At 72.0% G+C, this 54664-nt stretch carries 50 protein-coding genes, 1 tRNA gene and 1 riboswitch (2 of these 52 running past the window's edge); of the genes, 26 read left to right on the top strand and 25 right to left on the bottom strand.

Features of this window, described 5'->3' with window-relative positions; all coding sequences use genetic code 11:
- Both BUE30_RS11895 and dxs read left to right on the top strand, forming a co-directional pair.
- Positions 1 to 620: the 3' portion of a polyprenyl synthetase family protein gene (locus BUE30_RS11895; RefSeq protein WP_073330764.1), read on the top strand. It extends 271 nt beyond the left edge of the window; only the last 620 of its 891 coding nucleotides appear in the window; its start codon lies beyond the left edge, outside the window; the stop codon is at positions 618 to 620.
- A 75-nt stretch (positions 621 to 695) separates the two neighbouring features.
- Positions 696 to 2621: a 1-deoxy-D-xylulose-5-phosphate synthase gene (gene dxs / locus BUE30_RS11890; protein ID WP_073330761.1), complete on the top strand. Its 1926-nt coding sequence runs from the start codon at positions 696 to 698 to the stop codon at positions 2619 to 2621.
- Positions 2622 to 2772: 151 nt separating this feature from the next.
- Here the strand turns inward: dxs and BUE30_RS11885 are convergent, their stop codons facing one another.
- Positions 2773 to 3630, bottom strand: a complete 858-nt coding sequence (locus BUE30_RS11885; RefSeq protein ID WP_073331830.1) for an SDR family oxidoreductase — start codon at positions 3628 to 3630, stop codon at positions 2773 to 2775.
- A gap of 517 nt (positions 3631 to 4147) precedes the next feature.
- Complete coding sequence (locus BUE30_RS11880; RefSeq protein WP_073330758.1) at positions 4148 to 5122, bottom strand: DNA topoisomerase IB; 975 nt, start codon at positions 5120 to 5122, stop codon at positions 4148 to 4150.
- Between the two features lie 165 nt (positions 5123 to 5287).
- Between BUE30_RS11880 and BUE30_RS11875 the strand changes: the two genes are divergently transcribed.
- The 3 genes from BUE30_RS11875 to BUE30_RS11865 all read left to right on the top strand — a co-directional run bounded on the left by BUE30_RS11875 (position 5288) and on the right by BUE30_RS11865 (position 8561).
- Entirely contained in the window at positions 5288 to 6784 is a 1497-nt protein-coding gene (locus BUE30_RS11875; protein WP_073330755.1) for an AMP nucleosidase, read from the top strand.
- A gap of 201 nt (positions 6785 to 6985) precedes the next feature.
- Entirely contained in the window at positions 6986 to 7276 is a 291-nt protein-coding gene (locus BUE30_RS11870) for an HU family DNA-binding protein (protein WP_073330752.1), read from the top strand.
- Between the two features lie 394 nt (positions 7277 to 7670).
- Positions 7671 to 8561, top strand: a complete 891-nt coding sequence (locus BUE30_RS11865) for a DMT family transporter (protein WP_073330748.1) — start codon at positions 7671 to 7673, stop codon at positions 8559 to 8561.
- Between the two features lie 4 nt (positions 8562 to 8565).
- Here the strand turns inward: BUE30_RS11865 and BUE30_RS11860 are convergent, their stop codons facing one another.
- Positions 8566 to 9183, bottom strand: a complete 618-nt coding sequence (locus BUE30_RS11860) for a glutathione S-transferase family protein (RefSeq protein WP_073330745.1) — start codon at positions 9181 to 9183, stop codon at positions 8566 to 8568.
- Positions 9184 to 9254: 71 nt separating this feature from the next.
- Here BUE30_RS11860 and BUE30_RS11855 point away from each other — a divergent pair, with 71 nt between their 5' ends.
- The 3 genes from BUE30_RS11855 to BUE30_RS11845 are packed head-to-tail and all read left to right on the top strand — an operon-like array spanning position 9255 to position 11138.
- Positions 9255 to 9959 carry a helix-turn-helix transcriptional regulator gene (locus tag BUE30_RS11855; protein WP_073330742.1) on the top strand — a complete coding sequence of 235 codons (705 nt, stop codon included), beginning with the start codon at positions 9255 to 9257 and terminating at the stop codon, positions 9957 to 9959.
- Between the two features lie 4 nt (positions 9960 to 9963).
- Positions 9964 to 10242 (top strand): PRC-barrel domain-containing protein, encoded by a 279-nt coding sequence (locus tag BUE30_RS11850; RefSeq protein WP_073330739.1) that lies wholly within the window; start codon positions 9964 to 9966, stop codon positions 10240 to 10242.
- The gene (locus tag BUE30_RS11845) at positions 10239 to 11138 is read left to right on the top strand and encodes an MBL fold metallo-hydrolase (RefSeq protein ID WP_083601367.1); all 900 of its coding nucleotides are present in this window, start codon (positions 10239 to 10241) and stop codon (positions 11136 to 11138) included. Before BUE30_RS11850 ends, BUE30_RS11845 begins: the two co-directional genes overlap by 4 nt.
- A 411-nt stretch (positions 11139 to 11549) precedes the next feature.
- On the opposite strand, the gene aroC is transcribed toward BUE30_RS11845, so the two are convergent.
- Positions 11550 to 12650 (bottom strand): chorismate synthase, encoded by a 1101-nt coding sequence (aroC, locus tag BUE30_RS11840; RefSeq protein ID WP_073330736.1) that lies wholly within the window; start codon positions 12648 to 12650, stop codon positions 11550 to 11552.
- A gap of 625 nt (positions 12651 to 13275) precedes the next feature.
- Positions 13276 to 13668, bottom strand: a complete 393-nt coding sequence (locus BUE30_RS11835; protein ID WP_073330733.1) for a hypothetical protein — start codon at positions 13666 to 13668, stop codon at positions 13276 to 13278.
- A 107-nt stretch (positions 13669 to 13775) separates the two neighbouring features.
- A riboswitch (TPP riboswitch) is annotated at positions 13776 to 13880 on the top strand.
- Positions 13881 to 13925: 45 nt separating this feature from the next.
- Between BUE30_RS11835 and BUE30_RS11830 the strand changes: the two genes are divergently transcribed.
- The 3 genes from BUE30_RS11830 to BUE30_RS11820 are packed head-to-tail and all read left to right on the top strand — an operon-like array spanning position 13926 to position 17176.
- Positions 13926 to 14909, top strand: a complete 984-nt coding sequence (locus BUE30_RS11830) for a thiamine ABC transporter substrate-binding protein (protein ID WP_073330730.1) — start codon at positions 13926 to 13928, stop codon at positions 14907 to 14909.
- A 7-nt stretch (positions 14910 to 14916) separates the two neighbouring features.
- A complete protein-coding gene (locus BUE30_RS11825; RefSeq protein WP_073330727.1) occupies positions 14917 to 16482 on the top strand; it encodes an ABC transporter permease family protein in 1566 nt (521 codons plus the stop codon).
- Complete coding sequence (locus BUE30_RS11820) at positions 16469 to 17176, top strand: thiamine ABC transporter ATP-binding protein (protein ID WP_073330724.1); 708 nt, start codon at positions 16469 to 16471, stop codon at positions 17174 to 17176. The genes BUE30_RS11825 and BUE30_RS11820 overlap by 14 nt, the downstream gene beginning before the upstream one ends.
- 200 nt (positions 17177 to 17376) lie before the next feature.
- Here BUE30_RS11820 and efp read toward each other — a convergent pair whose 3' ends face one another.
- A complete protein-coding gene (gene efp / locus BUE30_RS11815; protein WP_073330721.1) occupies positions 17377 to 17943 on the bottom strand; it encodes an elongation factor P in 567 nt (188 codons plus the stop codon).
- Positions 17944 to 18088: 145 nt separating this feature from the next.
- On the opposite strand from efp, the gene epmA reads away from it, so the two are divergent.
- Positions 18089 to 19120: an EF-P lysine aminoacylase EpmA gene (epmA, locus tag BUE30_RS11810; RefSeq protein WP_073330718.1), complete on the top strand. Its 1032-nt coding sequence runs from the start codon at positions 18089 to 18091 to the stop codon at positions 19118 to 19120.
- A gap of 292 nt (positions 19121 to 19412) precedes the next feature.
- Here the strand turns inward: epmA and mtaB are convergent, their stop codons facing one another.
- Both mtaB and dapF read right to left on the bottom strand, forming a co-directional pair.
- Entirely contained in the window at positions 19413 to 20672 is a 1260-nt protein-coding gene (gene mtaB / locus BUE30_RS11805; RefSeq protein ID WP_073330715.1) for a tRNA (N(6)-L-threonylcarbamoyladenosine(37)-C(2))-methylthiotransferase MtaB, read from the bottom strand.
- Positions 20665 to 21450, bottom strand: coding sequence for a diaminopimelate epimerase (dapF, locus tag BUE30_RS11800; protein ID WP_083601390.1), 786 nt, complete (start codon positions 21448 to 21450; stop codon positions 20665 to 20667). Before dapF ends, mtaB begins: the two co-directional genes overlap by 8 nt.
- Positions 21451 to 21692: 242 nt before the next feature.
- On the opposite strand from dapF, the gene BUE30_RS11795 reads away from it, so the two are divergent.
- From BUE30_RS11795 to BUE30_RS11770, 6 genes are all read left to right on the top strand, one after another.
- Positions 21693 to 21768, top strand: a tRNA-Lys gene (locus tag BUE30_RS11795).
- A 532-nt stretch (positions 21769 to 22300) separates the two neighbouring features.
- Positions 22301 to 23143, top strand: a complete 843-nt coding sequence (locus BUE30_RS11790) for an ABC transporter ATP-binding protein (protein WP_244526352.1) — start codon at positions 22301 to 22303, stop codon at positions 23141 to 23143.
- A complete protein-coding gene (locus BUE30_RS11785) occupies positions 23140 to 24150 on the top strand; it encodes a FecCD family ABC transporter permease (RefSeq protein ID WP_073330709.1) in 1011 nt (336 codons plus the stop codon). The genes BUE30_RS11790 and BUE30_RS11785 overlap by 4 nt, the downstream gene beginning before the upstream one ends.
- Positions 24147 to 25196, top strand: a complete 1050-nt coding sequence (locus BUE30_RS11780) for a FecCD family ABC transporter permease (protein ID WP_244526351.1) — start codon at positions 24147 to 24149, stop codon at positions 25194 to 25196. Before BUE30_RS11785 ends, BUE30_RS11780 begins: the two co-directional genes overlap by 4 nt.
- Before the next feature lie 67 nt (positions 25197 to 25263).
- Positions 25264 to 26070 carry a (2Fe-2S)-binding protein gene (locus BUE30_RS11775; RefSeq protein WP_073330706.1) on the top strand — a complete coding sequence of 269 codons (807 nt, stop codon included), beginning with the start codon at positions 25264 to 25266 and terminating at the stop codon, positions 26068 to 26070.
- Positions 26071 to 26387: 317 nt separating this feature from the next.
- Positions 26388 to 27362, top strand: a complete 975-nt coding sequence (locus BUE30_RS11770) for an ABC transporter substrate-binding protein (RefSeq protein ID WP_073330703.1) — start codon at positions 26388 to 26390, stop codon at positions 27360 to 27362.
- A gap of 315 nt (positions 27363 to 27677) precedes the next feature.
- On the opposite strand, the gene BUE30_RS11765 is transcribed toward BUE30_RS11770, so the two are convergent.
- The 3 genes from BUE30_RS11765 to BUE30_RS11755 form a co-directional block, all read right to left on the bottom strand.
- Complete coding sequence (locus BUE30_RS11765) at positions 27678 to 28334, bottom strand: hypothetical protein (RefSeq protein ID WP_073330700.1); 657 nt, start codon at positions 28332 to 28334, stop codon at positions 27678 to 27680.
- A 348-nt stretch (positions 28335 to 28682) separates the two neighbouring features.
- On the bottom strand, positions 28683 to 30272 hold the full coding sequence (locus BUE30_RS11760) for an ABC transporter substrate-binding protein (protein WP_073330696.1): 1590 nt from the start codon (positions 30270 to 30272) through the stop codon (positions 28683 to 28685).
- A 50-nt stretch (positions 30273 to 30322) separates the two neighbouring features.
- Positions 30323 to 30919 (bottom strand): helix-turn-helix domain-containing protein, encoded by a 597-nt coding sequence (locus BUE30_RS11755; RefSeq protein WP_073330693.1) that lies wholly within the window; start codon positions 30917 to 30919, stop codon positions 30323 to 30325.
- Between the two features lie 99 nt (positions 30920 to 31018).
- On the opposite strand from BUE30_RS11755, the gene BUE30_RS11750 reads away from it, so the two are divergent.
- Genes BUE30_RS11750 through BUE30_RS11730 form a run of 5 tightly spaced genes read left to right on the top strand, consistent with a single transcriptional unit; the run spans position 31019 to position 35141 of the window.
- Entirely contained in the window at positions 31019 to 32077 is a 1059-nt protein-coding gene (locus BUE30_RS11750) for an ABC transporter permease (RefSeq protein WP_073331817.1), read from the top strand.
- The gene (locus tag BUE30_RS11745) at positions 32074 to 33000 is read left to right on the top strand and encodes an ABC transporter permease (protein WP_073330690.1); all 927 of its coding nucleotides are present in this window, start codon (positions 32074 to 32076) and stop codon (positions 32998 to 33000) included. Before BUE30_RS11750 ends, BUE30_RS11745 begins: the two co-directional genes overlap by 4 nt.
- Before the next feature lie 43 nt (positions 33001 to 33043).
- Positions 33044 to 33877, top strand: coding sequence for an ABC transporter ATP-binding protein (locus tag BUE30_RS11740; protein WP_073330687.1), 834 nt, complete (start codon positions 33044 to 33046; stop codon positions 33875 to 33877).
- Positions 33874 to 34665: an ABC transporter ATP-binding protein gene (locus tag BUE30_RS11735; protein ID WP_073330685.1), complete on the top strand. Its 792-nt coding sequence runs from the start codon at positions 33874 to 33876 to the stop codon at positions 34663 to 34665. The genes BUE30_RS11740 and BUE30_RS11735 overlap by 4 nt, the downstream gene beginning before the upstream one ends.
- A complete protein-coding gene (locus BUE30_RS11730; RefSeq protein ID WP_073330682.1) occupies positions 34662 to 35141 on the top strand; it encodes a GAF domain-containing protein in 480 nt (159 codons plus the stop codon). The genes BUE30_RS11735 and BUE30_RS11730 overlap by 4 nt, the downstream gene beginning before the upstream one ends.
- Before the next feature lie 312 nt (positions 35142 to 35453).
- Here the strand turns inward: BUE30_RS11730 and BUE30_RS11725 are convergent, their stop codons facing one another.
- The 7 genes from BUE30_RS11725 to BUE30_RS11695 all read right to left on the bottom strand — a co-directional run bounded on the left by BUE30_RS11725 (position 35454) and on the right by BUE30_RS11695 (position 43441).
- Positions 35454 to 36545: an ABC transporter ATP-binding protein gene (locus BUE30_RS11725; protein ID WP_073330680.1), complete on the bottom strand. Its 1092-nt coding sequence runs from the start codon at positions 36543 to 36545 to the stop codon at positions 35454 to 35456.
- 1 nt (position 36546) lies between these two features.
- Complete coding sequence (locus BUE30_RS11720) at positions 36547 to 37524, bottom strand: glycoside hydrolase family protein (RefSeq protein WP_073330677.1); 978 nt, start codon at positions 37522 to 37524, stop codon at positions 36547 to 36549.
- A 3-nt stretch (positions 37525 to 37527) separates the two neighbouring features.
- The gene (locus tag BUE30_RS11715; RefSeq protein ID WP_073330674.1) at positions 37528 to 38406 is read right to left on the bottom strand and encodes a carbohydrate ABC transporter permease; all 879 of its coding nucleotides are present in this window, start codon (positions 38404 to 38406) and stop codon (positions 37528 to 37530) included.
- On the bottom strand, positions 38406 to 39476 hold the full coding sequence (locus BUE30_RS11710; protein ID WP_073330671.1) for a carbohydrate ABC transporter permease: 1071 nt from the start codon (positions 39474 to 39476) through the stop codon (positions 38406 to 38408). Before BUE30_RS11710 ends, BUE30_RS11715 begins: the two co-directional genes overlap by 1 nt.
- A 148-nt stretch (positions 39477 to 39624) precedes the next feature.
- Positions 39625 to 40878, bottom strand: a complete 1254-nt coding sequence (locus BUE30_RS11705; protein WP_139300552.1) for an ABC transporter substrate-binding protein — start codon at positions 40876 to 40878, stop codon at positions 39625 to 39627.
- Between the two features lie 20 nt (positions 40879 to 40898).
- The gene (locus tag BUE30_RS11700) at positions 40899 to 41990 is read right to left on the bottom strand and encodes a LacI family DNA-binding transcriptional regulator (RefSeq protein ID WP_073330665.1); all 1092 of its coding nucleotides are present in this window, start codon (positions 41988 to 41990) and stop codon (positions 40899 to 40901) included.
- 167 nt (positions 41991 to 42157) lie between these two features.
- Positions 42158 to 43441 carry an O-acetylhomoserine aminocarboxypropyltransferase/cysteine synthase family protein gene (locus BUE30_RS11695; protein ID WP_073330662.1) on the bottom strand — a complete coding sequence of 428 codons (1284 nt, stop codon included), beginning with the start codon at positions 43439 to 43441 and terminating at the stop codon, positions 42158 to 42160.
- Between the two features lie 165 nt (positions 43442 to 43606).
- Here BUE30_RS11695 and uxaC point away from each other — a divergent pair, with 165 nt between their 5' ends.
- Both uxaC and BUE30_RS11685 read left to right on the top strand, forming a co-directional pair.
- On the top strand, positions 43607 to 45013 hold the full coding sequence (uxaC, locus tag BUE30_RS11690; protein ID WP_073330659.1) for a glucuronate isomerase: 1407 nt from the start codon (positions 43607 to 43609) through the stop codon (positions 45011 to 45013).
- A gap of 17 nt (positions 45014 to 45030) precedes the next feature.
- A complete protein-coding gene (locus BUE30_RS11685) occupies positions 45031 to 46428 on the top strand; it encodes a mannitol dehydrogenase family protein (protein WP_073330656.1) in 1398 nt (465 codons plus the stop codon).
- Between the two features lie 212 nt (positions 46429 to 46640).
- On the opposite strand, the gene BUE30_RS11680 is transcribed toward BUE30_RS11685, so the two are convergent.
- The 3 genes from BUE30_RS11680 to BUE30_RS11670 are packed head-to-tail and all read right to left on the bottom strand — an operon-like array spanning position 46641 to position 50183.
- Positions 46641 to 47588 (bottom strand): ABC transporter substrate-binding protein, encoded by a 948-nt coding sequence (locus BUE30_RS11680; RefSeq protein ID WP_073330653.1) that lies wholly within the window; start codon positions 47586 to 47588, stop codon positions 46641 to 46643.
- Positions 47589 to 47629: 41 nt separating this feature from the next.
- The gene (locus BUE30_RS11675) at positions 47630 to 48631 is read right to left on the bottom strand and encodes an ABC transporter permease (protein ID WP_073330650.1); all 1002 of its coding nucleotides are present in this window, start codon (positions 48629 to 48631) and stop codon (positions 47630 to 47632) included.
- A gap of 34 nt (positions 48632 to 48665) precedes the next feature.
- Positions 48666 to 50183: a sugar ABC transporter ATP-binding protein gene (locus BUE30_RS11670; RefSeq protein WP_073330647.1), complete on the bottom strand. Its 1518-nt coding sequence runs from the start codon at positions 50181 to 50183 to the stop codon at positions 48666 to 48668.
- 192 nt (positions 50184 to 50375) lie between these two features.
- Between BUE30_RS11670 and BUE30_RS11665 the strand changes: the two genes are divergently transcribed.
- Complete coding sequence (locus BUE30_RS11665) at positions 50376 to 51662, top strand: NAD(P)/FAD-dependent oxidoreductase (protein WP_073330644.1); 1287 nt, start codon at positions 50376 to 50378, stop codon at positions 51660 to 51662.
- Between the two features lie 58 nt (positions 51663 to 51720).
- Here BUE30_RS11665 and BUE30_RS11660 read toward each other — a convergent pair whose 3' ends face one another.
- The 4 genes in view from BUE30_RS11660 to BUE30_RS11645 are tightly spaced (at most 3 nt apart) and all read right to left on the bottom strand, a layout consistent with a single transcriptional unit that may run on beyond the window.
- Entirely contained in the window at positions 51721 to 52641 is a 921-nt protein-coding gene (locus BUE30_RS11660; RefSeq protein ID WP_073330641.1) for an ABC transporter ATP-binding protein, read from the bottom strand.
- The gene (locus tag BUE30_RS11655; protein WP_073330638.1) at positions 52638 to 53675 is read right to left on the bottom strand and encodes an ABC transporter ATP-binding protein; all 1038 of its coding nucleotides are present in this window, start codon (positions 53673 to 53675) and stop codon (positions 52638 to 52640) included. The genes BUE30_RS11660 and BUE30_RS11655 overlap by 4 nt, the downstream gene beginning before the upstream one ends.
- Positions 53672 to 54535, bottom strand: coding sequence for an ABC transporter permease (locus BUE30_RS11650; protein WP_073330636.1), 864 nt, complete (start codon positions 54533 to 54535; stop codon positions 53672 to 53674). The genes BUE30_RS11655 and BUE30_RS11650 overlap by 4 nt, the downstream gene beginning before the upstream one ends.
- A 3-nt stretch (positions 54536 to 54538) precedes the next feature.
- Positions 54539 to 54664 carry the end of an ABC transporter permease gene (locus BUE30_RS11645; RefSeq protein WP_073330633.1) on the bottom strand. 879 nt of this gene lie beyond the right edge of the window, so 126 of the gene's 1005 nt are visible here — the last part of the coding sequence; its start codon lies beyond the right edge, outside the window; the stop codon is at positions 54539 to 54541.

The following is a 54664-nucleotide window of genomic DNA, read 5'->3' as shown; positions in this document are numbered from 1 at the left end:
CGATGGACGACGACGACCTGCGCCGGGGCCGGCCGACCGTCCACCGCGCCTGGGACGAGGCGACGGCGATCCTGGCCGGCGACGCGCTGCAGGCCATGGCCTTCGGAATGCTCGCCCGGCCCGCCATCGCGGATGCGGCGAAGGTCGGGCTGGTCGCCGCGCTGGCCCGGGAGGCGGGGGTGCGCGGCATGGTGGGCGGGCAGGCGATGGACATCGCGGCCGAGAGCGCGGCGGCGCCGCTGGACCTGCCGCAGGTCGAGCGGCTGCAGGCGCTGAAGACGGGCGCGCTGATCGAATGGGCCGCCGCCGCGGGGCCCCGCATGGCGGGGGATGCGGCGGGGGAGACGGCGCTGCTCGCCTATGGACGGGCGCTCGGCCGGGCGTTCCAGATCGCGGACGACCTGCTCGACGCGACGGGCGACGCGGCCGAGACCGGCAAGGCGGTCGGCAAGGATGCCGGCCGGGGCAAGGCGACCTTCGTCTCGCTGCTGGGGGTGGAGGGCGCGCGGGACCGCGCCGCCGCCCTGGTCGAGGTGGCCTGCGAGGCGCTCTCCCCCTGGGGCGCCGAGGCGGACCTGCTGCGGGACGCGGCGCGATTCGTGGTGACGCGGCGCGGCTGAGGCGTCTTGCGCCGGGCCGCGGCCTTCAATTATCCCGCGCGCGGCCTAGCTGTGGCCCACGCCAGGAGGAGCCGCATGACCGATCGACCCAAGACGCCGACGCTGGACCGTGTCCGCTCCCCCGCCGATCTGCGGCACATGAGCGACGAGGAGCTGGAGCGGGTCGCGGACGAGCTGCGGGCCGAGACGATCAGCGCGGTGAGCGAGACCGGCGGCCATCTGGGCGCGGGTCTCGGCGTGGTGGAGCTGACCGTGGCGCTGCATGCCGTGTTCGACACGCCCAAGGACAAGCTCGTCTGGGACGTCAGCCACCAGACCTATCCGCACAAGATCCTGACCGGACGGCGCGACCGGATCCGCACGCTGCGGCAGAAGGACGGGCTGTCGGGCTTCACCAAGCGCACGGAAAGTCCCTACGATCCCTTCGGGGCCGCCCATTCTTCAACCTCCATCTCCGCCGCGCTCGGCTTCGCCGTCGCGCGCGACCTCGGCGGGCAGTGCGAGACCGGGCTGGGCGACGCGATCGCGGTGATCGGGGACGGCGCGCTCTCGGCGGGCATGGCCTACGAGGCGCTGAACAATGCCGGGCATCTGGGCAAGCGGCTGATCGTCATCCTCAACGACAACGAGATGAGCATCGCGCCCCCGGTCGGGGCGATGTCGTCCTACCTCTCGCGGCTCTATGCCGGCGCGCCCTTCCAGGAGCTGAAGGCGGCCGCCAAGGGCGCGGTCTCGCTCCTGCCCGCGCCGCTGCAGGAGGGGGCGAAGCGGGCGCGCGATCTGCTGAAGCATGTGACGGTGGGTGGCCAGCTCTTCGAGGAGCTGGGGTTCAGCTATCTCGGGCCCATCGACGGGCACGACATGGAGGTCCTGCTGGGCGTCCTGCGGCAGGTGCGGTCGCGCGCGACCGGGCCGATCCTGATCCACGCCATCACGAAGAAGGGCAAGGGCTACGCCCCCGCCGAGGGGGCCGCCGACAAGGGCCATGCCACCGGCAAGTTCGACGTGGTCACCGGGACGCAGAAGAAGGCGAAGTCGAACGCGCCCTCCTATACCTCGGTCTTCGCCAAGAGCCTGATCGCCCAGGCCGAGAAGGATCCCCGCATCGTCGCGGTGACGGCGGCCATGCCGGACGGGACGGGACTGAAGTCCTTTGCCGAACGCTTCGCCCCGCGCTGCTTCGATGTCGGCATCGCCGAGCAGCATGCCGTCACCTTCGCCGCGGGGATGGCGGCGGGCGGGATGAAGCCGTTCTGCGCGATCTACTCCACCTTCCTGCAGCGCGGCTACGACCAGGTGGTGCACGACGTGGCCCTGCAGGGATTGCCGGTCCGCTTCGCGATCGACCGGGCGGGACTGGTCGGGCAGGACGGCGCGACCCATGCCGGGGCCTACGACATCGCCTACCTGACGAACCTGCCGGGCATGGTCGTGATGGCCGCCGCCGACGAGGCGGAGCTGGTGCGGATGGTGGCCACCGCCGCCGCGCATGACGGGGGCCCCATCGCCTTCCGCTTTCCTCGCGGGGAAGGTGTCGGCGTCGAGATGCCGGCCGATCCGCAGCCGCTCGAGATCGGCAGGGGCCGCCTGGTGCGCGAGGGCAGGGGCGTCGCGCTCCTCTCCTTCGGCACGCGGCTGGCCGAGGCGCAGGCGGCCTGCGAGGCGCTGGAGGCGCGGGGCATCACCCCGACGCTCGCCGATGCCCGCTTCGCCAAGCCGCTGGACCGCGACCTGATCCTGCGGCTCGCGCGGACCCATGACGCGCTGATCACGCTGGAGGAAGGCGCGGTCGGCGGCTTCGGCAGCCATGTCGCGCAGCTGCTGGCGGAGGAGGGGGTGTTCGACGGCGGGATCAGGTTCCGCTCGATGGTGCTGCCCGACGCGTTCCTCGACCACGCCGCCCCGCGCGAGATGTACGACGCCGCCGGCCTCAACGCCGCCGACATCGAGCGCAAGGTGCTTGAGGTGATGGGGGTCGAGGTGCTGAACCGGCGCGCCTGAACCCGGCGGACCCCATCTTTCCCTCGCGATGCGCCCCGGCCGCCCCCTTATCTTGCCTGAAATACTCCGGGGGTGAGGCGCGCAGCGCCGAGGGGGCGGAGCCCCCTGCCAGCCTCCGGCGGCGGCCGGGCGTCCCCGGTCCCCATTCCGGTCAGCGCCCTCCGGTCTCCTCCGCCAGCAGCGCCGCCAGGCCTGCGCGGTAGTCCGGGTAGAGCAGCCGGACGCCCAGCTCGTCCTTGATCCGGTCGTTCCGCACACGCTTCGATTCGGCGTAGAAGGACCGGGCCATCGGCGACATCTCGGCCTCCTCGAAGGGCACGGCCGGGGGCACCGGCAGGCCGAGCAGGCGCGCGGCATGGGCGATCACCTCCTGCGGGGGGGCGGGGTCGTCGTCGCAGACATTGTAGGCACGGCCCGGGGCGGGGCGGGCGATCGACGCCTCCAGCACCTGGGCGATGTCGTCGACATGGATCCGGCTGAAGACCTGCCCCGCCTTCACGATCCGCCGCGCCTTGCCCTCCCGCACCTTGGTGAAGGGACCGCGGCCGGGCCCGTAGATCCCGGCCAGGCGGAAGACGTGGGGGGCGAGACCGGTGGCCGCCCAGGCGGCCTCGGCGGCCACCCGTTCCCGACCGCGCCTCGTGGAAGGGGCCAGGGGCGTGTCCTCGTCGACCCAGCCGCCGCCGTGGTCGCCGTAGACCCCGGTCGTGGAGAGATAGCCCGTCCAGTCGAAGCGCCGTCCCCGCAGCTCGTCGCCCAGCCGCGCCAGCACGGGATCGGCGCCGTCCTCGGGCCCGGCCGAGATCAGCAGGTGGGTCGCCGCGTCCAGCGCGGGGCGGATGTCCGCGCCCGGCCAGACGAGGGGGGCCACGCCGGTGCGCGCGATGCCCTCCGCCCGGTCCGCGCTGCGGGTGGTGCCGGTGACCGTCCAGCCCCGGGGCAGGAGGCGGCGGGCGAGGGCGGCGGCGGAGTAGCCGTGGCCGAGGACGAGAAGGCGGGGGTCGGACATGCCGCCCCACATGGGCCGCCCCGGCGTGAGGGGCAAGACCGGGCGGGACATGGGGCCGAGCGCGTGGGCGGGGAAGGAGCGGTCCGGGGGGCGTGGGTCCGGGCGCATGCGTGCGGGTGCCCCGCAGACGGGGGTGGTCGTCGCGGCGATCGCCCGTTGGGGCGGGGCGGCGGTGCGGGTGGTTCCGGCAGCCCCGTGGGGAGGCAAGCCACGTTGCAGGGCAGTCGCCGGGGGGAGGCTCGGCGGCGGGATCGTGCGGCGGTGGCGCGGGTGCGGGTGGGTGCAACCCACCCTACGGGGCGCTTCCGCCCGCAGACCGTCGGGGCGGGTCCGGCTGGAGCGACCCGCCCCGCCCGGGCCTCTCGCCCTGTTCCGGGATGCCCGGGGGGAAAACCGGATCAGCCCGCCCGGTCGCAGGATGGCTCGGCCCCACCCTCGCACCGGTCCGGCGTCGATGCGCACCCACCATCGCCGAGGCCCCGGGGTGCAGCTCCGGTCCGCCCCGGGGCCTCTGCCGTCAGGAGATCAGCCGCAGCAGCGCCCGCTCGGTCTTCCGCAGGCCGCGCGTGTCGGGCAGATCCTCGGTCAGCCGGTGGAGGTCGCCGCCCTCCTCGGCCAGCGCGATCACGGCCGGGTGGATGTAGCTGTTGCGCGCGATGGTGGGCGTGTTGCTGAGGCGCGCGGCTGCCGCTTCGGACAGCGCGCGGATCGTCAGCCGCTCGGCCGACAGGGCGGCGTCGAGCGCGGCCTCGCTGCCGGCCCAGGTGCGGAACGTCTTGGCGGTGATGCCGGGGCTCTCGACGATCTCGGACAGGCGGGCATTCACCTCGCCCGAATGGACGGCGTGCGGCGTGCCCTCGTCGTCGATCCACGAGATCAGCTCGCGGCCCGGCAGGTCGTGCAGCTGGCCGAAGACCCGCTCGAGCGTCCTCGATTTCAGCACGGTGTCGACGGGCTTGCCGCCCTTGCCCTTGAACTTCAGCCGCAGCGCCCCGGCGCCGAGCCGCAAGTGGCGGCGGGTCAGGGTCGTGGCGCCGTAGGTCCGGTTCTCGACCGTGTAATCGGCATGGCCGACGCGGATCGCGGCCTGGTCGATCAGCGCGATCACCGCGGCGATGGCGAAGTCGCGCTCGCCCGCCTCGCCCCGCAGGTCCTCGGCCACGCGGCGGCGGATGCGCGGCAGCGCGGCGCCGAAGGCGGCGAGCTGGTCGTACTTCTTCGCCTCCTGGAACTCGCGGAAGCCGGGGTGGTAGCGGTACTGCTTGCGGGCGCGGGCATCGTAGCCCGTGGCCTGCAGGTGGCCGTCGGCGCGGGGGCTGATCCAGACCTTCTCGTAGGCCGGCGGCACGGCGAGCGCGGCGATCCGCCGCCGCTCCTCGCGGTCGTCGATCGTGGTGCCGTCGGGCGCCCGGTAGGACCAGCCGCGCCCCGCCCGCCGGCGCGAGATGCCGGGGCGGGTATCGGGATAATATGTGAGACCGGGCGGGGGCATGACCGCAGAACGCCGCGCGCCCCCCGGGGTTCCTGCGCCGCGCGCCTCCTCCCGCCGTCTTGAACGCGTCACGCAATCCGTGCGACATCGGATCATGTCGAGAAGACCCGCCAGTCCCCCGCACGCCCCCCTCCCGCATCGGTCCGGCCTCCGCGGGGGCCGGAAATGAGCGCGGACGGAACCCCGCTGGAGCCGCGGGCCCGCGTCCGCACGCCGGACAGTCCCGCGCCCGAGGAGTTCACCGACGCGGCGGCGGCGGTCCGGCGGCTCTGCGATCTCTACGACTCCGCGGTGTCGTTCCTCGAGGAGAGCTTCGCCGACGCGATCGCCAACGGCGCACCCGACGCGCGCTGCCGCGCCTTCTACCCCGAGATCCGCTTCTCGACGACGACCTACGCGCCGATCGATTCGCGGCTCTCCTTCGGCCACGTGACCACGCCGGGCACCTATGCCACGACGATCACCCGGCCGGACCTCTTTGCCGCCTATCTCGAGCAGCAGATCCATCTGCTGATCCGCAACCACGGGCTGCCGGTGACGATCGGGGTCAGCGACACGCCGATGCCGGTGCATTTCGCGGTCCAGAACGATTCCGCTGTGACCGTGCCGCAGGAGGGGGCAATGTCGTTCCCGCTGCGCGACGTGTTCGACGTGCCGGACCTGACGACGACGCACGACGACATCGTCAACGGGCGCGGCTTCCGCTATCCCGACGGGGCCGAGCCGCTGGCCCCGTTCACCGCGCAGCGCGTGGACTACTCGCTCGCCCGGCTGTCGCATTACACGGCGACCCGGGCCGACCATTTCCAGAACCACGTCCTCTTCACGAACTACCAGTTCTACGTCGAGGAGTTCGAGGCCTATGCCCGCCACGTCCTCGCCGATCCGGGCAGCGGCTACACCGCCTTCGTTGGGCCTGGGAACGTCGAGATCACGGCCCCCGACCAGCCGATGCCGAGCCCGGCGAAGCTGCCGCAGATGCCGTCCTACCACCTCAAGCGCGAGAACGGCGCGGGCGTGACGCTGGTGAACATCGGCGTCGGCCCGTCCAACGCCAAGACGGCGACGGACCACATCGCCGTGCTGCGCCCGCATGCCTGGATGATGGTCGGGCATTGCGCGGGTCTGCGGAACAGCCAGCGGCTGGGCGATTTCGTCCTCGCCCACGCCTATCTGCGCGAGGACAAGGTGCTGGACGACGACCTGCCGGTCTGGGTGCCGATTCCCGCCCTGGCCGAGATTCAGGTCGCGCTCGAGGACGCGGTGGCCGACGTGACCGAGCTGCAGGGCTACGAGCTCAAGCGGATCATGCGGACCGGCACGGTCGCGACGCTCGACAACCGGAACTGGGAGCTGCGCGACCAGTCGGGGCCGGTGCAGCGGCTGTCGCAGAGCCGGGCCATCGCGCTCGACATGGAAAGCGCGACGATCGCCGCGAACGGCTACCGCTTCCGCGTGCCCTACGGCACGCTGCTCTGCGTCAGCGACAAGCCGCTGCACGGCGAACTCAAGCTGCCGGGCATGGCGTCGGACTTCTACAAGACGCAGGTGGCGCGCCACCTGATGATCGGCGTGCGCGCGATGGAGCTGCTTCGCGAGATGCCGCTGGAGCGCATCCACAGCCGGAAGTTGCGCTCCTTCGAGGAGACCGCGTTCCTCTGATCGGGGCTCGGAGGGGGCTCGGGCGGGGCCCGGGCGGGACCGGAACCCGCGCAGGATCGGGGGTCGGGCGGGGCCAGACCCAGCAAAACATGGGATTCGCTCTTGCATCGATCCCGTTTTCGTTGTCGTGGTAGGGCACCCGTCCGCAGGGAGCGGAGAGAACGCCCCGATCAAACGGGGCCTCAGAGGAGAGACATTTCCATGGCTGCGAAACCCATGACCAAGGCCCAGCTCGTTTCCGCGCTGGCCGAGAAGACCGGCGCCGACAAGAAGACGGCGGGCGAGCATCTCGATGCGCTGACGGACATCATCACGGGCGAGGTTTCGGGCGGTGGCGCGGTGACGCTTCCGGGGATCGGCAAGATCTACTGCCGCGAGCGTCCCGAGCGCATGGTGCGCAATCCCGCCACCGGCGAGCAGATCAAGAAAGAGGCCGACAAGGTGGTGAAGATCACCGTGGCCAAGGCGCTGAAGGACAGCGTGAACGAGTAAGCGTCGCGCGCCGGGCGATCGGGCCCGGCCGAGCATGTCAGGGGCCGCCCGGCGATCAGCGCGGGGCGGCCCTTTTTCGTGCCGGATCCGTCCTGCATCGCGGCAGGCACCGCCCGGCCCTCGCGCACCGACCGGCGGTGCGGACGGCCCCGGCAGGGCACCGGGCGGCAGGGCAGCGGCGCCGCCCCTCCGGGGCGACGTGGGCGGCGGTTTCGATACCGGGGAAGGGCGGCCCGCCGGCCATCCGGGGCGACGACCGGTGGCGAGGTCTGCGCCGGGCGGGGGGCTGCCACCCCTTCCGCGCAGAGGCGAGCCGATTTCCCGGCCCCGGCCCTTGCGGCCCGGGCGGCGTGGCGCGAGGGTCCGCGCGACGTTCGCGCTCACGGAGGCAGCCATGGACATCCGCGCCCTCGCCATGGGCTTCGCCTTCGCCGTGATGTGGTCCTCGGCCTTCACCTCGGCGCGGATCGTGGTGGCGCAGGCCCCGCCGCTCTCGGCGCTGGCGCTGCGGTTCCTGATCTCGGGCCTGCTCGGCATCCTGGTGGCGAAGGCGCTGGGCCAGAGCGCGCGGCTGACACGCCGGCAATGGCGGGCGGTCGCGATCTTCGGCCTGTGCCAGAACGCGCTCTATCTGGGGCTGAACTTCGTCGCGATGCAGACGATCCCCGCCTCGCTCGCGGCCATCGTCGCCTCGACCATGCCGCTCCTCGTCGCGCTGGCCGGGTGGCTGGTCTTCGGCGAGCGGCCGCGCCCCCTGGCCATCGCGGGATTGTTCGCCGGGATCGTCGGGGTCGCCATCATCATGGGCGCGCGGCTGACCGGCGGGGTGGACGTCACGGGGCTCGCGCTCTGCGTGGCGGGGGTGATCTCGCTCACCGTGGCGACGCTGTCGGTGCGCGAGGCCAGTTCCAGCGGCAACGTGCTGATGATCGTCGGGCTGCAGATGCTGGTCGGGGCCGCCGCGCTGGCCGTCGCCGCCGCCGCCTTCGAGCGGGGGGCGAGCGTCGAGTGGTCGACCTCGCTGATCCTCGCCTTCGTCTACACGACGCTGGTGCCGGGCCTGCTGGCCACGGTGGTCTGGTTCGTCCTGGTGAACCGGATCGGCGCGGTGAAGGCGGCGACCTTCCACTTCCTCAACCCGTTCCTCGGCGTCGCCATCGCGGCGGCGCTGCTGGGCGAGGCGCTGGGCCCGCTCGACGCGCTGGGCGTCGCGGTGATCGGGGCCGGCATCCTCGCCGTGCAGATGGCGCGGGCGGGGCGGGCGGACCGCGCCGCCCGCGCCTGACTCCTCAGGCGGTGACCGACGGCAGGTCGGCCTCGTCCATCTCGGCCGTGCGGCGATAGGCGGGCCGGGCGCCGATCCGCGCGACCCAGTCCCGGATCGCGGGGCTGTCCGGCGTCGCGTCCGGGAACCACAGGAAGGGCGAGGCGCAGAGCAGGTCGGCGGCGCTGTACCTATCGCCCAGCAGCCACGGCCCGCGGGCCAAAGCCGCCTCGAGCCGGGCCGTCATCTCGGCCGGGCCGCGGAATGTCGCCCGCAGGATCGGGTGATCGAGGCCGGCGGCCTGCGCGATGATCACCGGCTCCATCACGTCGCCGTACCAGGCCAGCCAGGTGAGGAACTCCGCCCGTTTCGGGTCTCCAATGGGTGCGCCGAGACCCGCCTCGGGAAAGAGATCGGTGAGATAGAGCATGATTGCCGAGGTCTCGGTCACGAGCGCCCCGTCATGGATCAGCGCGGGCACCTTCCGGTCCGGATGGGGGTTGGCGTCGTCGGGGCCGCCGCTGCCCTCCTGCCGGGGGATCGAGACGATCCGCGTCTCCACCCGGTCGTTCAGGTCCATCTCGGTGAGAAGGGTGCGGATGCGGGAGGAGCGGGATCTCGGCGCGTGGAAGAAGGTCAGCATGGCGTGTCTCCTTGTGCTGGTCTGCGAGTTTCGTATCCTGCCGCCCTGTCAGGACTTGTCAGGAGGAGGCGATGTCCCGCGCGGAACGGCTGCTGTCGCTGATGCAGGCGCTGCGGGCGATGCGCCCGCCGGTGCGCGCGACCCGCCTGGCCGAGGCGCTGGGAGTGACCCCCCGCACGATCTACCGCGACATCGGGGCCCTGCGGGCGAGCGGCGCGCGGATCGAGGGGGCGGCGGGCTACGGCTACACCCTGACCGAGGATCCGGCCCTGCCGCCGCAGAGCTTCGACAGGATGGAGCTGGAGGCCGTGCTGCTCGGCCTCGCCGAGGTGCAGGCGCTGGGGGATGCCTCTCTTGCCCACGCGGCCGAGCAGGCGGCGGCCAAGCTCGTCGCCCGCCTGCCGGACCGGCAGCGGCGCGAGGCTGCGGCGACGGGGCTGATGGTGCGCCGCTGGTCCCGCCCCCCTGCGGCGGAGGGCGATCTGCGCCCGGTCCTCGCGGCGATCTGGGACGAGCGCGCGCTGGACCTCGCCTATGCCGACCGGGAGGGGCGCGAGACCGAGCGGCAGGTCCTGCCGCTGCAGGTGGTGCATCTGGACCATGCGCTGATGCTGCTCGCCTGGTGCTGCCTGCGCGAGGAGTTCCGCATGTTCCGGCTCGACCGCTGCCGGCGGATCGAACCGGCCGCCCGGACGTTCCGGCCGAGACGCGTCGCGCTGTTGCGCGACTATCTCGCCCTCCTGCAGTCTCGGGGCGGGCAGACCACGAAGGAGTGACGCGATGGACGAACCGAGCACGGCCGCGGGCATCATGGGGGCCAATGTCTTCGGCCCGGAGGGTGAGCGCCTCGGCCAGATCGAGGACATCCATTTCGACGTGGTCGACTGGAAGATCCTCGCCGTGATGATCGGCCATGGCGGCTTCATGGGCCTCGGCGAGGAGGTGGATCCGCTGGACTGGCGGCTGCTGCGCTGGGATGCCGAGCTCGAGGGTTACGTGACCGGCGTGCCTCTGGACGACGAGGGCGACGCCGCCCCCGCCGGCCTCGCGCCCGCATGAGCGCGGCGAACGGGGCCGGCCCCGGCCCCGGCTTCGGCACGGGCGGGGACTGGGCCGCGCTGCTGGGCGTGAAGGGCGGACCGGCGATCCGGCCGGGCTCGTCCATGCCCTCCTCGGTGCTGCTGCGGCTGGCGGGGCGGACGGTGCTGGTGGATGCGGGCCTCGGCACGGCGCGGGCGATCTGCGACCAGGGCGTGCCGCTGACGGGGATCGACCTGATCCTGATCACGCATCTGCATTCGGACCATTACCTCGAGCTCGGCCCGCTGCTGCACACCGCCTGGACGGCAGGACTGACGCGCCCGGTCCGGGTGGTGGGGCCGCCCGGCCTTTCGGCCTACTGGGAGGGGTTCCTCGCCTCGATGGCCTTCGATATCGAGCTGCGCATCGCCGACGAGGGCCGCGTGCCGCTGGCCCCGCTCGCGGGAATCGAGGTGCTGGAGGAGGGCCCCGTCGCGGCGCCCGAGGGGCTGGCGATCACCGCCCGGCGCAACCACCATCCCCCCATCGAGGAGAGCTACGCCCTGCGGATCGAAGGGGCAGGACGGTCGGTCGTACTGTCCGGCGACACTGCCCCGCACGAGGGCTGGGCCGGCTTCTGCCGCGGCGCGGACCTGCTGATCCACGAGGCCCTGCTGGAGGCGGGGGTCGATGCGCTGGTCGCCGGCCTCGCCCATCCCGACCCGCGGCTGAAGGCACATATCCTGCGATCCCACACGCAGGCGGGGGAGGTCGGCCGGATCGCGGCGGAGGCCGGGGTGGGGGCGCTCGCGCTGACCCACTTGGTGCCGGAGGGGCTGCCGGGCTGCGAGCCCGCCGCCTGGGAGGCGGAGGTGCGGCGGCACTTCGCCGGCCCGCTGCATCCGGGCCGGGACGGGATGCGCATCGGGCTGTGAGCGCCGCTCCGGGGGGGGGCGGTCGGGGCGTCCTTCGCGCCCCGGGTCCTGCTGAATGGCTGATCGGTCGCGTGAGCGGTTGCGTGATCGGGCCACCGATCAAGCGGAGCGGGCCTGCGGCCCGCATGCTCCTTGTCGGGACCGGTTGCGGCGCGAGCCCCCCGCCCCGGCCCCGCCGCGCGTGGCGGCCGGGGATCGGTATTTGGACCCCTGCGAAGGGGGGAGCGCGGGCCCGGCCTCCCGGCGGGGCGCGTGCGGCGGGGGTGCGTCCGGCGGGGGCGTGTCCGGGGGCGGGCCGTCGCCCCGGGACCGGGGGGCGGGACCGGCCCACTGGTTCCGGACAGGGAGGGCCCCTGCCCGTGCGCGCGGGCGGCGTCGATGCCGGTATCCCGGCGCCCGCCCGGAGGGGGATCAGCCGATCCGGCCGCGGACGCCGCCGGTCTGGCCGCGATCGAGCAGGAGGTGGTCGAGGATCACCGACGCGGCCATCGCCTCGGCCACCGGCACCGCGCGGATGCCCACGCAGGGATCGTGCCGGCCCTTCGTCACCACCTCGGTCGGCTCGCCGTCCGTCGTGATCGAGCGGCGGGGGGAAAGGATGGAGGAGGTCGGCTTGACCGCGAAGCGCAGCACGATGTCCTGCCCGGTCGAGATGCCGCCCAGGATGCCGCCGGCATGGTTGGAGAGGTAGCCCGGGCCATCCTCGCCCATGACGATCTCGTCCGCGTTGGCGCGCCCCGTGAGGGCGGCGGCGGCCATGCCCTCGCCGATCTCGACGCCCTTCACCGCGTTGATGCTCATCATCGCGGCGGCGAGATCCGTGTCGAGCTTGCCGTAGACCGGCGCGCCGAGGCCGGGGGGTGTGCCGGAGATGGTCAGCTCGATCATGGCGCCGACCGAATCGTGGTCCTTGCGCAGGGCGAGGAGGTCGTCCTCCCACAACTTCGCCGTCTCGGCGTCGGGGCACCAGAAGTCGTTCCGCGGAACCTCGGCCAGGTCGAGCCGGGCGCGGTCGATGGCGCGGGGGCCCATCTGGACCATGTAGCCGGTGATCGCGAGGTCCGGCACCAGCGCGGCCAGCGCGGCGCGGGCGACGCCGCCGGCGGCGACGCGGGCCGCCGTCTCGCGGGCGGAGGAGCGGCCGCCGCCGCGATAGTCCCGGATCCCGTATTTCAGGTGATAGGTGATGTCGGCATGGCCGGGGCGGAAGGTCCGGGCGATCTCGCCGTAATCCTTCGACCGCTGGTCGGTGTTGCGGATCATGAGCTGGATCGGCGTGCCGGTGGTCCGCCCCTCGAACGTGCCCGACAGGATCTCGACCTGGTCGGCCTCCTGCCGCTGCGTCGTGTTGCGGTTCTGGCCGGGGCGGCGGCGGTCGAGCCAGGGCTGGATGTCGGCCTCCGTCAGGGCGATCCCGGGCGGGCAGCCGTCCACCGTCGCGCCGAGCGCGGGTCCGTGGCTCTCGCCCCAGGTCGTGACGCGGAAGAGGTGGCCGTAGGTGTTGAACGACATCGTCTGGGCCCTTTCGCAGCTGGGCCGGGGATAGCGCGTCGGGGGAGGGGCGGCAATCGTGCGGGGGGCCCGGACAGGCCCGCGCGGCGGGCAGACTCGCGCGGAGGACGGCCGGCGCGGCCCCCGCCGCGGGGAGCGCCGCAGCGGTTTCGACCTTTCGGGCCGGCGTGGCAGGACCGGGCGGCAGGACGGGGAGCATCAGGATGGCGCGGGATGCGACCGGGACCCCGCGGGGCCGAGACTGACCCTGACCACCCGGATCATGATCCCGATGGCGGCGGGGGGCCTGCCCGGCGGCGACGGCGCCTCGAGGAAGTGCAGCAACAGCGCCGCGACCGGGCTCGACCGACAGGCCATGACGGGGCGCGAGACCGATCGAGGGGATCGCGCCGATCCCGGGCATCGAGCGGCTGATGGACGTGATCCGCAGGCTGGTGAACATCACCGGCGGCCCGTCGTCTCGACCATCGTCGCCAGGTCGGAGGGCAGGCTCGACATCGCGGCGTCCGAGGATCCCGGGGCCGGGATCCTCGCGGGCGGGACGCCGGTCATCGACCCGGCGGCCGAGGCGCGGCTGGTCGGAATGGCGCACCGCCCGGCGGAGCGACGGAGGACGGGCGCGAGATCAGCCCGCGCCCTCGTGCACGACGACGTAGGACGGGAAGCCGCCCGAGCCGTAGACCTGCACCCAGACGGCGCGCGTGCGACCGCTGGCGATGTACTGCCCCACATATTCGTTGCCCGGCGCGAAGCGGCAATTCGTGCCGAGAACGGCCCGCGCGGCCGGCGCGGCGAACCAGGGATCGGGACCGTCGCCGGGATCGCGGCGGCCGAACCGGTGGTAGTTCGCGCGGTCCTGCTGCAGCACCGCGCAGGCGTCGCGGAGCGGCACGCCGCTGGAATTGACCATGTCGGTGGGCGAGATCAGCGAGTAATACTCGCCGAGCAGCGTCTGGGCCCCCGCGGGCGCGGCCGGAGCCGCGGCGATGGCGAGGGCGATGAGAGCACGCCGGATCATCCTGGCCTCCTGCGTCGAGATTTCCCCTGCGGAAGTCTAACGCTCCTGCGTATTCCTGCAAGCAACCATCCATCCCCCTTGCGGACGGCCCCGCCCATGTTAGGTCTGCCGTCACCTCGGGGTGCCCCAACGGGCTGAGATGCGCGGCGACGCGCGAACCCGTCGAACCTGAACCGGTCAGCACCGGCGGAGGGAAGGTCGTGGGAGCCGCCCATCGACCCGCCGCGCGGGGGCCGAATGAGGAAAGGACCCGCATCATGCGTCTTCCCGCCACCCTTGCGCTCTGCGTGCTCGGCACCGCCGCCGCCGCGCAGGATCGACCTCAGCTCGTCGTCTACGCCTATGACAGCTTTCCGACCGAATGGGGCCCCGGCCCGGTGATCGAGGCCGCCTTCGAGGAGGAATGCGGCTGCGACCTCCGGATCGTCGCCGCCGGCGACGGCGCGGCGCTGCTCTCGCGCCTGCAGCTCGAAGGGCCCTCGACCGAGGCGGACGTGATCCTCGGCCTCGACACCTCGCTGGTCGCGGCGGCGCGCGAGACGGGGCTCTTCGCCCCGCACGGCCTGTCGCCCGAAATGGACCTGCTGCCGGTCGCCTGGGACGATCCCGATTTCGTGCCCTTCGACTGGGGCTACTTCGCCTTCGTCGCTGACGAAGGGACCGAGGCGCCCGCCTCCTTCGAGGTGCTGGCGGCATCGGACCTGTCGATCGTAATCCAGGATCCCCGCTCCTCCACCCCCGGTCTCGGCCTGCTGCTCTGGGTCGAGGCGGCCTACGGGGAGCGCGCGGGCGAGATCTGGGAGGGGCTCGCCGACAACATCGTCACCGTCACCCCGGGCTGGACCGAGGCCTACAACCTGTTCCTCGAGGGCGAGGCCGACGCGGTCCTCTCCTACACCACCTCGCCGTCCTACCACCTCCTCGGCGAGGGGGACGGGACCAAGGTCGCCTGGACCTTCGACGAGGGCCATTACATGCAGGTCGAGGTGGCGGGCATCGTCGCCGGCACCGACCAGCCGGACCTTGCGGCCGAGTTCCTCGCCTTCCTGACGCAGGACGCGGCGCAGGCGGCGATCCCCGAGACGAACTGGATGTTCCCGGTCGCGACGCCCGAGGGCGGCCTGCCGGAGGGCTTCGCCGAGCCGCTTCCGCAGGACCGGGCGCTGCTGCTGCCGCCGGACGAGGCGCAGGCCGCGCGCGGCCCCGCGCTGGACACCTGGCGGACGGCGCTCAGCCGCTGACCCCGCGATGAACGCGGCCGTCCCGCCCCGCGCCCGGAGGGGACCGCCCCGCTGTCCCGGGGCGGTGGCGGCGGCCTGCGTCTCAGCGCTGGTCCTGCTGCCGCTCGGCGCGGTGGCACTGCGGGCGGGCGGCCCCGCTTCCGGGGGGGCGGGCGCCGCGCTCGCTCCCGCCGACTGGGCGGCGATCCGCTTCACCCTGTGGCAGGCCGCCCTCTCGGCCACGCTGTCGATCGCGCTGGCCGTACCGGTGGCGCGCGCCCTGGCACGCCGGCGCTTTCCGGGGCGCGCGGCGGTGGTGACGCTGATGGGCGCGCCCTTCGTCCTGCCGGTCATCGTCGCCGTGCTGGGCCTTCTGGCCGTGTTCGGCCGGGGGGGGCTGCTGAACGACGCGCTGGGGGCGCTGGGCCTGCCGCGCGTCTCGATCTACGGCTGGCCGGGCGTGGTGCTGGCGCATGTCTTCTTCAACCTGCCGCTCGCGACGCGGATCCTGCTGCAGGGCTGGCAGGCGATCCCGGCCGAGCGGTTCCGCCTCGCCGCGTCGCTGAACGCGCCGGTGGGGCGGCTGCTCGAGATCCCGATGCTGCGCGCGGCGGCGCCCGGCGCCTGGCTGCTGATCTTCCTGCTCTGCCTGACCTCCTTCGCCGTGGCGCTCACGCTCGGGGGCGGGCCGCGCGCGACGACGGTCGAGCTCGCGATCTACCAGGCGCTGCGCTTCGACTTCGCGCCGGGGCGGGCCGCACTCCTGGCGGCGGTGCAGGTCGCGCTCTGCCTGGCCGCCGTGACGGCGAGCCGGGCGGTCGCGATCCCCTCGGCCTGGGGCGCGGGGACGGGACGCGTGGTCGAGCGCTGGGATGCGCGGGGCCGCGCCGCCCGGATCCGCGACGCGGCGTGGATCGCGCTGGCGGCGGGGTTCCTGCTGCTGCCGCTCGGGATGGTGGCGGCGCGCGGCCTGCCGGGGCTGGCGGACATGCCGGGCTCGGTCTGGGCGGCGGCGGGGCGGTCGGTCGCGGTCGCCCTCGCCTCCACCGCGCTGGCGCTCGCGGCGGCGCTGGCGCTGGCGCTGCGGGGCGGCCGGGCGGCGGCCCTCGCCGGGGCGCTGCCGCTGGCGGTCTCGGCGCTGGTCCTCGGGACGGGGCTGTTCCTGATCGTCCGCCCCTTCGTCTCGCCGCTGGACGTCGCGCTGCCGGTCACGGTGATCGTCAACGCGCTGCTGTCGCTGCCCTTCGCGGCGGGCCTGCTGGCCCCCGCCGTGGCCCAGGTCGAGGCCGGGCACGGCCGGCTCGCCGATTCGCTGGGCCTGACGGGCTGGCGGCGGCTGCGGATCCTGCTGCTGCCGGGGCTGCGCGCCCCGCTCGGCTTCGCGGCCGGGCTCGCGACGGCCCTGTCGATGGGCGATCTCGGCGTCATCGCGCTCTTCGCGGGCGAGGCGCAGGAGACGCTGCCGCTGGCCATGTACCGCCTGATGGGCGCCTACCGGATGGAGGCGGCGGCAGGGGCGGGCCTGCTGCTGGTGGCGCTCTCGCTCGGCCTGTTCTGGCTCTTCGACCGGGGGGGACGCCATGCTCGAGCTTGACCGTCTCGCCCTCGCGCAGGGCGGCTTCCGGCTGGAGGCGGACCTGGCGCTGGAGGCGGGCGGGACGGTGGCCGTGATCGGCCCCTCCGGCGGGGGCAAGTCGACGCTGCTGGCGGGGATCGCCGGCTTCCTCGCCCCGCAGGCGGGGCGGGTGCGTTGGGCCGGGCGGGACCTGACGGGGCTCGTCCCCGGCGCGCGGCCGGTCTCGGTCCTGTTCCAGGACGGCAACCTCTTTCCGCATCTCACGGTGGCGCAGAATGTCGGCCTCGCGCTCGGCCCGCGCCTGCGGCTTCCGGCGGAGGACCGGGACAGGGTCGAGGGCGCGCTCGCCCGCGTCGGCCTGTCCGGGCGCGGCGGCGACCGGCCCGCGCAGCTCTCGGGCGGGCAGCAGGGCCGGGCGGCGCTGGCGCGGGTGCTGCTGTCGGGACGTCCGGTCGTGCTGCTGGACGAGGCCTTCGCCGCGCTCGGCCCGGCGCTGAAGGACGAGATGCTCGACCTCGTGGCCGGACTCGTGGCCGGTCCGGAGCGGCTGGTCCTCATGGTCAGCCACGATCCCGGAGACGCGACCCGCATCGCGGCGCGGACGGTGCTGGTGGCCGAGGGCCGCGCCACCGGCCCGTTCGACACGGCGGACCTGCTCGCCGACCCGCCTCCGGCGCTCGCCGCCTATCTGCGCGCGCCGGACCGGTCCTGATCGGGGCCCGCCGCCGTCGTTCCCGGGGCGCCGCCCGGATCAGCACGCGCCGATGCCGGACAGGACCGGAACCCGCCAGATGCCCGGCGCCAGATCCCGGCACCGGACCGCCGCACGCCGCGAAAGGCTCTTATCTTGCCCCAAATACTCCGGCACGACGCCGCCGCGCCGCGCGCCGCCCGATCGGGGAACCGCCCGCGTCAGTCCTTCGCGCGCTCGACGTAGGAATTGTCCTCGGTGTTGATCACAACGCGGGTGCCGACGCCGATATGGGGCGGCACCATCACCCGCAGGCCGTTATCGGCCTGGGCGGGCTTGTAGGAGGACGAGGCGGTCTGCCCCTTCACCACCGGCTCGGTCTCGACGATCTCGACCGTGATCTTCTGCGGCAGCTCGATCGAGATCGCGATCCCGTTGTAGAGCGCCAGGTGGCAGAGCATCCCGTCCTGCAGGTAGACCTTCGCATCGCCCACCACGTCCTCGGCCACGGTGACCTGTTCGAAGCTCTCGGGCTCCATGAAATGGTAGCCCTCGTCGTCGGCGTAGAGGAACTGGTACTGCGTCTCCTCGACATGGGCGCGCTCGACGCTCTCGGTCGTCTTCCACCGCTCGCTCACCTTCACCCCGTCCGAGATCCGGCGCATGTCGACCTGGGTCACGGGCGTGCCCTTGCCGGGATGGAAGTTCTGGGCGGTGAGCACGACGTAGAGCTTCTCGTCGATCTCGAGCACGTTGCCCTTGCGGACCTGGGAGGCGATGACTTTCATTCGGGCGTTCCTGTCGTCGGATCGGGGCGCGCGGCGCGGGGGCGCGCGCGCGGAAAAACGGGTGGCTCCGCCTAGCGCAGATCGCGCGGCATGGCTAGTAGCGGCCCCGCAGCGCCCCCGTCCGGGGCGGGGGGGGGCGATCGCCGTGACCGAGACATCCTGGTGGGACCGCGCGCGTCACGCCGACCGCCGGCCCCTTCTGATCGCGCGCAACCGGATCCAGGCGCGGCTGAGGGCCTGGTTCGCCGAGCGCGACTTCGTCGAGGTGGATCCCGCCGCGATGCAGCGCAGCCCGGGCAACGAGGTGCATCTGCACGCCTTCGGCACGCTGGCCGTGGACGAGACCGGCGCCTCGCACCGGCGCTGGCTGCACACCTCGCCCGAATTCGCGATGAAGAAGCTGCTCGCGGCGGGCGAGCGGCGCATCTTCGCCTTCTCCCATGTCTGGCGGAACCGCGAGCGCGGCCCGCTCCACGCCCCCGAATTCACCATGCTCGAATGGTACCGCGCCGAGGAGGGCTACGAGACCCTGATGGAGGATTGCGCCGCCTTCCTGCAGATCGCGCTGGAGGAGAGCGGCGCGCAGGCGCTGCGCTGGCGCGGCGTGCCGAGCTATCCCCGGGCGGGGACCGAGCGGCGGAGCGTGGCGGAGGCGCTGGCCCGGCACGGGATCGACCTGCCCGCGACACTGCCGGGCGGGCAGCCGGACCGCGCCGCGCTGGCCGCGCAGGCCGGGGCGGCGGGGATCGGCGTGGACGAGACGGATACCTGGTCCGACATCTTCTCCAAGTGTCTCGTCGGGCTGGTCGAGCCGGGGCTGGGCGAGGGCCGGCCGGTCATCCTCGACCGCTACCCGGCGCCCGAGGCGGCGCTGGCCCGCCCCGCGCCGGACGATCCGGCGGTGGCGGAGCGGTTCGAGCTCTTCGCCTGCGGGGTCGAGCTGGCGAACGGCTTCGGCGAGCTGACCGACGCCGCCCTGCAGGAAGCCCGGCTGGTCGCGGCGATGGACGAGAAGCAGCGGATCTACGGCGAGGCCTACCCGGTCGATGCCGGGTTCATCGCCGCGCTCGACCACATGCCCGCCGCCTCGGGCTGCGCGCTGGGCTTCGACCGGCTGGTGATGCTCGCCACCGGCGCGCCGAACGTCGAATCGGTGATGTGGGCGCCGCCCTACTGACCCGGCGGAGCGGGGCCGGAGGCCCCGCATTCCCCTTGCTGGAGAGCGTGGCGGCGCGAGCCCCCGCGGCCCGGCCGCCCGGGCGTGGCGGGGGCGGACGGTATTTGCGGACCCTGCGAAGGAGGGGCCGGGGCGCCGGGGGGCGCCGCGTCGCCGGGGGCGGGTGAGATGCCGGGCCGGGGGGGCGGGCGGCCCGGCCGGGGCGTCGCCGGTGGTTCCGGGGGGCGTTGCGGTTCCGGGCGCCGCAGCGGGGGCGGGGGCCCTTGCGAGGGCGCGGGCCGCGCCGTTCCGGTCAGGCGGTGAGGTGGGTCCGGGTAGCGCCGGAGATGGTCGCGGCCTCCGCCCGGCCGACGGGGCGATCCGCCGCGAAGCGGACTTCCGCGAACTGCGCGGTCCGGCCCATCCGGGGGCTTTCCATCAGCACGTCGTGGGTCCGGCCGACCTGCGCGGCGAGGTGGCGGGCGGCGGCGTCCTCTCCGGCGGCGCGGAGGCGGGCGGCGCGCGCCTTGATTGTGCGGCCGTCGACCGGGGGCATCCGCGCGGCGGGGGTGCCGGCCCGCGGGGAATAGGGAAAGACGTGCAGCCAGGTGAGGCCGCAGGCCTCGACGAGGGAGAGGGAGTCGGCGAAATGCGCCTCGGTCTCGGTCGGGAAGCCGGCGATGATGTCGGCGCCGAAGACCATGTCGGGCCGCAGGCGGCGCGCCTCCTCGCAGAAGGCGATCGCGTCGTCCCGCAGGTGCCTGCGCTTCATCCGCTTGAGGATCAGGTCCGAGCCGTGCTGCAGCGACAGGTGGAGGTGCGGCATCAGCCGGGGCTCGGTCGCGATCGCCTCCATCAGCGCGTCGTCCGCCTCGATGCTGTCGATGGAGGAGATGCGCAGCCGCTTGACGTCGGTGAGCCGCAGGATGCGCCGGACGAGGTCGCCGAGCCGCGGCGTGCCCGGCAGGTCGCCCCCCCAGGAGGTGAGGTCGACGCCGGTCAGCACCACCTCCTCGAAGCCCTCGCCCGAGAGGCGGGCGATCTGCTCGACCACCACCCCGGCGGGGACGGAGCGGGAATTGCCGCGGCCGTAGGGGATGATGCAGAAGGTGCAGCGGTGATCGCAGCCGTTCTGGACCTGGACGTAGGCGCGGGAGCGGGTGCCGAACCCGTCGATCAGGTGGCCCGCCGTCTCGGTCACGCTCATGATGTCGTCGACCTGCACCCGCTCGGTCCCGAAGCCGCCCGCGAGGCCCGCCCAGGTGGCGGGGGCCATCTTCTCGGCATTGCCGATGACGTGGTCGACCTCGTCCATCGCGGCGAAGGTCTCGGGCTCCACCTGTGCGGCGCAGCCGGTCACGACGAGCCGCGCGCCGGGATTGTCGCGGCGCAGGCGGCGGATCTCCTGCCGGGCCTTGCGCACGGCCTCGGCCGTGACGGCGCAGGTGTTCACGACGACGAGGCCGGTCGCGCCCGCCTCCTCGGCGAGGCGGGTCATCGCCTCGGTCTCGTAGGCGTTGAGGCGGCAGCCGAGCGTGGCGAAGACCGGGGGCGTGGCGGATCCGTCAGCCATGCCAGACCCCGTCGAAGACATGGGCGGTCGGGCCGGTCATCCAGACGCCGTCCGCGCGCCAGTCGATCCGCAGCGTGCCTCCGTCGAGGACGATCGTCACGGCCCGCCCCGTGAGGCCGCGCCGGTGCGCGGCGACGGCCGTCGCGCAGGAGGAGGAGCCGGAGGCCAGCGTGATGCCGGTCCCCCGTTCCCACACCCGCATCCGCAGCCTGTCCGGGCCGATGACGCTGGCCACCTGCACGTTCGTGCGCTGCGGGAAGAGGGGGTCGTGCTCGATCCGGGGGCCGAGCTCGGCGAGGTCCACCGCCTCGGCATCGGGGACGAAGAAGGTGCAATGCGGGTTGCCCATCGAGGTCGCGACCGGGGCGCCCTCCAGCGGCAGGGCATCGGTCTCCACCTCGCGGGAGAGCGGGATCCGGTCCCAGCGCGTCTCGGGCGGCCCCATGTTGACGGCGACCTCCGCCCCCTCCGACCGGGCCTGCAGCGTGCCGTGATCGGTCGCGATGGCGAGCGTCGTCGCCCCCGTCCGCGCCATCTCCCGGGCGGCGATGCAGCGGGTGGCGTTGCCGCAGGCGGCCGAGCGCGAGCCGTCCGCGTTCCAGAAGTCGAGATGCAGGCCCTCCGCCCCGTCGCGGATCAGGGCGAGCTGGTCGAACCCGATGCCGCGATGGCGGTCGGCCATGGCGCGGGCAAGCGCGGCGTCGACGCGCGCCGGATCCGGGCCGCCGTCGCGGGTGTCGATCACGACGAAATCGTTGCCGAGGCCGTGCATCTTCATGAAGGGAATCGGGGCGACCATGGGGGGCAGATAGGGCAAGCGGGCGGGGGATTTCCAGTGCCCCGCCCGCCGCGCGGGCCCGCGGGGGGAATTTCCCGGCCGCGGGCGTCCGTGCCGGATCGGCCGGGGCGGACCCTGGCGTCGGGACGGGGCAGGAGGGGGCGGGACGCGGCGCCCGTCGGGAATCGGCCTGATTTGCGCTTGACCCCGTCCGGAGCCGCCGCTAGCTAGCCGCCCGTGACGGGCCGTTAGCTCAGTTGGTAGAGCAACTGACTTTTAATCAGTAGGTCGCTGGTTCGAACCCAGCACGGCTCACCACACCTTTCCGATACGATGAAGGTCGCCCGGCGTCCGGGCGCAAGGCTGCCGGCCCTGGGCTCCGGCGCGGATGGCCCCCCGGGCACGACGGCCTGCTGCCGGACCGACATTCCGGATGACGGCATGCGGACCCGGGGCGCGGCCGGCCAATTGCCGCGACCGGACCCGCCTTCGAGCCTGATCGCCCCGGCATCGACGTTTCCGATCGGAAGCATACGGCGCGATGTCGCGCAGGGGGCGGTCCGGGCCGCGCCGTTCGGGCGATCGGTCCGGGGAGGCGCGCCCCGCGCGAGGCGACCATGCGGCACTTGCAGGTTGACGCAGGCGATCTCGCAGGCCGCGTATCATCGGGAGGGCAGGACTGCAGCGGGACGGGGGATCATTGCTCCCCCCCGGGTCGTCCCCCGTCGGCGTTCGGCTGCCGACAGGGGCGAGGGCGCAGGGATGGGGGGGCGGGAGAGTCCCGAATCTGCCGCCCTTGCGAAGTCTTACAAAATCAGTAGGGATAGATTCGTCCACCAGCGAGCGGCCCATGAACGTCCCGAACCGGAACATGATCGACCAGAACCGGCGCCCCCGTCTCGTCGTCGAGCGGGTCTCCTCGGGGTACGGATCGACGCCGATCGTCCGTGACGTGTCGCTGGCGATCCCGGATGCCGCGCTCACCATCCTGGTCGGGCCGAACGGCTGCGGAAAATCCACCCTGCTGAAGACGATGGCCCGGGTCCTGCCGGCCTCGGGCGGGCGGGTCGTCCTGGACGGCCGTCCGGTGCACGGGATGCCGACCCGCGACGTCGCGCGCCGGCTCGCCCTGCTGCCCCAGGGGCCCGTCGCGCCCGAGGGGCTGAGCGTGCGCGAACTGGTGGCGCAGGGGCGCTACCCGCACCAGACCCTGCTGCGGCAATGGTCGCGCGCGGATGCGCGGGCCGTCGAGGCGGCGATGGAGGCGGCGGATGTCGTCCGGTTCGCGGATCGCCCGGTCTCGGACCTTTCGGGCGGGCAGCGGCAGCGCTGCTGGATGGCCATGGTTCTGGCGCAGGAGACGGACATCATCCTGCTGGACGAGCCGACGACCTTTCTCGACCTCAAGGTGCAGGTCGACCTGATGCGCCTGCTGCGCCGGATCGCGCAGGAGGACGGGCGGACCGTGGTCATGGTCCTGCACGAGCTGAACGTCGCCGCCGCCTTCGCCGACCTGCTGGTGATGATGCGGGGCGGGCGGCTGGTGGCGCAGGGCCCCGTCGGGACCGCCTTCACCGCCGGGGCGCTGCGCGAGGTCTTCGGACTCGAGGCCAGCGTGCTGACCGACCCGGCGAGCGGCCGCCCGGTCTGCGTGCCGCTGGTGGCGCCCCGCATGGCCGTCGCCGCGGAATGACCGGCCCGATCCTGCCGCGCCGCGGGCCGGCGTCCCGCGCCGCGCCGCTGGCCGGGCTCGCCGTGCTGGCGCTCGCCTTCGTCTGGCACGTCTCGGTCGGGGCGAGGCCGATCCCTCCGGGCATCGTGGCCGAGGCGCTGCTGGCCTTCGATGCGGACGTCCTCGACCATGTCGTGATCGTGGACCTGCGGCTGCCCCGCGCCCTCTGCGCCGTCCTGGTCGGCGCTGCGCTGTCGGTGGCGGGGGCGCTGATGCAGGGTGTCACGCGCAATCCGCTGGCCGAGCCGGGCCTGCTGGGGCTGCTGATCGGCGCCTCCTTCGCGGTCGTGCTCTTCGTCGGGGTCCTCGGGATCGCGCCGCCGGCGATGATCCCCCTCGTGGCGGCGCTCGGCGCGACCGGGGCGGCGGCGGCGGTCTGGGGCATCGCGGCGGCGGCGCCGGGTGGGGCGACGCCGCTGACCCTCATCCTCGCGGGGGCCGCGATCACCGCCTTTCTGGGCGCACTGGTCACCGTCGCCACCCTTCTCGACGAGCGGAGCTTCGAGGAGTTGCGGGTCTGGCTCACCGGCTCGCTCGCCGGGGGGCGCCTCGATCAGGCGCTCTGGGCGCTGCCCTGGCTCGTCGCCGGGCTGGCGGTCGCGCTGGGGGCGGCGCGGCAGGTCACGGCGCTGGCGATGGGCGACGAGACGGCGATCGGCCTCGGCATGGATGTCGGCCGACTGAAGGCGCGCCTCCTCTTCGCCGTGGTGGCGCTGACCGCCTCGGCGGTGGCCATCGCCGGGCCGATGGGGTTCGTGGGTCTCGTCGTGCCGCATGCGGTGCGCCTCTTCGCCGGGCAGGATTACCGGCGCGTCGTGCCGTGGTCGGCCCTTGCCGGGGCGGCCTATCTCCTCGTCGTCGACATCGCCGCCCGGATGGTCCTCGCCCCGGTCGAGATCTCCACCGGCCTCGTCACCGCGCTGCTCGGCGCCCCGATCTTCGTCTGGCTGGTGAGGGCGCGGCTGTGAGCGCCGGCGTCATCTCGCGGCTCGACGGCCCTGTGACCTTCCTGCTGCCGATGAGGGCCGTGATCGCCCTGGCCCTGCTGGCAGGCCTCGTCGCGGGGCTGCTGATCGTCAGCCTGATGGCCGGCAGCTACCCGCTGGGCGTGCGCGAGGTGCTGTCGACCCTGGCCGGTGCCCCGCCCTCGGACATGGCCGGGACGGTCGTCTGGCAGTTCCGCTTTCCCCGCGCCCTCGCGGCCCTCTGCGCCGGGGCGCTGCTCGCGCTTTCGGGTGCGGTGCTGCAGACCGTCACCCGCAACCCGCTGGCTGACCCCTCGCTGGTCGGCGTGAGCCAGGGGGCTGGGCTGGCGGTCGTCGCCGCCATAATCGCTGTCCCGGACCTGCCCACGGCCCTGCGGCCTCTCCTCGCCTTTGCCGGCGCGCTCGCCGTCGCGGGGCTGATCCAGGGGATCGCGGCACGACGGGCGGGCGGGGCGACGATGCGGTTCATCCTGACCGGGATCGGCGTGGCGGCCTTCCTCGGCGCCGCGACCTCGGCGCTGCTAACCTACGGCCAGCTCGACCGGGCGATGGCCGCGCTCGGCTGGCTGGCCGGGTCGGTCCACGCGGCGGGCTGGGGGGACGTGGCGGTGCTCGGCCTCGCGCTCGCCCTGCTGGCCCCGGCGCTCGTCGCGGCGGCGCGGCCGATGGCGGCGCTGCGGCTCGGCCCCGAGATGGCGGCGGGGCTGGGGCTGCGGGTGGGCCGCGTGCGCGCCTGGCTCATCACGCTCGCGGTCGCGCTCGCCGCCGCGGCGGTGGCCATGGTCGGCCCGCTCGGCTTCGTCGGCCTGGTCGCGCCGCACATGGCATCGCGGCTGGCCCGCTGCGGCATCGGGCTGCACCTCGCCCTGTCCGGCGCGGTGGGGGCGGGTCTGGTCGGTCTCGCGGACCTCGCCGGACGGAGCCTCTTCGCCCCGGTGCAGATCCCCGCCGGCCTCTTCACCGCGATCGTCGGGGTGCCGATCCTGGTCTGGCTGATCCTGCGCCGGCCGGCCGGCGGCCAGCCGTGAGGACCCGGGCCCCATATCCGATCGCCGCCGCGCCCGGTCCGGCCCCCGCGCGCGGGAGAGCGGCCCGATGACCGCGCCCGGCCTGATCGACGTGCTGAAGTCGCTCCCCGCCGCTCGCGGCGCCTATTCGGCGCGCGGGCGGGTCGGGACCGCCCCCGAGGCGGCGCTGCGCCTCGATGCGCCGTCGCCGGCGGTGCTGGAGGCCTGGCTCGCGGCCGAACGCGCCCGCGCGCCGGGCGGGGACGACAGGCTGGCGGCCGCCTACCTGCTGGGATCCGTGGCCTTCTCGGTCTCCGAGATCCTGGCGGCGCTCGTCCTGCGGGGGGTCCTGCCGGGCGTCCTGCCGGGCGCCGCTGTCGTGGCGCGGAGGGCGCGGTGGGAGAAGAACGGGGAGAGCGGCGAGGGGATCGCCTACGACATGGTCTTCGCGGACGGCGCGCTCGTGGCCTGTCCCGATCCCGCCGCCGGGTTCGGGGCCGCGCTGATCGCGCTCTTCGCCCCCCTCGTCGCCGCGCTGCAGCCGCGCTCCGGCCTGTCGCGCGGCGCGCTCTGGCGGCTTGTCGGGGACGGTCTCTCGGCCGCGCTGCTGGCCCGGGGCAAGGAGACGGGGCGGGAGGAGGCCGCGATGGGCATCGCGAGCGCGATCCTGCGGGATCGGGCGAGCCCGCTCCAGTCCCGCCAGACCGGCTTCGTCGAGGTCTCCGCGCCCGGACGGCCCGGGATCCGCGAATGGTTCAGGGTCCGGGGCGGCTGCTGCCGCTACTATACCAGCGCGGGCGGGGAATACTGCACCACCTGCGTCCTGCGGGACGAGGAGAGCCGCCGTGCGCGGCTGGAGGAGTACCTCCGCCGAAAGCACGGCCTCGCCGCATGAGGCGCCGACCTCCCCGGTCCGGGCGCGTCGCGTCGGCCCGCCCCTGCCGACCCCCGGGGCCGGGCAAGCTCCATTGCAAGTCGCCGGTCGGACCTGCCGGGCCCGCGACCGGGCCGTGCCCGGCGATGGACCGGCGAAGGGCGGGCCGCCCGGCCTGCCTCATCCCGGGCCGGTCCGCCGCGATCCGCCGCGCGGGCAGCATCGCGGCGGCCGGCGATCGCCCCGTCTCCCGCTCCGGAACTGCGCCCGTGCGGCGCCGGCCCGGACCCAACCCGGCGCCCGCCTGAGCGGCGCCCCCCCTCCCGAAGGACCCCCAGATGCAGACCACACCCCTCGCCCTCCTGGCGCTCGTCGCCGCCGGCCCGCTGGCGGCGCAGGACTACCCGCTGACGATCGAGCACAAGTTCGGCTCGACCCTGATCGAGGAGGCGCCCGAGCGGGTCGCCTCGGTCGATTTCGCCGGCGCCGACAACCTGCTCGCCCTCGGCATCCAGCCGGTCGCGATCCGGCACTGGTATGGCGACTATCCCCGCTCCGTCTGGCCCTGGGCCGAGCCGCTGCTGGAGGCCGAGGATCCGACGATCCTGCGCGGCCAGCTCGACTTCGAGGCCATCGCTGCGACGGATCCCGACGTCATCGTCGCGCTGTGGTCCGGCATCACGGCCGAGGAATACGAGCGTCTGAGCCTGATCGCGCCCGTCGTCGCCGTGCCCGAGGGCGTCGGCGACTATTCGATGCCCTGGGACGACCGCGCCCTGCTGACCGGTCGCGCCGTCGGCCGCGAGGCCGAGGCCGAGGCGCTGGTGGGCGAGATCGAGGGCGAGCTTGCGGCGATCGCCGGGGCACATCCGGACTGGGCGGGGCAAACCGTCTCGGTCGCCTACAGGTGGAACGACGCGCCCGGTGCCTACACCTCGCTGGACGTGCGCCCGCAGCTGCTCTCGCAGCTCGGCTTCGTGACGCCGCCCGCCATCGACGCGCTGATCGCCGGGAACGAGTTCGCCGTCACCTTCTCGCCCGAGGATCTCTCGCCCATCGACACCGACCTGCTGATCTGGCTGCCGCCCGAGGGCGGGGACATCTCCCCGATCACGGACCTGCCCGCGCGGCGGTTCCTGGAGGCGAGCCGCGAGGGGCGCGAGGTCTTCCTCGACGAGGAGATCTCGGGGGCCTTCTCCCACGCCTCGTTGCTCTCGATCCCCTATGCCGTCGACCGGCTGGTCCCGATGATCGAGGCCGCCCTCGACGGCGATCCCGAGACCCATGCCGACATGCGCGCCGCTACTCCGTGACGTCGGAGCCCGGGCCCCGGTCTTCGCTTCGGACGAAGGCCGGGGGCCAGGTCCCTGCCGACGGGCGCGTCGACCCGGTCGGGCCGCGCCGCTGCTTCCTCGGCCGGGGCACGCGCCGGCGGCAGAAGCGCCGCCCGGACGGGGCGGCCGGGGGTCCATCGAGGAGCCCCGCGAGCGGAGGGTCGGGCCGTGGAAGGGCATGCGCCGGAACGGCCGGGTCGCGGCGCGGGCCGGCGGAACGGGCCACCCGGCGCTGTCCTGCCGTCGCCGGGCCGGCATCCCGACCGCCGCGCCCTGCCTGCCCCGGGCGCTCCTTCAGCCGCCGCGGAAGCTCTTCTCGTCGCGGGCGAGATCGTCGATCGCCATGCGGCGCAGCTTGCGCCGCTCGCGCCGGCTGGAGATCTGGCGGGTCTGCGGCTCTGTCGGGACGACGGTCCAGGGCTCGCGATCGGTGACGACGCGGAAAGTCCGCCGCGCCGCGATCTCGAGGTCGTCGCCGCCGAAGGCGCCGGTCACCATTACCTCGAGCGTGCGGATCCGGCCCCGCAGATCCTCGAGCGAACGGGGTTCGCCCTCGCCGAACTTCACGGCGAGGTCGAGCATGTGGCGGAACGACCCGATCGACATGAAGTCGCCTTGCGTGAGCGGGCCATGGCTGGTCACGTCGCGCGGGGGATCGTCGTCGGCGGGGGCGGCGAGCAGGTCGCGGTCGGTGATCGCCGCGCGGCAGCTCTCGTCGCCGCAATCGAGCGTGAAGTAGACGTTGAGCGGGTAGACCGGCTCCTGACTCATGTTCGAGACGAGGCAGAGCGCCTCGAGATCCGATCCCTTGCCGCGATTGATGAGCAGCCGCGGCTTGCGGGCCCTGAGGTAGTTCCACAGGAAGAGCTGGAGGTAGAACACCCATACCGCGAACATGCCCGCGTTGAGCGCGAGGTTCAGCGCGTCCGCATGCGCCATCAGCCAGTCCATGTCGCCCTCCGGGGGTGGGTGGTCGGGTGCTGTCGGTGGGACGCGGCGAACGCATGGCGGGGCGGGAGGTTCCCGCAGGGCGGCCCGGAACCGGCTAAGGGCGGTCGCCGGGGCGGCCCGGGTTGGCGATGGCCTACGGGGGGCGCGGCGGTGCCGGTCGCGGTGGGTGCGTGCCTGGCTATCGGGGACCGCGGGGACCGGTCGGCGGGTCGGCCGATGTCGCGAGGGGGGCGGGACGCCGGGCCCGGCGGCGCGGGCCACGTTCTGCCCGCGACGGCCGGTGGCTGCACCCTGCGAAGCGGCGCGGAGCAGGGGCGGGGGCCCGCGGCGGGGCCCCCGCGAGCCGGCTCACTCCTTGGTGACGAGCCGGTAGAAGACGAAGTCGGACGTGGCGCCGTTGACGTAGCCCTCGACATCCTCGTCCATGGCGACCTGGTAGCTCGCCTGGAACATGATGACGATCGGGCTCTCCTCCTGCACCTGCTGCTGCAGGTCCATGTACATCTCGAGTCGCGCCTCGGGGTCGCTCTCGGCCAAGGCGTCGCGCACCTCCTGGTTCATCTCCTCCGGCACCGCCCAGGCGTTCCGCCAGGTGGTCGTGGCGGCATAGGCGTCGTCGGAATTGTCCGAGTTGTAGGCAAAGGCCTTGGCGTTGGAATGGGGGTCCATGAAGTCGGGGCCCCAGTAGAGCAGCATCCCCTCATGCGTGCGCTCGCGGTACTTCGTGATGACCTGCGCGCCGGTGCCGGGCAGGATCTCGAAGTTGATGCCCGCCTCGGCGAAGCTGGCCTGCAGCGCCTGCGCCATGTCGGTGAAGGGCGCGGCGTTGATCACGTCGAGCTCGACCGTGATCGGCAGCTCGATCCCCGCCTCGTCCAGGATCTGCTGCGCCCGCTCGGGATCGTAGGTGAAGGGCGTCTCGTCGTAGGAGCCGGGGAAGCCGTTCGGCCAGAAGGCCTGGTGGATCTCCATCTGGCCGGCGAGGAAGCTGTCGGTCATCCCCTGGTAGTCGACGAGATAGCGCGCGGCCTCCCAGAGGGCGGGATCCGTCAGTTCCTCGTTCTTCTGGTTGAAGGACAGGAAGTGGACGGCGGCCTGGGGATAGGTCTCGACCTTCGTGCCCTCGCCGAGGCCGGCGATCTGGTCGGGGGTCAGGTTGCGCGCGATGTCCACGTCGCCCTGTTCCAGCAACAGCTGCTGCGTGGCGCTTTCGGGGACGTGCTGGAGGATGATGCCGTCCAGCATCGGGCCTTCCTTGAAGTAGTCCTCGTTGGCGGCGAGGCGCACCAGCTCGTTCGGGCGGTAGGTCTGCAGGCTGAACGGCCCGGTCCCGGCGGCGTTGGCGTTGAGCCAGGCATTGCCCATGTCGCCGTCCACCTCGTTCGCCATCACCGTCTCCATGTCGACGATGGAGGCGGGGCGGGCGGCGAGGACGTTGAGCACGAAGGCGGAGGAGAAGTCGCCGTCCCAGGCGATCGTGACCGTGCCGTCGCCGTTGTCGACGACCATCTCGCCCACGTTCTCGGGCGTCCAGCCGAGCTGGGTCAGGATGAAGGCCGGCGTCAGGTTCAGCTCGATCACGCGGGAGAGGGAGCCGACGACGTCGGCGGCGGTGAAGTCGTTGCCCGAGTGGAAGGTCACGCCGTCGCGCAGCGTGAAGGTCAGCGTCTTCGCCTCTTCGTCGGCGGTCCATTCGGTGGCAAGGCCGGGGGCCAGCACCGTCGTGTCCTCGGCGTCGTATTGCACGAGGCGGTCGTAGAGGTTCGTCACCAGCTCGCCGCTGGTGAACTCGTAGGCCTGGGCGGGGTCGATGGCGACGATGTCGTCGATGTTCTGCGCGACGACGAGCACGCCGGGGGGCGTCTCGGCGAAGGCCGCCGGCGCGGCGAGCGGCAGCGCGAGCGCGCTGGCGAGGAGGGCGGAGCGGAGTGTCTTCATCTGTCTTGGTCCCTGTTGGTGGTTCGGATGCGGTCGTTGCCGCGGGGTGGTCAGGTCTCCGCCGCCGCGAAGGGCGGCGAGGCGGGCCCTTCGGGCCGGTGCAGCACGTCGAGCTTGCCGGTCCAGAGGATGCGCGCGGGCGCGTCGCCGGGATTGGCCCAGCCATGCGGCACCGCGCCGTCGTAGTGGAGCGAATCGCCGGCGGACAGGCGGAAGGTCTCGGCTCCGAGCTGCTGGTCGATCTCGCCGTCCAGGATGTAGATCACCTCCTCCCCCGCATGGGCGACGCGCTCGGACGCGTAGCCGGGGGGGACGTGGATGATGTAGCTCGACAGTTCCGAGCCCGGATAGTCGTTGGCGAGGGATTCGTAGCCCAGAACCGATCCCGCGAGGTGGAAGCGCGGCCGCGCGCCGTCGCGCGTCAGCGCGTCGCCAGGGCGGCGGGCGGCGACGAAGAAGTCGAGATCGACCCCCAGCGCCCGGGCGATCTGCGCCAGCGTCGCCAGGGTCGGCGTCGCCTGGTCGCGCTCCACCTGGCTGAGATAGCCGACCGACAGTCCCGCCCGGTCGCAGAGCGCCTGCAGGGTCAGGTCCATCCGCTTGCGGCGGCGGCGGATCTGCGGGCCGAGGGAGGGGGCGGTATCCATGGCAACGGTCGCTTTCGCGCGGCATCCGGTAAAAACTTTTCACTACGAGAACAAAAGTTTTTGCATCTGCCAAGCGGATAATGTCGGATGGCCCCCGACATGAGCGCGATACCCCAGCCCTCCACCCGCCCCGCCCGGGGCCTGCGCCGCGCCTCGCGCGGGGTCGCCGGCTTCGTCCTGACGACGGCCGTGACCTTCCTCGGGCTGCTCGCGATCACCTTCTTCATTGGGCGCGTGGTGCCGATCGACCCCGCCCTCGCCGTGGTCGGGGACCGTGCCACGCAGGAGCAGTACGAGGCGGCGCGGGTCGCGCTCGGCCTCGACCGGCCGCTCTTCGTGCAGTTCCTCGTCTATGTGGGCGACGTGATGACGGGGGATCTGGGCCAGTCGATCACCACCAACCGCCCGGTGGCCGAGGACCTGGCCCGGGTCTTTCCCGCGACGCTGGAGATGGCGACGCTCGGCATCCTCGCGGGGGTGCTGATCGGGGTACCGGTCGGCGTCTGGGCCGCGGTGCGGCAGGGGACCTGGATCGATCAGGTGATCCGCATCTTCGCGCTGATGGGCTATTCGGTCCCCGCCTTCTGGCTGGGGCTCGTCGGCCTCGCCCTGTTCTATGCCGGACTCGGCTGGGTCGCGGGTCCGGGGCGGATCGACATCTTCTACGACGGGCTGGTGGAGCCGGTGACGGGGCTGCTGCTGGTGGATTCGCTGATCGCGGGGGATTTCACCGTCTTCGGCAACGCGGTGTCGCATATCGTGCTGCCCGCGACGATCCTCGCCTTCTTCTCCCTCGCCTATATCGCGCGGATGACGCGGTCCTTCATGCTGGACCAGCTGGGGAGCGAGCATGTGACGACGGCTCGCGTGAAGGGCCTGCCGGAATGGAAGGTCATCTGGGTCCATGCCTTCCGCCCGATCCGGGTGCCGCTGGTGACGGTGATCGGCCTCAGCTACGCGCAACTCCTGGAAGGGTCGGTGATGATCGAGACGGTGTTCTCCTGGCCCGGGATCGGCAACTACCTCACGACGGCGCTGCTTAACGCCGACATGAACGCGGTGCTGGGGGCGACGCTGGTCGTCGGCGTGGTCTTCGTCGCGATCAACCGTTTGTCGGACGTGGCCTACCGCCTGCTCGACCCGAGGGCGAAGCGATGAGCGCCGGTCCCCGCCCCGCCCCCCGGTCCGGCCTGCGCGACTGGCTGCTGGCCGAGGCGCCGTCCTCGCGCCGGCAGGCCGCGCTCGGCAGCGCCTACCGGACCTGGTCGCAGCTGCTGCGCAACCCGCTGGCCGTGGCGGGCGGGCTGATCGTCCTGGGCCTGGTGCTGGTCGCCGCCTTCGCCCCCTGGATCGCGCCCGACACGCCCTACGGGCAGTCGCTGTCCGAGCGGCTGATGCCGCCCTCGGCCGAGCACTGGATGGGCACGGACGAGCTGGGGCGCGACATCCTGAGCCGCGTCATCTGGGGCGCGCGGATCACGCTGATGATCGTGGTGCTGGTCGCCGTCATCTCGGCCCCGCTGGGGCTGCTGGTCGGCGCGGTCGCCGGCTATGCGGGGGGCTGGGTCGACAAGGTGCTGATGGGGATCACCGACATCTTCCTGTCGATGCCGAAGCTGATCCTCGCCCTCGCCTTCGTCGCCGCGCTCGGCCCCGGGATCGAGAACGCGGTCATCGCCATCGCCATCACCTCCTGGCCGGCCTATGCGCGGATCGCCCGGGCCGAGACGCTGACCTTCGCGCAGGCCGAGTTCATCCAGGCGGTGCGCCTGTCCGGGGCGGGCCACATGCGGATCGTGACGCGGCACGTCATCCCGCTCTGCCTGTCCTCGACCATCATTCGCGTGACGCTCGACATGGCGGGAATCATCCTGACGGCGGCGGGCCTGGGCTTCCTCGGCCTCGGTGCGCAGCCCCCCTTGCCGGAATGGGGGGCGATGATCTCGCGCGGGCGGACCTTCATCCTCGACCAGTGGTGGGTGGCGACGATGCCGGGCTTCGCAATCATCCTCGTGTCGCTGGGATTCTGCCTGCTGGGCGACGGCCTGCGGGATGCGCTCGACCCGAAGGGGCGGACATGAGGGCGTATCCCGAAGGGGCGGACATGAAGGCGCGGGGGACGGTATGAGCGAGCTGCTGACGATCCGCGACCTGCGGGTGAGCTTTCCGACCCATCAGGGCCGGGTGGAGGTGGTGAAGGGCCTCGACCTGTCGCTCGGGCGCGAGCGGCTGGGCATCGTGGGCGAGAGCGGGTCGGGCAAGTCGATGACGGGCCGCGCGATCCTGCGCCTGATCCGGCCGCCGGGCCGGGTCACGGCGGCCGAGATGACCTTCGACGGGCAGGACCTGATGGCGCTGCCCGAGCGGCGGATGCGGGCGCTGCGGGGGGCGCGGATCTCGATGATCCTGCAGGATCCCAAGTTCTCGCTGAACCCCGTGATGACCATCGGCCGCCAGATCGCCGAGGCGCTGGACGCGCATGAGCGCCCCTCGCGCGGGGAGCGGCGCACCCGCGTGCGGCAGATGCTGGAGCGGGTGCGGATCGCCGATCCGGACCGGGTGGCGCGGATGTATCCGCACGAGGTCTCGGGCGGGATGGGCCAGCGGGTGATGATCGCGATGATGCTGATCCCCCGCCCCGCGCTGCTGATCGCGGACGAGCCGACCAGTGCGCTCGACGTGAGCGTGCAGGCCGAGGTGCTGGAGCTGATCGACGAGCTGGTCCGGGACGAGGGGATGGGGCTGATCCTGATCTCGCACGATCTTGCCCTCGTCAGCCGGTTCTGCGACCGGATCATGGTCATGGCGGGCGGCGAGGTGGTCGAGAGCTGCGCCGCTGCCGACCTGCGCCATGCATCGCACCCCTATACGCGCGGCCTGATCGAGGCGGTGCCGCGCATGGACGAGACGCGGGACTGGCTGCCGGTGCTGGACCGCGCCGCGAGGGCCGGGACATGATCGAGCTGCGCAACGTCGCCATCGCCTATGACGGGCACCGCGTGGTGGAAGGCGCGAGTTTCGCCGTGCCGGAGGGCGGGTCCTTCGCGCTGGTGGGGGAGAGCGGGTCGGGCAAGTCCACCGTGCTGAAGGCGATCGCCGGACTCGCGCCCGAACGCGAGGGCACGATCCTGGTGGACGGCGCCCCTGTGCCGCCGCGCCCGACGCTGGAGAGCGCGCGGCTGATGCAGATGGTGTTCCAGGACCCCTATGCCTCGCTCCATCCCCGCCGGACGGTAGACGCGGCCCTGTCCGAACCGCTGGCGATCCACGGGCTGAAGGACCGCGATGCGCGGGTCGAGCGGGCGCTGCGGGATGTGGGCCTCGACCGGCGGTTCCGCTTCCGCTACCCGCACCAGCTCTCGGGGGGGCAGCGCCAGCGGGTCGCCATCGCGCGGGCCCTGATGCTCGAGCCGCGGGTGATGCTGCTGGACGAGCCGACCAGCGCGCTCGATGTCAGCGTCCAGGCCGAGATCCTGAACCTGCTGAAGCGCCTGCGGGCCGAGCGGGGGCTGACCTACCTGATGGTGACGCACAACCTGCCGGTGGTGGGGTTCCTCTGCGAGCGGATGGCCGTGATGCAGGGCGGCCGCATCGTCGAGGAGGCGCCGACCGCGGCGCTGCGGACCGGCGATTTCGCCACCGAGTATGCGCGCCACCTGCACGGCGCGACCGGCGCGGACCTGATGGGCCCCGACCTGCTGGAGCCCGAATCCGTGGACACCGCCCCGATGGAGACCGAGAAATGAGCCAGGCCGACCTCGCCGCCGCGCTGGGACGCGCGACCGCGCCCGACGATTGCTACGCGGCGCTGATGGAGCTTGCGCGGGCGGAGGTGGGGCTGCGGCTCTTCACCGTGATGATCGCGGACATGGAGGCGGGACTGGTGCGCCGCGCCTTCACCTCGCATCCGCAGGACTACCCGGCGAGCGGGACCAAGCCGATCCGCCTCAATGCCTGGTTCGAGACGATGCAGCGGGGAGAGACCTTCGTCGCCGCCGACGTGCGCGACCATCCCGACCAGTTCCCCGACGCGGACACGATCGAGGCGCTGGGATGCGGGTCGGTCGTGAACGTGCCGGTCCATTCGGGCGGCGCGCTCATCGGGGCGGTGAACCTGCTGGATACGCGGGGCACGTACCGGCCAGAGGAGGCCGGGCGTCTCACGTCGTCGCTGGCGCTGCCGGCGCTGGCCGCGCTTCTGGCGGCGCAGCGGCTGGGGTAATCACGATGGCGTGCCATCCCGGGCGCAGCCGGGTCCGGGCGTCGGCCGAACCCGTCCCGGCCCGGGAGCAAGACCTCCAAACGGTCCGGGCCGGAAGGCCCGTGGCCGACGCGACGGGACATCCGTCGATCCGCTGAGGGGGGCGGTCTGCTTGGCCGTCGCGCCCGCCCCGGACCTGCGCCCCCTGCACGCGCGCGTGTCGTCCAGCCCGAGGGTGACGGGGGGAAGGTCACAAGGCCCCCCTCCCGCCCTGCGGCATGTCGGGGCGGGGCAGGCGCGGCCCGACATGCCCCGCCCCGTCTAGTGCCGCGCCTAGTGCGGCGCGTCGGCCATCGCCTCCTCGCGGGGGAAGAGATGCGCCTGGGCGGGGTCGAAGTCGAAGCCGACATTCCGGCCGCGCTCCAGCACCGTATCCTCGGGCAGGGCGGCGATCAGCTTGCTGCCGTCGCGCAGGGCGACGTCCACCACCGTCTCGGATCCCAGCCGCTCGGTCAGCTCGACCGTGCCGTGCAGCATCCCTTCCGCATCCGCGACGGGGCGCAGGTATTGCGGGCGGATGCCGAGGATGGCGGTGTCGCCGGCCACGATGGGCCGGCCCTTCGTCGCCACGGTGATCGGCTCGAGCGCGGGGGCCGAGACGCGGGCCTCGTGGCCCTGCACGCCCTCGACCTTCACCTCGACGAAGTTCATCGAGGGCGCGCCGAGGAAGCCCGCGACGAAGAGGTTCGCCGGCTCGTGGTAGAGCTCCATCGGGGAGCCGACCTGCATCACCTCGCCGCCGCGCAGCACGACGATCTTGTCGGCCAGAGTCATCGCCTCGACCTGGTCGTGCGTGACGTAGATCATCGAGGTGCCGAGCGTCTGGTGCAGCTTGCCGATCTCCATCCGCATCGACATGCGCAGGGCGGCGTCGAGGTTCGAGAGCGGCTCGTCGAACAGGAAGACCTGCGGGTCGCGCACGATGGCGCGGCCGATGGCGACGCGCTGGCGCTGCCCGCCCGAGAGCTGGCTGGGGCGGCGGTCGAGCAGATGCTCCATCTGCAGGATGCGGGCGGCCTCCTGCACCTTGGTCTTCTTCTCCTCCTTGCCGGCGCCCGAGATGGTCAGGCCGAAGGCCATGTTCTCGCGCACCGTCATGTGGGGAAAGATCGCGTAGGTCTGGAAGACCATGGCGATCCCGCGCTCCTTCGGCTGGATGTCGTTCACCACCCGGCCGCCGATCTCCAGCGTGCCGGAGGTGATGTCCTCCAGCCCCGCGATCATGCGCAGCAGCGTGGACTTGCCGCAGCCGGAGGGGCCGACGAAGACGACGAATTCGCCGTCCTCGATGTCGATGTCGACGCCCTTGATCACCTCGGCCTTGCCGAAGGACTTGCGGACGTTCCTGAGCCGGACCTCGGCCATGTCACTTCCCTCCGATCTTCAGCAGCCCGTCTTCCGTGACCGTGACGGGTTCGGGATCCATCACCTCGCCCACGAAGTTGCCGCCTTCGGGTCGGTCGGCGAAGCCGAGGATCGCCAGCCCCTCCGGCCCGTCCACGATCCGCGCGGCGTAGCGGCGGCAGGGCAGGGCCCCGTCGAGGAAACCGGGCGCGATCCGCCAGGGCCCGCGCGGCCCGTCGCCGATCAGGTAGTGGCTGCCGGTGACGGGGCCGCCCTCAGTTCCCTCGGCCTGCGCCTTGGAGAAATGCTCGGCCGCGGTGCAGAAGAGGCAGAACCACTGCCCCTGCGCCTGAAAGACCTGCGGCACCTCGAGCTGGCCGTAGCCGCCGCCATGCACCGGGGGCTGCAAGGTCCATTCCATCAGGTCGGGCGAGGTGGCGAAGCCGATGGCGCCGCCGTCGTTGGGCTCCGCGATGCCGGGGCGGCGGGCGGTGAAGAACATCAGCCAGCCGTCGCCCTCGGGGTCCTTGATGACCCAGGGGTCGCGCATCGCGCGGTCGTGCCAGAAGCCGACCATGTGGTCGGTCTCGTAGGCGTCGGCATTCGGCCCCGCGAGGTCGAGGCAGAGGCCGTCGCCCACGCGCTCCCAGCTGTGCAGGTCGGTCGAGGTGGCGTGGCCGATGCGCTGATACATCCCGTCCTCGGACCGCGAGGTGCCGGTGTAGAACAGGTGCCAGGTGCCGTCCGGCCCCTGCACCACGGACCCGGTCCAGGTGGTGTAATCGTCCCAGGCGGGGCCCTGCGCCGGGGCAAAGCAGGTGCCCTTGTGGTCCCAGGTCCGCAGGTCGGTCGAGGTGGCGTGGCCCTGCGTGACGTTGAAATGCCGCAGGTCGGGATCGCCCAGCGATTTCGGGGCCTTGAGGAAGTATCCGTGCCAGAGGTCGCCGTCCTTGGCGTACCAGCTGTCCCAGATCCAGTCGTCGGGGAGGGAAATGGTCATGTCTTATCCTTTCACGCCCTGCGACGCGATCGAGGCGATGAACGCCCGTTGGAGAACGAGGTAGAAGGCGAGAACCGGGACCGTGATCATGGTCAGGTAGGCCATGATCTCGCCCCAGGCGGTGTCGAGCTGGAAGAAGTACTGCAGGCCGACCATGACGGGGCGGTACTGTTCCTGCTGCACGACGATGAGCGGCCAGAGATACTGGTTGTACATCAGCAGGAACTTCAGGATCGCGGCGGTGGCGATGACCGGGCCGGCCAGCGGCATGACGACCCGCCAGTAGATCTGCACCCAGCTCGCCCCCTCGACGCGGGCCGCCTCGATCAGCTCGCCCGGCAGGTCCTTGAAGTACTGCACGAAGAGAAAGACCGTCAGCCCGTCCGCGATCCAGGGGATGATCTGCACCCGGTAGGTGTTGAGCCAGGTCGTCTCGATCCCGTCGAGGCCGATCCAGGGCAGCTTGCTGACGATGAGCAGGAGCGGAATGGCGATGGTCTCGAACGGGACGATCAGCGTGGCGAGGATGATCGACAGCACCACGTCGCGCCCGCGCCAGTTCATGTAGACGAAGGCGAAGGCGGCGAGAGAGCAGACGATCAGCGCCAGCAGCACCGTCACGCCGGTCACCAGCACCGAGTTCAGGACGAAGAGCCGGACCGGTGCGCGGTCGAACGCCTCGCGGTAGTTCTCGAGCGTGAGGTCGCCGACGGGGAGGAAGGCGCGCAGGCTGGACGTGTCGTTCAGCAGCTGCGCGTCGGGCTTGAAGCTCGACATCACCATGAAGAGCAGCGGCAGGACGAAGATCGCCGCGACGAGGATCAGCACCAGGTAGCGCACGGCAAGGCGCAGGCCGTGGTTCTCGGGAGCCAGGACAGCCATCATTTGCGCTCCCGCGTGAGCCAGCGCTGGATCAGCGAGATCGTCAGCACCAGCAGGAAGAGGACGACGGAGATCGTGGACCCGCCCGAGATGTCCTGCCGTCCGTAGCCGCGCTCGACGGCCTGGAAGACGAGGGTCTGGGTCGAATCGAGCGGCCCGCCATTGGTCATCACGTCGATCTGCGCGAAGAGAGCGAAGGCCTGCATCGTGATGACGATGAGGATGAGGACGGCGGTGTTCCGCAGCCCCGGCCAGGTGACATAGCGGAAGCGCTGCCATTTCGACGCGCCCTCGATGTCCGCCGCCTCGTAGAGCGTGGGCGAGATGGTCTGCAGTCCGGCGAGCCAGATCACCATGTGGAAGCCCACCGCCTGCCAGATCGACATGGCCATGATGGCGGGCAGGGCGGTGGCTGGATCGCCGAGCCAGTCGTGCCCCTCGAACGCGCCGAAGCTGAGGAAGCCCAGCATCGAGTTCAGCAGCCCGTCCCGCCCGTCATAGATGAACCGCCAGAGCAGCGAGACGACGACGATCGAGACGACGACGGGCATGAAATAGAGCGCGCGGAAGACGTTGATGCCGCGCAGGCGCTGGTTGATGAGCAGCGCGAGGCCGAGCGCGCAGGCCGCCTGGACCGGCGCGACGATCAGCACGAAGAGCAGCGTGTTCGCCAGCGCCCGCCAGAAGACGACGTCCGAGGCGAGCACGACCTTCACGGTGTCGCCGCTCGACCAGCTGAACCATTCGCCCATCCCGCTGTATTGCGGATATTCGTCCGAGCGGGTGATTGTGCGGACCCGCGGATATTGCGGCAGGCCGTCCTCGTCGCGCACGATCTCGCCCGCCTCGTCCCTCTCGGGCTCCAGCGTGACGAGGCCGAGGCCCAGCATGTCGCGGTAGTTCTCGAGCCCCACGAACTGCGTCGCATTGGGCGAGACCAGCCGCTGATCGGTCAGCGACAGCCCGAAGGCGAAGAAGAAGGGCAGGATGATGAAGGCCGCGATCAACCCGAAGCCGGGCAGCGCGAAGGCCCATCCGGCCCGGTTGGATTGCGTCAGCTTGCTGGCCATTGCCGGCGGCCTTTCGGGAAGGAGGGGAAGGGGGCCCGGGCGTCTGCGGGCCCCCCTTGGGCGTCGGGAGGGGGGCGTGGATGTTGCCGTCCCCCCGGGTGCCGTGACCCGGGGGGGGCGTCGATGCCGCCCCCCCGGGGTGCCGGGGTCACTCGTGGCCGTAGCCCTGGTTCGCCTCGATATCGCTCTCGATCTCGTCCACCGCGGCGTCGAGCGTGTCGATCACGTCGGCGCCGTTGGCGATGTCGGCCATCGCCTTGGTGAAGATCTCGGACTGGACGACGTAGCCCGGCGTGACGGGGCGCAGCCGCGCCTGGTCGTTCGACAGGTCGAAGAACACCGCGAGCGGGCCGCCCTCGGCGTAGTTCTCGGTCATCGCCGCCGCGCTCGACGTCGCGGGGATCAGGCCGATCCCGTCCGAGAAGGCGGCGAGGTATTCGTCCTGAAGCGCGAACTCGATGAAGGCGTTGGCCCCCTCGGGGTTCGGGCACGACGCCGAGACGCCGAACTGCCACGAGCCGCCGCCGATGAAGTTGCCGGCCCCGAAATCGGGCGCGGGCAGGAAGATCACGTCGTCGACCTCCTCCATCGTCGCCACGGCGCGCCAGTTGCCGTTCCACTGGAAGGCGAAGTCGCCCTCGATGAAGCCGCGGGTCTGGTCGGCCGGGTCCTCGGACGTGCCGGGGGCGTAGCCCTCCTCGAACAGCATCTGCCACCATTCGCCGAACTCGATCCCGGCCTCGCCGTTCAGCGCGCCCTCGGCCGAGGCATAGGTCTCGCGGTCGACGAGGCTGCCGCCATGGGACCACAGGAAGGGCAGGAACGCGTAGGGATACCACTCGCCCTGGTCGTTCATCCCGAGGTCGAGCGCATATTCGTAGTTGCCGGAGTCGCGCGCGGCGTCGAGCGCGGCCATGAACTCCTCGCCGGTCCAGGGCTCTTCCAGCGTCGGACGACGCAGGCCCAGCTCCTCGAGCGTGGATTCGCGGGCGTAGAGCGCGACCGCCGCGTCCCACAGGCCGACGGAATAGAGCTCGCCGTCCCACATGCCGAGCGTGCCGGGCAGGAAGTCCTCGATCAGGCCCTCGTCGATGGAGAGCGGCTGCATGTAGCCCGACCATGCCCAGTTCGGCATGACGGGGCCGTCCACGTCCATGATGCAGGGCAGGTTGCCCGCCAGCGCCGCGGCCACGACGCTGTCGTTGTAGCTGGCCTGGGGGAAGCTCTCGACGGTCACCGTCCAGTCGGACTGGCTTTCGTTGAAGTCGCTCACGATGCCGTTCAGGATGTCGCTTTCGACCTGGTTGCCGGCGCCGTGATACCACATCGAGATCTCGGTCTGGGCCATCGCGGCCCCGCCGAACGCGGTGAGCGCGGCGCTGGTCATCAGAAGTCGTTTCATGGGTCTTGCCTCCCTTGGGTTCATGATCCGGCGGTGCGTGTCGCCACGCTGTCCCGCCAGCACACCTTCCCGCCGACGAGGATCGGGTCCCCGGGCGATGAAGTCCTCTCGCCCGGCGGGCCGGGCGGGCGTCTGAGCGTCTCGACCATCAGCTCCGCCGCCCGCGCGCCCATCGCGGCGTAGGGCAGCTCCATCGTGGTGAGCGCGGGGTCCAGCGTCTCGGCGAGGACCCGGTAATTGTCGAAGCCCGCGACGGAGATGTCGCGCGGCACGCGCAGTCCCCGGTCGCGCAGCATCTTGTAGAGCCGCAGCGCCATCCGGTCGTTGCCGCACATCAGGGCGGTCGGCCGGTCCGGCAGCGCCAGCACCCTGTCCAGTGCCCGGGCGAGGCAGGCGCGTTCGGCCGGGGGATCGTCGTAGGGCAGGTCCGCCTCGACGATCGTGTCCGGATCGTCGGGGAGGCCGGCCTCGGCGCGGGCCTGGCGGAAGCCCGCGACCCGGGGCGGCGTCGCGGCAAGGGCGGTCGCGAGCGTGAGGTAGGCGACGCGGGCATGGCCCGCGGCGATCACCCGCGCGGTGATCGCCCTTTGCAGCGCGGTCTCGTCGGGCAGGATCGCGGGGTTCGCGCCGTTGTCGTGGCAGTTGACGAGGACGAGCGGCAGCGCCGCGCCCTTGCGGTCGCGCGCGGGCGGCAGATCGACCTCCATGTGGCGGGTGGCGACGTAGAACATCCCCTCCACCCGGTGCTCGGCGAAGGTGCGCATCAGGTCCGGGGCGGCATCGGCGCGGCCCCCGGTATCGGTGATGAGGGGGGTGAGGCCCGCGCGGGCGAGGCCGCGCTGGATGCCGCGCAGGATCACGATCTCGGGCAGGCCGCCGGGGCGGTCGTCGGCGTTCTGCTCGGTGATGGCGCCGGTGATGAGGCCGACGAGCCCCGACCGGCTGGAGCGCATGGCCCGGGCGGCCGAGGAGGGGACGTAGCCGAGTTCGTCGATCGCGGCGCGCACGCTGTCCTGCGTCTCGGCCCGGACCGGCGCATCCGCGTTCAGCACGCGGCTCACCGTCTTGGGCGAGACGCCGGCCTTGCGCGCCACATCGTAGATCGTCGCCATGGGTCCTCCCGTCCGCCGGTGCCATGTCCTTCCATGACATCGGTGTCATTATGGGTTAATGCGAGTCGGGGCGCGATGTCAACGATGTCATGGGCAGGAATCGAAAAGGGCCGGCGCATCGGCGCCGGCCCTCTGTCGTCCTTCGGGGCGGGGCGGGGCGGGGCGGGTCAGCCCGCCTTGGCGAGCGCCTGCTCCAGATCCGCGATGATGTCGGCCACGTCCTCGATCCCGATCGACAGGCGCACCACGTTCGGCGCGGCGCCGGCCTTCATCTGCTGCTCGGCCTCGAGCTGGCGGTGCGTGGTCGAGGCGGGGTGGATGACGAGGCTGCGCGTATCGCCGAGGTTGGCGACGTGGCTGAACAGTTCCAGCGCGCCGACCAGCTTCACGCAGGCATCGTAGCCGCCCTTCAGCGCGATGGTGAAGAGCGCGCCCGCCCCCTTCGGCACGATCCGCTGCGCCCGCTCGTAGGAGGGCGAGGAGGGCAGGCCGGCATAGGTGACCGCCTCCACCGCGTCGTGCCCTTCGAGCCATTCGGCGACCTTGCGGGCATTCGCCACGTGCCGCTCCATCCGCAGGCCAAGCGTCTCGATCCCCATCAGCGTGTAATGCGCGCCCTGCGGGTTCATCGTCATGCCGAGATCGCGCAGCCCGACCGCGATGGAGTGGAAGGTGAAGGCCATGGACCCGAGGCCCGAGAACTTCACCCCGTGATAGGCGGGCTCTGGCTGCGAGAGCGAGGGGAACTTGTCCGACGCCGCCCAGTCGAACTTTCCGGAATCCACGACGATGCCGCCGGTGACGGTGCCGTTGCCGGTCAGGTATTTCGTCGCCGAATGGACGACGAGGGTCGCGCCATGCTCGATCGGGCGGCAGAGCCAGGGCGTTGCCGTCGTGTTGTCGACGATCAGCGGGATGCCGTGCCTGTCCGCGATCTTCGCCAGCGCGTCCAGGTCGGTGACGTAGCCGCCGGGATTGGCGATCGTCTCGCAGAAGATCGCGCGGGTATCGTCGTCGATGGCCGCCTCGACCGCGTCCAGATCGTCGGTGTCGACGAAGGTGGCGGACCAGCCGAAGCGCCTGATGGTCTGGCTGAACTGCGTGATCGTCCCGCCGTAGAGCCGCGAGGAGGCGACGATGTTGCGGCCCGGCCCCATCAGCGGGAACAGCGCCATGATCTGCGCCGCGTGGCCGGAGGAGCAGGCGATGCCTCCCGCCGCCCCTTCCAGCGCGGCGACGCGGTTCGCCAGCGCGCCCACGGTCGGGTTGGTCAGGCGCGAATAGATGAAGCCGACCTCCTCGAGGTTGAAGAGGCGGGCCGCGTGGTCGGCGTCTTTGAAGACGTAGGCGGTGCTCTGGTAGATCGGCACCTGCCGCGCGCCGGTCGCCGGGTCCGGCTCGTAGCCGGCATGGACGGCGAGCGTGTCGAAGCCCTTGGTCTGGTCGCTCATGGGGGTCCCTCCGTTGTCTGCGGCGGACCCTAGGCGACCGGGCAGGCCCGGGAAAGGGCGGTTCGCGGCGGCGTTGACCTCTTGCCGACTAGCATATTAGTTGGGCTGGCGCCGCCGGTCCCCGGTCGCCCGCGCCAGCCCCGCCCGACAGCCGGAGACTTCTCGATGCCCGTTCTCGACCCAGACCGCCTGTTCCCGGCCGAGGCCCGGACCCGCGATATCGCGCGGACGCTCTTCGCCGCGATCGAGGGGGCGCCGATCCTCTCGCCCCACGGTCATTGCGACCCCGCGTGGTTCGCCGGGAATGCCGCCTTTCCCGATCCCGCCCGGCTCTTCGTCGTGCCGGACCACTACATCTTCCGGATGCTGGTCAGCCAGGGCGTGCCGCTGACCGCGCTGGGCGTGCCGCGCGTCGATGGCGGCGAGACCGAGCGGGACGGGCGCGCGATCTGGCGGCTCTTCGCCGGGCATTACCACCTGTTCCGCGGCACGCCGACGCGGCTGTGGGTCGATCACGCGCTGGCCGAGGTCTTCGGCGTCTCCGCGGCGCTGGGGCCGGACACGGCCGATGCGATCTTCGACGAGGTGGCGGACCGACTGGCGCAGCCGGAGTTCCGTCCGCGGGCGCTCTTCGACCGGTTCGGGATCGAGGTGCTGGCCACGACGGACGACGCGCTGAGCGATCTCGCCCATCACGAGGCGATCCGCGCCTCGGGCTGGGGCGGGCGGGTGATCCCGACCTACCGGCCCGACGCGGTGATCGACCCCGAGTACGAGGGCTTCGCCGGGAACGTCGCGGCGCTGGGCCGCCTTACCGGGTGCGACACGGCGAGCTGGGAAGGCTATCTCGAGGCGCATCGCCGCAGGCGGGCGGCGTTCCGGGCGCTCGGCGCGACCGCGACCGATCACGGCCATGCTTCCGCCCGGACCGAGAACCTCGCTCCCGACGCGGCGGCGCGGCTGTTCCGGACCTGCCTGCAGGGCGAGGCCGGCACCGGGGAGGCCGACGCCTTCCGCGGCCAGATGCTGACCGAGATGGCGCGGATGAGCGTCGAGGACGGGATGACGATGCAGATCCATGCCGGATCGCGCCGCAACCACTCGGGCCCGGTGATGGCGATGCATGGCCGCGACAAGGGCTTCGACATCCCGCAGCGCACCGATTACGTCGCCGCGCTGAAACCGCTGCTCGATGCCGTGGGGATGGAGCCGGAGCTGCGGATCGTCCTCTTCACCCTCGACGAGAGCGTCTATTCGCGCGAGCTGGCGCCGCTGGCCGGGGTCTATCCCGCGCTGCGGCTCGGCCCGCCCTGGTGGTTCTTCGACAGTCCGGAGGGCATGATGCGCTTTCGCCGCCTCACGGGCGAGACGGCGGGCATCTACAACACCGCGGGCTTCAACGACGACACGCGGGCCTTCTGCTCGATCCCCGCGCGGCACGACGTGGCGCGGCGCGTCGATTGCGCCTGGCTCGCCGGACTGGTCGCGGACGGGCGGATCGGAATGGACGAGGCGCGGGAGATGGCGGCCGAGCTGACGACCGGCCTCGTGCGCAGGGCCTACCGGCTGTGAGCGCGCGCCTGTCCCGCATGGCCCCGCCCCCCGCGCCCGGCATCGTCCATCTGGGCCTCGGCGCGTTCTTCCGCGCGCACGGGGCGATCTACGTGGCCGAGGCGATGGCCGCCGCGGGCGGGGAATGGGGGATCGTGGGTGTGAGCCTCAAGAGCCCCGGCACCCGCGACCGCCTCGCCCCTCAGGGCCATGCCTATACCGCGCTGGAGCTGGGCCCGGACGGGGAAGTGCCGCGCCGGATCGAGGTGCTGTCGGATGTCCTGGTCGCGCCGGAGGATCCGGACGCGGTGCTGGGGGCGATGGAGCGGGCGCGGATCGTGTCGCTGACCGTGACCGAGAAGGGCTATTGCCACGTCCCCGCGACCGGCCGGCTGGACATGGACCATCCCGACATCCGGGCGGATCTGGCCGATCCCGCGCGACCGGCCTCGGCCATCGGGTTCCTGGTGCGGGGGCTGGCGCGCCGCCGGGCCGCGGGGGCGCGGCCCTTCACCGTCCTGAGCTGCGACAACATCCCCGAGAACGGGCGACTGGTGCGCGGCCTCGTGCTGGAGCTGGCGGAGCGGATCGACGCGGGGCTCGCCGCCTGGATCGCCGGGGCGGGCGCCTTTCCCTGCACGATGGTCGACCGGATCGTGCCCGCGACGACCGGGGACGACCTCGGCCGGGTCGAGACGCTGGTCGGCGCGCGGGACGAGGCCCCGGTGATGCACGAGCCGTTCCGGCAATGGGTGGTCGAGGACGATTTCGCCGATGGCCGCCCCGATCTGGCGGCGGCGGGGGTCGAACTGGTCGAGGATGTCGCGCCCTACGAGCACATGAAGCTGCGCTGCCTGAACGGCAGCCATTCGGCGCTGGCCTATCTGGGCTACCTCGCCGGCGCGGAGACGATCTCGCAGGCGGTCGGTCGCCCGGAGCTGGAGGGCTATGTCCGGCGGCTGTGGTCGCGGGACATCCTGCCGGTCCTGACGCCCCCGCCCGGCGTCGATCTCGCCGCCTATGCCGACGCGCTGCTGGCGCGCTACCGCAACCCGGCGATCCGGCACCGGACCTGGCAGATCGCGATGGACGGCTCGCAGAAGCTGCCGCAGCGGCTGCTGGGGACGCTGGCGGACAACCTGGAGGCCCGGCGGGACCCGGCCCGCGTCCTCCTCGCCGTGGCGGGGTGGATGGTCTACACGCGGGGCCGCGGCCTCGACGGCGCGCCGATCGAGGTGCGGGATCCGCTGGCGGCCGAGCTGGCGGGCTACTGGGACGGCGATCCCGCGCCGGGCGAGGTGGTCTCGCGCTATCTCGGCTGCGCCCGCGTCTTCGACCCGGCGCTCGCGGCCCGGCCGGAGATGCGGGAGGGGTTGAGCCGGGCGCTGGCGGCCCTCCTGCGGGATGGCGTCGAAGGGGCCTGCGCCGGGGCCTGAGCGTCGCCCCTGCCGCCCGGGCCGGGCCGGAGGGCCCCGCGCGGACGCGCAGGCGGCTGCCGCCGGCGGAGGCCGGGGGGCGCTGCCCCCCGGACCCCCCGGAGTACTTGCGGCAAGATAAGGGGGAGGGCGGCGCGCTCGCCCGGCGGGGGCCCGGCGGGGGAAGGGGAGCGGGGCCGGAAGGCCGGCCCCGCCCGGCCACGTCGCCCGGATCAGAACGGCGAGTCGGGGAAGTAGTACTGCTCGGCATTCTCGGGCGTGATGAGCACCGAGCCGATGGTGAACGTGCCCGAGACCGGCGCGCTGGAGGTCAGGCCGACGGCCGTCATCTCGATCGCGGTGGCGATCATCGACGGCGGATAGGTCACGTCGGCGGGGATCATCGTGTCGCCGTCCATCACGCGCTGCACCATCTCCTTCATGCCGGCGCCGCCGAGCACGAACTGGATGTCGTCGCGGCCCGACGCCTCGATCGCGGCCAGCACGCCGACCGCCATGTCGTCGTCCGACGCCCAGACCGCGTCGATCTGGTCGTGGCGGGACAGGAAGTCCTGCATCACGTTGAAGCTGTCGTCACGGTTCCAGTTGCCGTGCTCCATGCCGATGATCTCGATGCCCGAGCCCTCGATCGCCTCCTGGAAGCCCTCGACCCGCTCGTTGTCGATCGCGGTCGGGATGCCGCGCAGCACGACGATGTTGCCGCCGTCCGGCATCATCTCGGCCATGTACTCGCCCGAGACGCGGCCGAAGCCGGGGTTGTCGCCCGCCACGTAGAGATCCTCGATCCCCTCCTGGGAGAGGCCGCGGTCCACGACCGTCACCCAGACGCCGCTGTCGGCGACCGACTGGACGGGGGCGGTCAGCGGCTCGGATTCGAAGGGCAGCACGACGAGGGCGGAGATGTTGCGCGTCGCCACCATGTCCTCGATGTCGTTGACCTGCGCGCCGGGATCGGAGGCGGTGGAGAGCACGAAGTCGAGCTCGGGATAGACCTCCTCGAGGCGGTCGATCGCCTCCTGCGCGTGGTAGTTCATGCCGCCGGCCCAGCCATGCGTGGCCGCCGGGATCGACACGCCGATCACGGTCGTGTCCTGGGCGAAGGCGCCCGTGGCCACGGTCAGCGCGGTGGCGCCGGCGAGGAAAGTCCTCAGATAACTCATGTTGTCCTCCCTTGGACGTGGTTGCGGGCCTGGACCTGTCGTCAGTCCTTGGCCCTGGATTCCCGCTGCAGGATCACGGCGAGAATGATGATGACCCCCTGGATCGCGCCGTTGAGATAGGGCGAGACGAGGTCGGTCAGATTGAGGATGTTGTCGATCAGGCTCAGGATCAGCACGCCGATCACCGTGCCCCAGACCCGGCCGAACCCTCCCTTGAGAACGGTGCCGCCGATGATCACGGCGGCGATCGCCTCCAGCTCCCACAGGACGCCCGTCGAGGCGGAGGCGGAGCCGAGCCGCGGGACGTACATGATCGTCGCGACGCCGACGAGCACGCCGAGCATGGCGTAGGTCGCCAGCCGCGTGCGGTTCACGTCGACGTTGGAATAATGCGCGACCTGCTCGTTGCTGCCGGTCGCGGCGCAGTGCCGGCCGAACCGCATCCGGCCCATCAGGACCTCGCCCGCGATCACGACGAGGGCGAAGACGATGATCGGCCAGCTGACGCCGAGGATCCCGTCGAAATAGACCGGCCGGTAGAAGGTGCGCAGCCCGAAATCAAGGCTGAGCGTCCCCCCGTCGGCCAGCCAGGTGACGAGGGACCGGTAGATGCCCATCGTGCCGAGCGTGACGATGAAGGCCTCGATCCCCAGCGTCGTTATGAGAAAGCCGTTCAGCAGCCCGGCGAGCAGTCCCGCGACCAGCGCGACGGCCATGCCCAGCAGGATGATCGGTACCCCGACCCCCAGCGTCGGGAGCGCGGCGTTCATCACCAGGATCATCAGCCCCGCGATGAAGGCGGCCATCGACCCGACCGACAGGTCGAGTCCCCCGGCGGTGATGACGAAGGTCATGCCGACCGCGATGATCCCGATGAAGGCGGACCGCGCCAGCACGTTGGTGATGTTGGCATAGGCGAGGAAGCTCGGGTTCATCGCCGCGCCCAGCACGATCAGCGCGATCAGCGCAAGGATCGGGCCCAGCACGCCCATCGGCGGCAGCTTCCAGCCCCGCGTGGGGGCGCCCTCGGTGGTACTCGTCATCGCAACTTCCCCGTGGTTTCCCGTTGGCCCATCGTCAGGCGGCCTCGACCCGGGCCGCGACGCCCATGGCATGCCGCACGATGGCGTCCTCTCCGATCGCCTCGCCCGTCACCTCGCCGGCGATCCGGCCCTGCCGCATCACCAGGACGCGGTCGGAGAGGCCGATGATCTCCTGCATCTCGGAGGAGACGAGGACGATGCCGTAGCCTTCGGCCGCGAGGCGGCGGAGATAGGCGTAGATCTGCTGCTTGGTCCCGATGTCGATGCCGCGCGTCGGCTCGTCGACGATCAGGATGCGCGGGCCCGACTGCATCACCTTGGCGAGCAGCAGCTTCTGCTGGTTGCCGCCGGACAGGTTGCCGACGAGGGCGTCGCGGCGCCCGGCGCGGATGTCGAACTCGCGGATCGCCTCGGTCAGCGCCACGTCCTCGGCGTCCCGGTCGATGAAGGTGCCGTAGCGGGCGAGCGAGGCGAGGGTCAGGTTCTCGCGCATGCCCTTGCCCAGCAGCAGGCCCTTCAGCTTGCGGTCCTCGGTCAGGTAGACGAGGCCCTTGTCCAGCGCGTCGGCGGGCTTGCGGATCCGCACCTCCTCGCCGCCGATCTCGATCCGTCGCGCCCGGGCGGGACGCAGGCCGCAGAGCCCCTCCATCGCCTCGGTGCGGCCGGACCCGACGAGACCGGCGAGGCCGAGGATCTCGCCCGCGCGGAGCTGCAGGTCGATCCCGTGGGCCTGCCCCGGTACGTCGAGCCCCTCGACCCGCAGCAGGATCGGCGCGTCCGCCGCGAGGCCCGGCTTGGCGGGGTAGAGGTCCGAGACGTCGCGGCCGACCATCGCCGTCGCCATCTCGTCCTCGCTCATCCGCGCGGCATCGCCGGTCCGCACGACCTCTCCGTCGCGCATGACCGCGACCCGGTCGGCGATCTGCTTCACCTCGCCCAGCTTGTGCGAGGTGAAGAGGACGGCCGTTCCCTCGGCCCGCAGCGCGTCCACCTGCTCGAACAGGATGTCGGCCTCGCGGCGCGTCAGCACCGCCGTCGGCTCGTCCATGACGAGGACGCGCGCATCGCGGCCCAGCGCCTTGGCGATCTCGACCATCTGCTTCTGCGAGTTCGACAGGCTGGCGACACGGGCGCCGGGATCGACGTCGCATTTCACGCGGGCGAGGTAGTCGGCCGTGCGCCGCCGCATCTCGGCCCGGTCGAGCAGCGGTCCGCGCCGCAATTCGCGCCCGAGAAAGACATTCTGCTCGACCGTCAGCTGTTCGGCGAGGTTGAATTCCTGGTGGATCAGCACGATCCCGGCCAGCTCGCCGTCATGGAGCGACGAGAACCGCACCGGCGTGCCGTCGACCCGCACCTCGCCGGAGGTGGGCGCCTGGTAGCCGGCGAGGCATTTCATCGCCGTCGACTTGCCCGCGCCGTTCTCGCCGATCAGCGCCAGCACCTCGCCCGCATGGAGGTCGAGGTCGACGCCGTGCAGCACCTCCACGGGGCCGAAGCTCTTGTGGACGTCCCGCAACGACAGCACGGGCGTCCGATCGGTCTGCGTCACTGGGCGCCCTCCCTCGGCTCCTCCGGCTGGCAGCAAAGACCGGCAGGGGCGCGGCGTCAATGCAGGCCGGACAGAATGGCGCGGGCAGGGGCCGAACGATGCGGTGAAGCCGGACGACGCTGCGTCACTTTTCGGGTTACCCGGGCGGCGCGAGGCTGTAGCCTCGGGCACGGAACACGAGGAGGAGACGACATGACCTTGCGCAGGACGATTCACAGGCGCGGATTTCTCGGCGGCACGATCGCGGCGGCCTCGACGCTCTCGGCACCGATGGTGATGGGCGCGGCGCATGGCGGGATGGCGAAGGTCGTCGTGGTCGGCGGCGGCGCCGGCGGGGCCACGGCGGCGCGCTACATCGCGCGCGATTCGGCCGGCGCGGTCGAGGTGACGCTGATCGAGCCGAGCCGGGATTACTACACCTGCTTCTTCTCGAACCTCTATCTCGGCGGCTTCCGCGAGATCGACACCCTGCGCCATTCCTACGGCACCCTGGCGTCGGAATACGGGATCAACGTCGTCCACGACTGGGTGACCGGGATCGACCGCGACGCCCGGACGGTGAGCACGGCGAACGGCGCGACGCTGCCCTACGACAGGCTCGTCCTGTCGCCCGGCATCGACTTCAAGGACGGCGCCGTGCCGGGCTGGGACGTGTCGGCGCAGAACGCGATGCCCCATGCGTACAAGGCCGGCAGCCAGACCGAGCTCCTGCGCGCGCAGGTCCTGGCCATGCCGGAGGGCGGCACCTTCGCGATGGTCGCCCCGCCCAACCCCTATCGCTGCCCGCCCGGCCCCTACGAGCGGGTGTCGATGGTCGCCCATGTCCTGCGCGAGACGAACCCGACGGCCAAGATCCTGATCGCGGACCCCAAGGAGAGCTTCTCCAAGCAGGGCCTCTTCGAGGAGGGGTGGCAGACGCATTATCCCGGCATGATCGAGCGGATCGGGCCCGAGGCCGGCGGAGGCAACTTGGAGGTCGACCCGGCGGCGATGACGCTGACGATCGACGGCGAGGCGATCCCGGTCGATGTCTGCAACGTCATCCCGGCGATGACGGCGGGGCGGATCGTGCAGCAGGCCGACCTGACCGGGGGCGGCGACTGGGCGCCCGTCTCGGCCTACGACCTGTCCTCGACCGTCGATCCCGCGATCCACGTCCTCGGCGACAGCGCGGCGCAGGGCGAGATGCCCAAGTCGGGCTTCGCGGCGAACAGCCAGGCCAAGGTCGCGGCGAACGCCATCGTGGCCGAACTCACCGGCTCCACCGCCTTTCCGGCGCGGTTCTCGAACACCTGCTGGTCGCTGATCGACACCGAGGACGGGGTGAAGGTCGGTGCGACCTACGAGGCGACGGACGAGGGGATCAAGTCGCTCGGCGGGTTCGTCTCCGAGACCGGCGAGAGCGAGGAGGTGCGCGCCGCGACCTACCGCGAGAGCCTGGGCTGGTACACCTCGATCATCACCGACATGTTCGGCTGACCGCCGCGGGCCCGGCTTCCGGCGCCCGGATCGGGTCCGCCGGGGGGCGGACCCGCGATCAGCCGTATTGCCGGACCCGCCGTCCGTCCCCGATATCGACCAGACGGCTCTGTCCCGCGCGGGCGAGCACGTCGTCGCTGGCGGCGATCAGGTCGCGCGCGGGGGTGAGGTCGCCGCCGCCCGGATTGTCGAGCGACAGGACAGAGGCCTTGAGCAGCCGCGAATAGGGATGCTGCGGATCGTCGAGCACGGCGCGGGCCGGCCCCATCTCCACCACGCGGCCCTTCTGCATGATGATGATCCGGTCCGAGATGTAGTAGGCGGTGGCGAGGTCGTGGGTGATGTAGATCACGCTGACGCCCAGATCGTCGCGCAGGGACCGCAGCAGGTTCACGATCGCCATCCGCAGCGAGGCGTCGACCATCGAGACGGGCTCGTCCGCGACCAGCAGGTCCGGCTTGCAGACCAGCGCGCGCGCGATGGCCGCCCGCTGGAGCTGCCCGCCCGAGAGCTCGTGCGGGAAGCGGCCCCGCACCTCGGCCAGGGACAGGCCGACGCTGACCAGCGCCTCGTCCATCGCCTCGTCCACCGCCTTGCGGCCCTTGAGGTCGCGGAAGGCCGTCGCGGTGCTGGCGATGTAGCGGTCCACGCGCTTCAGCGGATTGAACGCCTCGAAGGGGTTCTGGAAGACCGGCTGCACCGCCTTCATGAAGGCGCGCCGCTGCCTGCCGCCGAGCGAGGTGGAAACCGGCTCGCCCCGGAATTGCACCTCGCCCGAGCTCGGCGCCTCGAGCCCGAGGATCATCCGGGCGAGGGTCGTCTTTCCCGACCCGGATTCGCCGACGATGGTGAAGATCTCGGGCCGGTCCTCCTCGATCTGGAAGTCGGCGCCGACGACGGCGTCGACGGTGTTGCGCGACAGGATCCCGCCGGAGGGGAAGGACTTGGAGACGTTCGCGACGTCGAGGATCGTGCTCATGCCCGCACCCCCCCGGCCGCCTTGTCGAAGGCCGGCTCCACCAGTGGCCTGACCTCGTCCGCGTGCCAGCAGGCGCTGCGGTGCCGGTCGCCGACGCTCTCGAGCGGCGGCACCTCGCGCGAGCAGATCTCGGTCGCCATCGGGCAGCGGGGATGGAAGCGGCACCCCTTCGGCGGGTCGGCAAGGCTGGGGGGGCGCCCTTCCAGAGCAGGGCGGGGCCGTGTGTCGCCGATCATCGGCAGGCTCGCCACCAGATGCGCGGTGTAGGGATGCTTGGGCTGGGTGAAGAGCGTGCGGGTCGGCCCCTCCTCCACCAGGCGGCCCGCATAGACGATGCCGATCCGGTCGGTCATGTTGGCATGCACGCTCATGTCGTGGGTGACGAAGATGATCGAGGCGCCCATCTCCTGCTGGACGGTCCGCAGCAGCGAGAGCACTTCCTTCTGGACCACCACGTCGAGCGCGGTCGTCGGCTCGTCCGCGATCATGAATTCCGGGCGGCAGACGGTGGCGAGGCCGATGGTCACGCGCTGCCGCATCCCCCCCGACAATTCGTGCGGGTAGGAGCGCAGGACCGAGGTCGGAAGCTTGAGATGGTCGAGATGCTCCTCCACTCGCGCGCGGAACGCGGCGCCGCTCAGCCCCAGCGGCCGCTGCGCGAAGTCGCGGAAGGTCTGCTCGATCCGGCGCACCGGATTCAGCACGCTCATCGAGCCCTGCATGATGTAGCTCAGGTGCTTCCAGCGGATCTCGGCCAGCTCGGCCTTCGAGGCCTTGGTCGGGTCGATGATCCTGCCGCCGAAATCGTAGCGGACCGATCCGTCGATCACCTGCAGGGGCGGGCGGATCGCGGCGGCGAGCACCTTGATGAGCGAGGTCTTGCCCGAGGAGCTTTCGCCCGCGATGCCGTAGATCTCGCCCCGTTCGATCTGCATCGTCACGTCGTCGACGGCGCGGATGTCCAGATTCTTGCCGAACTGCCCGACGCGGTAATACGCCTTCAGCCCCTCGACCGTCAGGATCGGATCGCTCATACGCCCGTCCCCATCCGGCGCAGGCGCGAGCGCGGGTCGATATGCTCGTTCATCGACACCGCCAGCAGGAAGAGCCCGAGGAAGGCGATCACGATCAGCACCACCGGGATGATGATCCACCACCAGGTACCGACCACCAGGGCCGAGTGGTTGTTCGCCCAGTAGAGCGTCGTGCCGATGGTGGGGATGTTGAGATTGGTGAAGCCGAGCACGCCGAGCGTGACCTCGAAGCCGATGGACCAGATCATGTTGGCCATGGCGGTGGAGAAGACGATGGGCATGACGAAGGGCAGATGCTCCTGGAACATGATCCTGGCGGGGTTCATCCCGGCGAAGATGGCCTGCCGCGTGAACTCGCGGTGGCGCAGGCCCAGCGCGACGGACCGGATCAGGCGGGCGTCGAAGGGCCAGCCGAGGCAGGCCATGATGATCGCCAGCGTCACCATGTCGAGATCGTTGCGCAGGACGAAGTAGAAGAGGATGAGGATCGGGAAGATCGGCAGGGCGACGAAGATGTCGTTTACGAACATCAGCGCCCGGTCGGTCCAGCCGCCGAGATAGCCGGCCGTCATGCCGACCGTGATCGAGATGATCCGGCTCAGCAGCGCGACCAGCAGACCGAAGCCCAGCGTGTTGCGGAAGGCGAAGGTCAGGTTCCAGAACAGGTCCTGCCCACGGGAATTCGTGCCGAACCAGTATTCCGCGCTGGGCGGCTGGTCGGGGACCACGACGTAGATCATCTCCGGCGGGTAGGGGGAGAACCAGCTCAGCCCGGCGAAGACCGTGACGATGGCCACCAGCACGATTCCGATGCGGAATTCGATGTTGTAGCGGAAGAGGTCGCGGAACGTCGTCAGCATGGCTCAGCCCACCCTCACGCGCGGATCGAGAAGCGGATGCAGCAGGTCGATGATGAAGATGGCCGAGGCCACCGCGATCACCGCCACGCAGGACACCGCGAGGACGAGGCCGCTGTCGCCGCCGTTGAC

The organism is Wenxinia saemankumensis (genome assembly GCF_900141735.1).
In the GTDB taxonomy this organism is placed as follows: domain Bacteria; phylum Pseudomonadota; class Alphaproteobacteria; order Rhodobacterales; family Rhodobacteraceae; genus Wenxinia; species Wenxinia saemankumensis.
This window is presented reverse-complemented; position numbering and strand designations above follow the sequence as displayed.

Excerpts from the sequence above, each read along its gene's own strand:
- dxs (WP_073330761.1), top strand. The coding sequence starts at position 696 with ATGACCGATCGACCCAAGACGCCGACGCTGGACCGTGTCCGCTCCCCC.
- BUE30_RS11885 (WP_073331830.1), bottom strand. The coding sequence starts at position 3,630 with ATGTCCGACCCCCGCCTTCTCGTCCTCGGCCACGGCTACTCCGCCGCC.
- BUE30_RS11880 (WP_073330758.1), bottom strand. The coding sequence starts at position 5,122 with ATGCCCCCGCCCGGTCTCACATATTATCCCGATACCCGCCCCGGCATC.
- BUE30_RS11875 (WP_073330755.1), top strand. The coding sequence starts at position 5,288 with ATGAGCGCGGACGGAACCCCGCTGGAGCCGCGGGCCCGCGTCCGCACG.
- BUE30_RS11870 (WP_073330752.1), top strand. The coding sequence starts at position 6,986 with ATGGCTGCGAAACCCATGACCAAGGCCCAGCTCGTTTCCGCGCTGGCC.
- BUE30_RS11865 (WP_073330748.1), top strand. The coding sequence starts at position 7,671 with ATGGACATCCGCGCCCTCGCCATGGGCTTCGCCTTCGCCGTGATGTGG.
- BUE30_RS11860 (WP_073330745.1), bottom strand. The coding sequence starts at position 9,183 with ATGCTGACCTTCTTCCACGCGCCGAGATCCCGCTCCTCCCGCATCCGC.
- BUE30_RS11855 (WP_073330742.1), top strand. The coding sequence starts at position 9,255 with ATGTCCCGCGCGGAACGGCTGCTGTCGCTGATGCAGGCGCTGCGGGCG.
- BUE30_RS11850 (WP_073330739.1), top strand. The coding sequence starts at position 9,964 with ATGGACGAACCGAGCACGGCCGCGGGCATCATGGGGGCCAATGTCTTC.
- BUE30_RS11845 (WP_083601367.1), top strand. The coding sequence starts at position 10,239 with ATGAGCGCGGCGAACGGGGCCGGCCCCGGCCCCGGCTTCGGCACGGGC.
- aroC (WP_073330736.1), bottom strand. The coding sequence starts at position 12,650 with ATGTCGTTCAACACCTACGGCCACCTCTTCCGCGTCACGACCTGGGGC.
- BUE30_RS11835 (WP_073330733.1), bottom strand. The coding sequence starts at position 13,668 with ATGATCCGGCGTGCTCTCATCGCCCTCGCCATCGCCGCGGCTCCGGCC.
- BUE30_RS11830 (WP_073330730.1), top strand. The coding sequence starts at position 13,926 with ATGCGTCTTCCCGCCACCCTTGCGCTCTGCGTGCTCGGCACCGCCGCC.
- BUE30_RS11825 (WP_073330727.1), top strand. The coding sequence starts at position 14,917 with ATGAACGCGGCCGTCCCGCCCCGCGCCCGGAGGGGACCGCCCCGCTGT.
- BUE30_RS11820 (WP_073330724.1), top strand. The coding sequence starts at position 16,469 with ATGCTCGAGCTTGACCGTCTCGCCCTCGCGCAGGGCGGCTTCCGGCTG.
- efp (WP_073330721.1), bottom strand. The coding sequence starts at position 17,943 with ATGAAAGTCATCGCCTCCCAGGTCCGCAAGGGCAACGTGCTCGAGATC.
- mtaB (WP_073330715.1), bottom strand. The coding sequence starts at position 20,672 with ATGGCTGACGGATCCGCCACGCCCCCGGTCTTCGCCACGCTCGGCTGC.
- dapF (WP_083601390.1), bottom strand. The coding sequence starts at position 21,450 with ATGAAGATGCACGGCCTCGGCAACGATTTCGTCGTGATCGACACCCGC.
- BUE30_RS11790 (WP_244526352.1), top strand. The coding sequence starts at position 22,301 with ATGAACGTCCCGAACCGGAACATGATCGACCAGAACCGGCGCCCCCGT.
- BUE30_RS11785 (WP_073330709.1), top strand. The coding sequence starts at position 23,140 with ATGACCGGCCCGATCCTGCCGCGCCGCGGGCCGGCGTCCCGCGCCGCG.
- BUE30_RS11775 (WP_073330706.1), top strand. The coding sequence starts at position 25,264 with ATGACCGCGCCCGGCCTGATCGACGTGCTGAAGTCGCTCCCCGCCGCT.
- BUE30_RS11770 (WP_073330703.1), top strand. The coding sequence starts at position 26,388 with ATGCAGACCACACCCCTCGCCCTCCTGGCGCTCGTCGCCGCCGGCCCG.
- BUE30_RS11765 (WP_073330700.1), bottom strand. The coding sequence starts at position 28,334 with ATGGACTGGCTGATGGCGCATGCGGACGCGCTGAACCTCGCGCTCAAC.
- BUE30_RS11760 (WP_073330696.1), bottom strand. The coding sequence starts at position 30,272 with ATGAAGACACTCCGCTCCGCCCTCCTCGCCAGCGCGCTCGCGCTGCCG.
- BUE30_RS11755 (WP_073330693.1), bottom strand. The coding sequence starts at position 30,919 with ATGGATACCGCCCCCTCCCTCGGCCCGCAGATCCGCCGCCGCCGCAAG.
- BUE30_RS11750 (WP_073331817.1), top strand. The coding sequence starts at position 31,019 with ATGAGCGCGATACCCCAGCCCTCCACCCGCCCCGCCCGGGGCCTGCGC.
- BUE30_RS11745 (WP_073330690.1), top strand. The coding sequence starts at position 32,074 with ATGAGCGCCGGTCCCCGCCCCGCCCCCCGGTCCGGCCTGCGCGACTGG.
- BUE30_RS11740 (WP_073330687.1), top strand. The coding sequence starts at position 33,044 with ATGAGCGAGCTGCTGACGATCCGCGACCTGCGGGTGAGCTTTCCGACC.
- BUE30_RS11735 (WP_073330685.1), top strand. The coding sequence starts at position 33,874 with ATGATCGAGCTGCGCAACGTCGCCATCGCCTATGACGGGCACCGCGTG.
- BUE30_RS11730 (WP_073330682.1), top strand. The coding sequence starts at position 34,662 with ATGAGCCAGGCCGACCTCGCCGCCGCGCTGGGACGCGCGACCGCGCCC.
- BUE30_RS11725 (WP_073330680.1), bottom strand. The coding sequence starts at position 36,545 with ATGGCCGAGGTCCGGCTCAGGAACGTCCGCAAGTCCTTCGGCAAGGCC.
- BUE30_RS11720 (WP_073330677.1), bottom strand. The coding sequence starts at position 37,524 with ATGACCATTTCCCTCCCCGACGACTGGATCTGGGACAGCTGGTACGCC.
- BUE30_RS11715 (WP_073330674.1), bottom strand. The coding sequence starts at position 38,406 with ATGGCTGTCCTGGCTCCCGAGAACCACGGCCTGCGCCTTGCCGTGCGC.
- BUE30_RS11710 (WP_073330671.1), bottom strand. The coding sequence starts at position 39,476 with ATGGCCAGCAAGCTGACGCAATCCAACCGGGCCGGATGGGCCTTCGCG.
- BUE30_RS11705 (WP_139300552.1), bottom strand. The coding sequence starts at position 40,878 with ATGAAACGACTTCTGATGACCAGCGCCGCGCTCACCGCGTTCGGCGGG.
- BUE30_RS11700 (WP_073330665.1), bottom strand. The coding sequence starts at position 41,990 with ATGGCGACGATCTACGATGTGGCGCGCAAGGCCGGCGTCTCGCCCAAG.
- BUE30_RS11695 (WP_073330662.1), bottom strand. The coding sequence starts at position 43,441 with ATGAGCGACCAGACCAAGGGCTTCGACACGCTCGCCGTCCATGCCGGC.
- uxaC (WP_073330659.1), top strand. The coding sequence starts at position 43,607 with ATGCCCGTTCTCGACCCAGACCGCCTGTTCCCGGCCGAGGCCCGGACC.
- BUE30_RS11685 (WP_073330656.1), top strand. The coding sequence starts at position 45,031 with ATGGCCCCGCCCCCCGCGCCCGGCATCGTCCATCTGGGCCTCGGCGCG.
- BUE30_RS11680 (WP_073330653.1), bottom strand. The coding sequence starts at position 47,588 with ATGAGTTATCTGAGGACTTTCCTCGCCGGCGCCACCGCGCTGACCGTG.
- BUE30_RS11675 (WP_073330650.1), bottom strand. The coding sequence starts at position 48,631 with ATGACGAGTACCACCGAGGGCGCCCCCACGCGGGGCTGGAAGCTGCCG.
- BUE30_RS11665 (WP_073330644.1), top strand. The coding sequence starts at position 50,376 with ATGACCTTGCGCAGGACGATTCACAGGCGCGGATTTCTCGGCGGCACG.
- BUE30_RS11660 (WP_073330641.1), bottom strand. The coding sequence starts at position 52,641 with ATGAGCACGATCCTCGACGTCGCGAACGTCTCCAAGTCCTTCCCCTCC.
- BUE30_RS11655 (WP_073330638.1), bottom strand. The coding sequence starts at position 53,675 with ATGAGCGATCCGATCCTGACGGTCGAGGGGCTGAAGGCGTATTACCGC.
- BUE30_RS11650 (WP_073330636.1), bottom strand. The coding sequence starts at position 54,535 with ATGCTGACGACGTTCCGCGACCTCTTCCGCTACAACATCGAATTCCGC.